This window comes from Streptomyces sp. NPDC003284, from assembly GCF_053589675.1.
Genome location: NZ_JBSFSI010000033.1, coordinates 1 through 57,671, shown reverse-complemented (window position 1 = coordinate 57,671; position 57,671 = coordinate 1). Strand labels below are relative to the sequence as shown.

The 57,671-nt window shown below is 72.5% G+C and carries 44 protein-coding genes (1 of these 44 running past the window's edge); 23 read left to right on the top strand and 21 right to left on the bottom strand.

Features of this window, described 5'->3' with window-relative positions; translation table 11 throughout:
- From ACWDYF_RS36370 to ACWDYF_RS36355, 4 genes are all read right to left on the bottom strand, one after another.
- Positions 1 to 415, bottom strand: the 5' portion of a protein-coding gene (locus ACWDYF_RS36370) for a hypothetical protein (RefSeq protein WP_389471002.1). The gene continues 2 nt to the left of window position 1, outside the view; 415 of the gene's 417 nt are visible here — the first part of the coding sequence; the start codon lies at positions 413 to 415; the stop codon is cut by the window's left edge — 1 of its three bases falls inside, at position 1.
- 207 nt (positions 416 to 622) lie between these two features.
- A complete protein-coding gene (locus tag ACWDYF_RS36365; protein ID WP_389474428.1) occupies positions 623 to 3,997 on the bottom strand; it encodes a right-handed parallel beta-helix repeat-containing protein in 3,375 nt (1,124 codons plus the stop codon).
- 153 nt (positions 3,998 to 4,150) lie between these two features.
- Positions 4,151 to 5,824 carry a hypothetical protein gene (locus ACWDYF_RS36360; protein WP_389474426.1) on the bottom strand — a complete coding sequence of 558 codons (1,674 nt, stop codon included), beginning with the start codon at positions 5,822 to 5,824 and terminating at the stop codon, positions 4,151 to 4,153.
- Positions 5,825 to 5,895: 71 nt separating this feature from the next.
- Complete coding sequence (locus tag ACWDYF_RS36355; RefSeq protein WP_389474424.1) at positions 5,896 to 8,340, bottom strand: hypothetical protein; 2,445 nt, start codon at positions 8,338 to 8,340, stop codon at positions 5,896 to 5,898.
- Between the two features lie 320 nt (positions 8,341 to 8,660).
- On the opposite strand from ACWDYF_RS36355, the gene ACWDYF_RS36350 reads away from it, so the two are divergent.
- Positions 8,661 to 9,959, top strand: a complete 1,299-nt coding sequence (locus tag ACWDYF_RS36350; RefSeq protein WP_381741852.1) for a S8 family serine peptidase — start codon at positions 8,661 to 8,663, stop codon at positions 9,957 to 9,959.
- A gap of 55 nt (positions 9,960 to 10,014) precedes the next feature.
- On the opposite strand, the gene eccCa is transcribed toward ACWDYF_RS36350, so the two are convergent.
- Positions 10,015 to 14,037, bottom strand: coding sequence for a type VII secretion protein EccCa (gene eccCa, locus ACWDYF_RS36345; protein ID WP_389474431.1), 4,023 nt, complete (start codon positions 14,035 to 14,037; stop codon positions 10,015 to 10,017).
- Positions 14,038 to 14,252: 215 nt separating this feature from the next.
- Between eccCa and eccD the strand changes: the two genes are divergently transcribed.
- From eccD to ACWDYF_RS36305, 8 genes are all read left to right on the top strand, one after another.
- Positions 14,253 to 15,653 (top strand): type VII secretion integral membrane protein EccD, encoded by a 1,401-nt coding sequence (gene eccD, locus ACWDYF_RS36340; protein WP_389474421.1) that lies wholly within the window; start codon positions 14,253 to 14,255, stop codon positions 15,651 to 15,653.
- Between the two features lie 27 nt (positions 15,654 to 15,680).
- On the top strand, positions 15,681 to 17,186 hold the full coding sequence (gene eccB / locus ACWDYF_RS36335; RefSeq protein ID WP_389474419.1) for a type VII secretion protein EccB: 1,506 nt from the start codon (positions 15,681 to 15,683) through the stop codon (positions 17,184 to 17,186).
- A 168-nt stretch (positions 17,187 to 17,354) separates the two neighbouring features.
- Positions 17,355 to 17,732: a WXG100 family type VII secretion target gene (locus ACWDYF_RS36330; protein ID WP_389474417.1), complete on the top strand. Its 378-nt coding sequence runs from the start codon at positions 17,355 to 17,357 to the stop codon at positions 17,730 to 17,732.
- A 62-nt stretch (positions 17,733 to 17,794) separates the two neighbouring features.
- Complete coding sequence (locus ACWDYF_RS36325) at positions 17,795 to 18,091, top strand: WXG100 family type VII secretion target (protein WP_389474415.1); 297 nt, start codon at positions 17,795 to 17,797, stop codon at positions 18,089 to 18,091.
- A 42-nt stretch (positions 18,092 to 18,133) separates the two neighbouring features.
- Complete coding sequence (locus ACWDYF_RS36320) at positions 18,134 to 18,580, top strand: type VII secretion system-associated protein (RefSeq protein ID WP_389474413.1); 447 nt, start codon at positions 18,134 to 18,136, stop codon at positions 18,578 to 18,580.
- 29 nt (positions 18,581 to 18,609) lie between these two features.
- Positions 18,610 to 21,570 carry an AAWKG family protein gene (locus ACWDYF_RS36315; RefSeq protein WP_389474411.1) on the top strand — a complete coding sequence of 987 codons (2,961 nt, stop codon included), beginning with the start codon at positions 18,610 to 18,612 and terminating at the stop codon, positions 21,568 to 21,570.
- A 25-nt stretch (positions 21,571 to 21,595) separates the two neighbouring features.
- Positions 21,596 to 22,018 (top strand): YbaB/EbfC family nucleoid-associated protein, encoded by a 423-nt coding sequence (locus ACWDYF_RS36310; protein WP_389474409.1) that lies wholly within the window; start codon positions 21,596 to 21,598, stop codon positions 22,016 to 22,018.
- Positions 22,011 to 22,421 carry a hypothetical protein gene (locus ACWDYF_RS36305; RefSeq protein WP_381741868.1) on the top strand — a complete coding sequence of 137 codons (411 nt, stop codon included), beginning with the start codon at positions 22,011 to 22,013 and terminating at the stop codon, positions 22,419 to 22,421. Before ACWDYF_RS36310 ends, ACWDYF_RS36305 begins: the two co-directional genes overlap by 8 nt.
- Positions 22,422 to 22,509: 88 nt before the next feature.
- On the opposite strand, the gene ACWDYF_RS36300 is transcribed toward ACWDYF_RS36305, so the two are convergent.
- On the bottom strand, positions 22,510 to 23,406 hold the full coding sequence (locus ACWDYF_RS36300; RefSeq protein ID WP_389474407.1) for a ricin-type beta-trefoil lectin domain protein: 897 nt from the start codon (positions 23,404 to 23,406) through the stop codon (positions 22,510 to 22,512).
- Positions 23,407 to 24,041: 635 nt separating this feature from the next.
- On the opposite strand from ACWDYF_RS36300, the gene ACWDYF_RS36295 reads away from it, so the two are divergent.
- Positions 24,042 to 24,575 (top strand): sigma-70 family RNA polymerase sigma factor, encoded by a 534-nt coding sequence (locus ACWDYF_RS36295; RefSeq protein WP_389474405.1) that lies wholly within the window; start codon positions 24,042 to 24,044, stop codon positions 24,573 to 24,575.
- 46 nt (positions 24,576 to 24,621) lie between these two features.
- Here ACWDYF_RS36295 and ACWDYF_RS36290 read toward each other — a convergent pair whose 3' ends face one another.
- Positions 24,622 to 26,754, bottom strand: a complete 2,133-nt coding sequence (locus tag ACWDYF_RS36290; protein ID WP_389474403.1) for an AfsR/SARP family transcriptional regulator — start codon at positions 26,752 to 26,754, stop codon at positions 24,622 to 24,624.
- Between the two features lie 735 nt (positions 26,755 to 27,489).
- Between ACWDYF_RS36290 and ACWDYF_RS36285 the strand changes: the two genes are divergently transcribed.
- Positions 27,490 to 27,990: a DUF6924 domain-containing protein gene (locus tag ACWDYF_RS36285; RefSeq protein WP_389474401.1), complete on the top strand. Its 501-nt coding sequence runs from the start codon at positions 27,490 to 27,492 to the stop codon at positions 27,988 to 27,990.
- Positions 27,991 to 28,052: 62 nt separating this feature from the next.
- The gene (locus ACWDYF_RS36280) at positions 28,053 to 28,742 is read left to right on the top strand and encodes a hemerythrin domain-containing protein (protein ID WP_018569314.1); all 690 of its coding nucleotides are present in this window, start codon (positions 28,053 to 28,055) and stop codon (positions 28,740 to 28,742) included.
- A gap of 74 nt (positions 28,743 to 28,816) precedes the next feature.
- On the opposite strand, the gene ACWDYF_RS36275 is transcribed toward ACWDYF_RS36280, so the two are convergent.
- The 4 genes from ACWDYF_RS36275 to ACWDYF_RS36260 form a co-directional block, all read right to left on the bottom strand.
- Positions 28,817 to 29,374, bottom strand: a complete 558-nt coding sequence (locus tag ACWDYF_RS36275) for a CGNR zinc finger domain-containing protein (RefSeq protein WP_026252764.1) — start codon at positions 29,372 to 29,374, stop codon at positions 28,817 to 28,819.
- Positions 29,375 to 29,451: 77 nt separating this feature from the next.
- Positions 29,452 to 31,104 (bottom strand): ABC-F family ATP-binding cassette domain-containing protein, encoded by a 1,653-nt coding sequence (locus tag ACWDYF_RS36270; RefSeq protein ID WP_389474399.1) that lies wholly within the window; start codon positions 31,102 to 31,104, stop codon positions 29,452 to 29,454.
- An 82-nt stretch (positions 31,105 to 31,186) separates the two neighbouring features.
- Entirely contained in the window at positions 31,187 to 32,821 is a 1,635-nt protein-coding gene (abc-f, locus tag ACWDYF_RS36265; RefSeq protein ID WP_389474397.1) for a ribosomal protection-like ABC-F family protein, read from the bottom strand.
- A gap of 304 nt (positions 32,822 to 33,125) precedes the next feature.
- The gene (locus ACWDYF_RS36260; protein WP_389474395.1) at positions 33,126 to 34,088 is read right to left on the bottom strand and encodes a quinone oxidoreductase family protein; all 963 of its coding nucleotides are present in this window, start codon (positions 34,086 to 34,088) and stop codon (positions 33,126 to 33,128) included.
- Positions 34,089 to 34,412: 324 nt separating this feature from the next.
- Here ACWDYF_RS36260 and ACWDYF_RS36255 point away from each other — a divergent pair, with 324 nt between their 5' ends.
- The 5 genes from ACWDYF_RS36255 to ACWDYF_RS36235 all read left to right on the top strand — a co-directional run bounded on the left by ACWDYF_RS36255 (position 34,413) and on the right by ACWDYF_RS36235 (position 40,681).
- On the top strand, positions 34,413 to 35,135 hold the full coding sequence (locus ACWDYF_RS36255; RefSeq protein ID WP_026252765.1) for a molybdopterin-dependent oxidoreductase: 723 nt from the start codon (positions 34,413 to 34,415) through the stop codon (positions 35,133 to 35,135).
- Positions 35,089 to 35,787: a cytochrome b/b6 domain-containing protein gene (locus ACWDYF_RS36250; RefSeq protein ID WP_018569320.1), complete on the top strand. Its 699-nt coding sequence runs from the start codon at positions 35,089 to 35,091 to the stop codon at positions 35,785 to 35,787. Before ACWDYF_RS36255 ends, ACWDYF_RS36250 begins: the two co-directional genes overlap by 47 nt.
- A gap of 43 nt (positions 35,788 to 35,830) precedes the next feature.
- Positions 35,831 to 38,119, top strand: coding sequence for an ATP-binding SpoIIE family protein phosphatase (locus ACWDYF_RS36245; RefSeq protein WP_389474392.1), 2,289 nt, complete (start codon positions 35,831 to 35,833; stop codon positions 38,117 to 38,119).
- Positions 38,120 to 38,467: 348 nt separating this feature from the next.
- Complete coding sequence (locus ACWDYF_RS36240) at positions 38,468 to 40,048, top strand: DUF6351 family protein (protein ID WP_389474390.1); 1,581 nt, start codon at positions 38,468 to 38,470, stop codon at positions 40,046 to 40,048.
- A gap of 42 nt (positions 40,049 to 40,090) precedes the next feature.
- Positions 40,091 to 40,681, top strand: coding sequence for a DUF308 domain-containing protein (locus ACWDYF_RS36235; RefSeq protein WP_018569323.1), 591 nt, complete (start codon positions 40,091 to 40,093; stop codon positions 40,679 to 40,681).
- Between the two features lie 98 nt (positions 40,682 to 40,779).
- Here ACWDYF_RS36235 and ACWDYF_RS36230 read toward each other — a convergent pair whose 3' ends face one another.
- From ACWDYF_RS36230 to ACWDYF_RS36215, 4 genes are all read right to left on the bottom strand, one after another.
- A complete protein-coding gene (locus ACWDYF_RS36230; protein ID WP_389474388.1) occupies positions 40,780 to 42,015 on the bottom strand; it encodes a cytochrome P450 family protein in 1,236 nt (411 codons plus the stop codon).
- Between the two features lie 105 nt (positions 42,016 to 42,120).
- Positions 42,121 to 43,017: a Bax inhibitor-1/YccA family protein gene (locus tag ACWDYF_RS36225; RefSeq protein ID WP_381741886.1), complete on the bottom strand. Its 897-nt coding sequence runs from the start codon at positions 43,015 to 43,017 to the stop codon at positions 42,121 to 42,123.
- 363 nt (positions 43,018 to 43,380) lie between these two features.
- Positions 43,381 to 44,427 (bottom strand): alpha/beta fold hydrolase, encoded by a 1,047-nt coding sequence (locus tag ACWDYF_RS36220; RefSeq protein WP_389474385.1) that lies wholly within the window; start codon positions 44,425 to 44,427, stop codon positions 43,381 to 43,383.
- A 456-nt stretch (positions 44,428 to 44,883) separates the two neighbouring features.
- Positions 44,884 to 45,069 (bottom strand): hypothetical protein, encoded by a 186-nt coding sequence (locus tag ACWDYF_RS36215; protein WP_018569327.1) that lies wholly within the window; start codon positions 45,067 to 45,069, stop codon positions 44,884 to 44,886.
- A gap of 199 nt (positions 45,070 to 45,268) precedes the next feature.
- Here ACWDYF_RS36215 and ACWDYF_RS36210 point away from each other — a divergent pair, with 199 nt between their 5' ends.
- Together ACWDYF_RS36210 and ACWDYF_RS36205 are read left to right on the top strand one after the other, a co-directional pair.
- Positions 45,269 to 46,318, top strand: coding sequence for a class I SAM-dependent methyltransferase (locus tag ACWDYF_RS36210; RefSeq protein ID WP_389474383.1), 1,050 nt, complete (start codon positions 45,269 to 45,271; stop codon positions 46,316 to 46,318).
- 65 nt (positions 46,319 to 46,383) lie between these two features.
- The gene (locus ACWDYF_RS36205) at positions 46,384 to 46,977 is read left to right on the top strand and encodes a TetR/AcrR family transcriptional regulator (RefSeq protein ID WP_381741891.1); all 594 of its coding nucleotides are present in this window, start codon (positions 46,384 to 46,386) and stop codon (positions 46,975 to 46,977) included.
- 106 nt (positions 46,978 to 47,083) lie between these two features.
- Here ACWDYF_RS36205 and ACWDYF_RS36200 read toward each other — a convergent pair whose 3' ends face one another.
- From ACWDYF_RS36200 to ACWDYF_RS36185, 4 genes are all read right to left on the bottom strand, one after another.
- Positions 47,084 to 47,653, bottom strand: coding sequence for a TetR/AcrR family transcriptional regulator (locus ACWDYF_RS36200; protein WP_389474381.1), 570 nt, complete (start codon positions 47,651 to 47,653; stop codon positions 47,084 to 47,086).
- A 9-nt stretch (positions 47,654 to 47,662) separates the two neighbouring features.
- The gene (locus ACWDYF_RS36195; RefSeq protein WP_389474379.1) at positions 47,663 to 48,739 is read right to left on the bottom strand and encodes an LLM class flavin-dependent oxidoreductase; all 1,077 of its coding nucleotides are present in this window, start codon (positions 48,737 to 48,739) and stop codon (positions 47,663 to 47,665) included.
- A 156-nt stretch (positions 48,740 to 48,895) separates the two neighbouring features.
- Positions 48,896 to 49,366: a cupin domain-containing protein gene (locus ACWDYF_RS36190; RefSeq protein ID WP_389474377.1), complete on the bottom strand. Its 471-nt coding sequence runs from the start codon at positions 49,364 to 49,366 to the stop codon at positions 48,896 to 48,898.
- Positions 49,367 to 49,567: 201 nt separating this feature from the next.
- Entirely contained in the window at positions 49,568 to 49,867 is a 300-nt protein-coding gene (locus ACWDYF_RS36185) for a WhiB family transcriptional regulator (protein ID WP_389474375.1), read from the bottom strand.
- A 500-nt stretch (positions 49,868 to 50,367) separates the two neighbouring features.
- On the opposite strand from ACWDYF_RS36185, the gene ACWDYF_RS36180 reads away from it, so the two are divergent.
- Positions 50,368 to 53,112, top strand: coding sequence for a helix-turn-helix transcriptional regulator (locus tag ACWDYF_RS36180; RefSeq protein WP_381742349.1), 2,745 nt, complete (start codon positions 50,368 to 50,370; stop codon positions 53,110 to 53,112).
- Positions 53,113 to 53,162: 50 nt separating this feature from the next.
- Here ACWDYF_RS36180 and ACWDYF_RS36175 read toward each other — a convergent pair whose 3' ends face one another.
- Positions 53,163 to 53,966, bottom strand: a complete 804-nt coding sequence (locus tag ACWDYF_RS36175; RefSeq protein WP_381741897.1) for an alpha/beta hydrolase — start codon at positions 53,964 to 53,966, stop codon at positions 53,163 to 53,165.
- A 401-nt stretch (positions 53,967 to 54,367) separates the two neighbouring features.
- On the opposite strand from ACWDYF_RS36175, the gene ACWDYF_RS36170 reads away from it, so the two are divergent.
- The 3 genes from ACWDYF_RS36170 to ACWDYF_RS36160 all read left to right on the top strand — a co-directional run bounded on the left by ACWDYF_RS36170 (position 54,368) and on the right by ACWDYF_RS36160 (position 56,929).
- Entirely contained in the window at positions 54,368 to 54,838 is a 471-nt protein-coding gene (locus tag ACWDYF_RS36170) for an SsgA family sporulation/cell division regulator (RefSeq protein ID WP_389474373.1), read from the top strand.
- A gap of 155 nt (positions 54,839 to 54,993) precedes the next feature.
- On the top strand, positions 54,994 to 56,055 hold the full coding sequence (locus ACWDYF_RS36165) for an alpha/beta fold hydrolase (RefSeq protein WP_389474371.1): 1,062 nt from the start codon (positions 54,994 to 54,996) through the stop codon (positions 56,053 to 56,055).
- Positions 56,056 to 56,158: 103 nt separating this feature from the next.
- Positions 56,159 to 56,929, top strand: coding sequence for a creatininase family protein (locus tag ACWDYF_RS36160; RefSeq protein ID WP_381741901.1), 771 nt, complete (start codon positions 56,159 to 56,161; stop codon positions 56,927 to 56,929).
- A 94-nt stretch (positions 56,930 to 57,023) separates the two neighbouring features.
- On the opposite strand, the gene ilvC is transcribed toward ACWDYF_RS36160, so the two are convergent.
- Positions 57,024 to 57,671, bottom strand: a 648-nt coding sequence (gene ilvC / locus ACWDYF_RS36155; protein WP_451584330.1) for a ketol-acid reductoisomerase, incomplete at its 5' end; no start/stop codon positions are given.

Genomic DNA, 57,671 nt, shown 5'->3' with positions numbered 1-57,671 from the left:
AACCGCCGTAGCGGTTGCAGCTGATGGCCGTGTAGTAGCCGTCGGCGAGGCAGACACGTACGAAGGCGGCCCCGCCCACTACGTCGGCGGGCACGACGAAGTCGAAGGACTTGGAGGTCGAGCAGGCCTCGTCCATCGGGTGCGAGGCGTTCATCGTCAGCAGGTCGCCGTGGCTGTCGAGGGTGTAGCCCAGGGTGTTCCGGCAGCCCTCGACCGTCGAGGCGACCGACTTCTGCACGCCCTCCACCAGAACCGACCTGTTGTAGAAGGTCACGGTGCCGTCCGTCCACGTGTTCCCGTTGGGGACGTGGAAGTGGTAGGCGACCGCCGGCCGGGCCTGAGCGGCGGGGGCGCCGGCGAGGGTGCCGGTGACGAGGACGGCCGCGCCGAAGCCGGCGGCCAGATGAGTGCGCATACGGTCTCCAGACATGGCGCGCGCCGGGCTTCCCACGGGAGGACGCTCCCACGATAGGGCGGTGGACCGGCACGCGTCCATGGCGCGACCGGCCCCCATCTTGCGTACCACGGCGAACACTTGTGCAAGCTTGTGCAGAACGGAGGAGGTCCCGCACGGTCCCCGGGGACCGTGCGGGACCTCCTCCGTCTCGACCGCTCCGGGCGCCTAGCGTGCCGCCTCTGCCCCCGTCGGCGGCCGGGGCAGGCTCTCGCCGGTGAACGCGCCCGCCGGCAGGTCCTCGGGCAGCAGCGTGGTGAGCGCCTCCAGGTCCGGCGCGGCAAGAGAGGCCAGCCGGCCCGCCTGGCGGGTCATCATGGTCTCCATCAACTGCCGGGCCAGCCGGGCGTTCCCGAAGGACCGGGTGCGCGGCAGGGCGTCGAGGTGGACGCGCAGCGCCTCGCGCGTCGCGGGCGCGCACACGTATCCCGCCGCGCTCGCCTGCTCGTCGATGATGGAGAGCAGTTCGTCGGTGGAGTAGTCCTCGAAGGCGACATGGCGGGAGAAGCGGGACGCCAGGCCCGGGTTGGAGGCCAGGAAGCCCTCCATCTCCGCCGGATAGCCCGCGACGATCACCACCACCTCGTCACGCCGGTCCTCCATCAGCTTCAGCAGGGTGTCGACGGCCTCCCGGCCGAAGTCCTGCGAGGAGTGGGCGGGCGTCAGTGTGTACGCCTCGTCGATGAACAGCACACCGCCCACGGCCTCCTCGAACTTCTCCGTGGTGAGCCGGGCCGTGTGCCCGATGTAGCGTCCCACCAGGTCGGCGCGGCTCACCTCGACGAGCTGGCCGCTGGTGAGCACACCGAAGGAGCGCAGCAGCTCGGCGTACAGCCGGGCCACCGTGGTCTTGCCCGTGCCGGGCGGCCCGGAGAACACCAGGTGATGGCTGATCGCGGGGGTGGGCAGGCCCACCGCCGCGCGCTGCCGGTAGGCGGTGAGCAGATCGACGATGCCGCCGACCTCCCGCTTGACCGCCGCAAGGCCGGTCATGGCGCGCAGCCGGGCGAGCGCGCCCGACTCCCCGGGCTCCTTCCTGACCTCCGCACGCACCTCCTCGGCCTCGTCGGCGCCCACGTCCTCGGGGACCATGAGCATCAGATCGGCCTCGCTCGCCTCCTGCTGCGCCGCCAGCCGCAGCGACTGCCGGTCGATCATCTCCTCGAAGACCTGGCGGGCGGCCCGGCCGTTGCCGAACGTCGCGTCCCGGCGCATCCGGGAGAAGCGGATGCCGAGCGCCTCCCGCGCGAGCGGATCGAGGACGTACCGGTGGGTGGCACACATGTTCTCGGTGATGGTGACCAGTTCCTCCACCGAGTAGTTCTCGAACTCGATGGTGCGGGTGAAGCGCGAGGCCATACCGGGGTTGGCGGCCAGGAAGTCCGCCATCTCCTTCGGATAGCCCGCGACGATCACCACGGTGTCGTCCCGGTGGTCCTCGATCAGTTTGACGAGGGTGTCGATGGCCTCCTGCCCGAAGTCGACGGAGGAGCCCTTGCTGTCGGACAGCAGGGTGTACGCCTCATCGATGAACAGCACCCCGCCCTGGGCCCGTTCGAAGACCTCCGTCGTCTTGATCGCCGTACCGCCGATCACCTGGGCGACCAGATCGGCCCGGGACACCTCGACGATATGGCCCGAGGACAGCATCCCCAGACTCGCCAGGATCCCGCCGTACAGCCGGGCCACCGTGGTCTTGCCCGTGCCGGGCGGCCCGGCGAAGACCAGATGGCGGCTCATGGGCGGGGCCGGGATGCCGAGCCGGGCCCGCCGCTGGGCGAGCTTGCCCAGGCTGACGAGCATCTCGACCTGTTCCTTGACGTTGTCCAGGCCGATGAGCGCGTTGAGTTCCGCGACCAGCGCGTTCTCCGGCTCCTGGCCCTCCCGGTCCTGGCCGCCGGGCCGGGCCGGGCCGCCGCTCGCGGCGACCTCCTCGGCGGGCGGCTCCGTACCGGAGTCCGGTGTCTTGTTGTCGAGGCTGGTCAGAGCGGACAGGGTGAAACCGGCACCCGGGCACGCGTGTCTCAGCCCGGCACCCCGGTTCGACCGCACGGTGCAGTCGGTCACCTCCACCGGGCCGTCCGACTCGATACGCACCCCGTCGCCGGTGTTCCCGCTGAACTCGCATCCCTTGAGCGCCGCCCGGCCGCCCGCCGCGACCAGCGCGCCGTGCCCGCCGGATCCCAGCACCCGGGTCCTGACCAGCGTCAGCTCGCCCTTGCCCTCGACGGCCGCACCCGACGCCGAGGAGCCGGAGATCTCGCAGTCGCGCAGCGTGCCCAGACCCTCAGCACCCACCGAGACACCCGAGCCGCCCGCGCCGCGCAGCGCCGAGTTCCCCAGGTGCGGGTTCCCGCCCGCCTCCACCCGCAGCGCGTGCCCGCCGCAGTCGCCGACCTCGCAGTCCTCGAACCGGCCGCGCGCCTGCCCGGCGACCTGGATGCCCGCACCGCGCGCCTCGGTGACCCGGGCCCGGCGCAGCAGCGGATTGGCGCCCGAGGCCACCGACACTCCGGTGCCGCCCGCCCGTACCACGTCCAACTGGTCGAACTCGGCGGCGGATTCGCCCTCCAGCAGCAGACCGGTGCCCTTGCTGTCCGTGATCCGGGCACCCGTGAAGGACGGGGTGCTGGAGTCCTCGACACGGACGGCCGCCTCGGAGGCACCGTCGAAGGCGCAGTTCGCGAAGTAGCCGCGGGAGCGCCCGGTGACATACGCACCGCTGCCCGCGGTCGCGGAGGTCTCGCAGTACGACAGCTGCGGGTCCGAGCGGTCGGCGACGACGAAACCGTGCCCGGCCGAGCGGTGCACCGCCACATGCGACAGCTCGGTGCGCACCGAACTCGACACATGCACACCGAGCGAGCAGTCCCGCAGCGTGGTCCGCACCACCTTCAGCGCCGTACCGCCCTCCAGCGCCACGCCGGGCTTCTCGGTGGATGTGATCTCGCAGTCCTCCACGACTCCGCGCGACTGCCCGTTGGCCAGCACGCCGTTGCCCCGGGCGTCGCGCAGCCGGCAGTTGCGCACCATCACCCGGCCCTCCTCGCTGACCACGACCGCCGACGTGCCCAGGTTCTCGATCAGGCAGTCCTCGATCACACTGCCCGTCGAACCGGCCTCCACCACACCCGCGCCGGCGGGGTTGGTGACCCGGCACGACCGCATCGCCAGGGAACCGCTGCCCCGGCTGAGCAGCGCCGTCCAGCCCGCCCCCAGGATCTCGCAGCCGTCCAGGGCGACCTGTCCGCGCACCGCGTCGATCACCGGCAGCTCGCCCTCACCGGCCCGCAGCAGCAGATCGGTGAGCATCACGGCGTCCGCGGCCAGCGTCACCGCCGCCCCCTTGGCCGGGGCGATCTCGACGCTGCCGCGCGGACCGTCGGCGACGATCGTCACCCGGTTCTGTACGACCAGGGTCTCCTGGTAACTGCCAGGCCGGACGCTGATAATCGCCCCCGGCCGGGCGCCGAGCAGTGCCGCGCCGATCGTCGTGTGATCGCAGCCGCCCTGCTGCCCGACGGTGATCAGATGGCGGGCCACGGCTGCTCCTTCCCCTCGTGTGCGGACGGCCGGGCCGGGGCGCCGGGGGGAGGCGCGGCGGGACCCGCGCCACAGGCACGGCGGTGCGCGCTCTGCATGGTGATTACCTCTTCGGGGTGGGGTACCCGGCCGGGCTGGTCGGCCGGGCCGTGCTCAGTGCTGTGTCCCGGCGGCCCACAGAACGCGGCCGTCGGTGGCGAGGATCGTGATGTTGCCGTCGTTCTGGAGGATGAGCCGGGCTCCGTCGTTGCCGCCCGAGCCGGCCGACCACCGGGTCTGCTGCGCGGCCGTCCGCACGACGAGGTCGCCGTCCGTCTGGAAGACGGCGTAGTTGCCCTGCCCCGGGGTCTGCGAGGACCAGCGGACCGCGCCGTTCTCGTCCGTGATGACCAGATTGCCGTCGGAACGCATCGTCAGGTGGGTCCGGTTGGAGGCGACGCTCTGCCCGGGGCGCAGGACATGGGTGCCGTTGACGACCTCGGTGGTCCACTTGGGGTCGGGCTTCGACTCGGGCTTCGAATCCGGCTTCGGCTCAGGCTCCGGCTTCGACTCGGGCTTCGATTCCGGCGCCGGGGAGTCGTTCCGCGTCGCGTCGGACGTGGTGGCGGCGGGGCTGGAGCCGGTGGCGTGGTCGTGGGGTGCGTCGGGGTCGGTGGTGGTGGGTTCGAGGGGGGTGAGGGGGGTTTCGGCGGGCACGGAGGCGACGGCGCGTGCCTGGGCCGTGGCGGGCTCGGCCACGGACGCCGCCGTGGCAGCGGTACCGGACGCGGCTTCACGTGCGCGGGCCGTGGCCGTCGTCGACCCGGACCCGGGCTTCGGCGCGGTGGCCGTGGTCCGCGCGGTGGCGGGGGTGGTGGCGGTCGCCTGGGTCGTGCCGTCGGGCCTCCCGGCGGTCGCGGTCGTGGCGGGTGCCGCGGCGGTCGCGGGCTTCGCGGGCGTGCTCTTGGCTGCCGCCGTGTGGGTGGTCGCGTTCTCGGTGGGTGCGGGCTTGGCCGCCGCGGTGTGCTGCGGCGCGGTCGTGCGGACCGGGGACGACACGTCCGACGCCACCGCGGGCGAGGCGTCCGAGGGCGACGTCCGGGCGCCTGCTGGAACACTCGCGGGCTGGTCGGCAGCGCCCGCCGGGTCCGCGGCGAGCGCCTGCGGCACAGTGGGGGAGTCGGCCGCCGGGTGGTCGGCCGCCGCGGCGGCCCGAGCGTGCCACGCACCCGCGTCCGGGTCCATGAGGCCGCTGGCGGGGCCGCTGCCGTCGCCCTCGGAGGAGGCGATCGGCAACTGGCCGGAAGAGGCGTCCGGATGCCGGTCCGGGGTGCCGCCCGGAAGCTTGGCGACAGGATCCGCTGCGCCCATGCCCTCGTAGGTACGCAGGTGGTCCTTGCCGTGCGAGGCGAGGAACGGCGTGGCGGCGATCACCGCGCCCGCGACCGCGGCGGCCACCAGGAAGGGCCGCTCGGTGACCCGCGCGGCGAACCCGGTGCCCGGAGTCCGGCGCGGACCCTGGGGCGTCCCGGCCGCCGCTGCCTCGCCGGACGCCTCGGCGCCGGCCTCCCGGCCCTCCTGGCCGGTGCCGCCCGGCCGCCAGGCGCCCGGATCCGCCTGCGGCTCCGGTTCCGGGCTGCGGGCCGCGGACAGGGCCGTGGCCAGCGCCCGCGCGGTCCTCTCGTCCTGCTCGGTGCCCAGCGGATCGGCCGGGGCGAAGGGGCTCATGCTCGCGCCGTCCGGCATCGGCAGTGCGGCGGCCCGCCGGATGCGGGCCGTGGCGGCGGAGGGAGCCGTTCCGGCCGACGTGGGCGGCCTGGTGGCGGACCTCGGCGTTCGGGGAGACATGGAACTCCTTGTGGGGTGTGGGCGGATGGCGGTGCGGAGGTGGTGGGCGGCGGAGGAGACCCGGCCGTGGTTCAGGACGGACCGGCGGGGGCGGCAGGGGACAGATCGAGGGCCGTGCGCAGCCGTTCGAGGAGGGCGGTGTCGGCGCCGGACAGCTCCGCCGTGCCGGACGAGCGGTCGTGCGGGGGCAGTTCGCGCAGCAGGCCGACCGTCGCCGGGCCGCGCCGTACGACGTCCAGGACGCGGAAGCCCGAGTGCCGGGAGAACAGGATCTCCCTGCCCTCCCCGTCCACGAGCGCGTCGGTACGGCGGCCGGTCACCGACCAGATGAGCACGTGATCGGCCGGTGGCGCGGGACAGGTGGCCTCCACCGCCGTACCCCGCACCGGCACCTCGCTGTCGAGGCGGGTTCCCACCAGATCGGGTGTCAGACGGGTGGTGAGCCCCGGGCCGGTGCTGACCACGGCCCCGCGATAGGAGGGGAGTCTGCGCAGTCCCCACTCCAGGCAGCGCAGCAACGTCAGCGTCGACTCGTCGTCGTCCGCCACGGCCGTGCCCAGTTCGGACGCGTCCACGGCGGTCAAGTACACATGCACGGCGGCCAGATGGGCGAGCGAGGCGCCTCCGGTGTCCTGTGCGCGCATACCGGGCATCCGCGTCATCGCCTGCGTGGCCGCCTTGGCGTGGCGCTCCCAGAAGGGGCCGAGCGAGGCACGGAGCCGCTCGTGGTCGGTCTGCGGGGCCGACGACTGCGGGGATGACGGCTGCGGGGATGACGGCTGCGGGGATGACGGCTGCGGGACCGCAGGCCGCGCGACCGGCGTGGGACGCGACCGGCTCTCCTCGGACGGGGGCGGTACGGGGGCGCGGACCGCGTTCTCTCTGGTGCTGGTGCTGGTGCTGGTGCTGGTGCTGGTGTCGACGCCGACGCCCGCGGTCGCGTACGCGGGCTCCCCGGAAGACACGTCCGGCACATCGGGTATGTCCGGCACATCGGGTACGTCCGGTGCCGGGGAGGCGACCGGGGCGTGAGCCGACGTGGTCGCCAGCGGAACCCCCGGCACAGGCGCCGCCGGTACGGAGCCCCCAGGCTCCGGCTCCCCCTCGGGACCGGACTCGTCCGGAGTGTGCGTCTGCGTCGCCCGCGCTGTCTGCTCCGGCGCCAGCAGCGAGAAGCCGTGCCGGACGGCGAGCCGCCGCAACCGGTCCATGCCCTTGGCGCCGAGTACGCCGTGGACGTGCACCACGGCCCGTTCCCGCTCCTCGGGCTCCATGTCCCGCAGGAGCGCGTCCAGATGCGGCCAGAGGGAGTCGTCCAGCGCGCGGCGGGGCGCGCCGAGGTCGACGGCCACCACGTCGTGCGCGACCGGCCGTTCCGACGCGGCGCGCGGCGGGCGGGTGCTGCGCGGGCCGATCCACAGCCCGGCCGGGGTCACCGCCGCCTTCCAGCGGCCGTCCAGCGGCAGCGCGTCCGGCTCCGCGCCCACCGTCCTCTCGTCGCCCAGCCCGGCCGGGGCACGCCAGGCGCCCACTCGGACCGGCGGCCGGACACCGTCCCTGACCGGCGGACAGACGACGGACTCCACGTACGGCCGCCAGGAGGGGGTGCCGTCGGCGCCGACCATACGGAGGGACACCGAGGTCTCACCGGGCACGGAACCCTCGGTGATCACCGGTATCCCGTGGGCCACTTGGGTCTCGGCGCCGATCAGATCGGCCACGGCCCGCCCGGTGCCGATCAGGTCCTGGCCGTCCAGGGACAGCAGCCGCGCCGACCGGCGCAGCCGCCCTGGCAGCGCGGCCAGGACGTCCGCCAGCGCCTCCGCGGGCACACCCGGGGCGCCGAGCAGCACATGGGGCCGGTCCGGGTCCGGCGGTACGGCGTAGGGCAGGGCGTGCACCACCGGAGCGGTGGCCTGGGCCGGGCGGACCAGGAGACCGGCCGGGACCGCTTCGACCACGTGTCCGTCGGCCGTCTCCCGGCCGACCCGCTCCAGCGCGGGTTCCCAGTCGGGGACCGGCAGCCGGCTGCCGACCCGCCGGGGCACCTGCCCGGTGGAGAAGTGCCACCAGCCCCCGGGCGCGCCGGGCAGGTCCGGCGAGAACAGGGAACCGTCCGGTACGACGACGGCGGCTCCGGCCGTGGCCAGTACGTCGAGGCCCCAGCGTTCGCACAGCAGCCGGGCCGCCGAGTGCCGCCCGCCGGCCTCGTCCGCGCCCGCCGACATCACCAGCCGCAGCACACGTATGTCGGCCTTCCGGCTCTCCTCCAGTGCCGGTGCCAGCTCGTCGCACAGGGTGTCCACGCCTCCGTCGCCCAGGGACGACCCCACCACGACGACGACCTCGTCCTGCCCCGCGGGCCCCAGCAGGCCGGCGAGGTCCGTGAGCGGCGCGGGCGGCCGGTCGCCCAGATGCACCAGGTGGACGCGTTCGCCGCCGGGCGTCACCGTCAGCGGCCGGGCCGTACGGGCACCGGCACGCCCGGCACGCCGTCCGGCACCGCGCCGGATCATCGCCTGCTCCCTGCACGGCTGATGGTCATGCGGTCCTCACAGCTCTGGTCGCGTCGGTGATGTCACGGTCACACCGGCACCTATGTGTTCTTGACACATGGGTGAGTCCGGTACGGTGCTGACCGGCCGCGCCAGGCCGGAGATACGGAGCGGGAAACCCGAAGGTGTTCCGTACGCTTCGGTGTCGCATGTGGTGTCCGGAGCCGACCCGTCGCCACATGTGAGGTGCCGGACACGAGCTTACCCGCCGCCGCCGTGACCGGCGACGGATGTCTCAGGGCCCGGAACCATCGGTCCACCACGCTCAGGGGATTCAGCGTATGAACGACGAGAGCACCTCCTTCCGTCCCGCCCGCGGGCGAGTCCGCCGACGGGGCCTGCGGTCCGCCGTCGCGATGCCGCTCCTCGGCTCACTGGCCGCCTTCGCCACGGCGGTTCAGGCGGCCGTGCCCGCGGCGGCCGCGGTCCCGAACGCCGGAGTCCTGAACGCCGGTGCCCCGGTTGCCGGTTCGTCGGCCGACCCGCCGAAGCTGCCGCTGATGCCTCCGGCGCTCACCTCCGACACGGCCGCCTGCACCAAGCCGTCGAAGGTCCGGGTGGACGCGGTGCCCTGGGCGCAGCAGAGCCTGAACCTGGCCCGCGCCGGACGCTACAGCCAGGGGGCCGGGGTGCCGGTGGGCGTGGTCGACACCGGGGTGTCACCGCAGGCGCCGCTGCTCGCCGGGCGGGTCCAGGCGTCCGGGAGCGCCGCCCAGGACTGCGTGGGGCACGGCACGTTCCTCGCCGGTCTTGTCGCGGCGGCCCCCGCTCCCGGCGGCGGTTTCAGCGGTGTGGCGCCCGGGGCCCGGATCATCGGGGCGCGGGGCACCGACAAGAATGGGACGGCGAGCGCGGCCCGGGTCGCCGAGGGCATCGAGGCGGTGGTGGCGGCGGGCGCGAAGATCGTCGTCGTCTCGGCCGCGCTGCCCGCCCCCAGTACGGCGCTCACCTCGGCCGTGACGGCGGCACAGGCGCACGACGTACTGGTGATTGCCCCGGCCGCACCCGACACCAAGCCCTCCGGCTCCGGGCAGGGTGAGAGCGCGGCCCCCACCGCCTACTGGCCGGCCGCGGCGGACGGGGTGCTCTCCGTGGTGGACACCGCCATCGACGGCGGCCGGCCCCAGGACGCCGTTCCGGTCCCCGGGCACGCCGATCTCGCCGCGCCCGGCACCGGGATCACCGGCATCGGTCCGACCGGTACGGGCGTCTACGTCGCCAACGGGCCCTCGGTCGCCGCCGCCTTCGTCGCCGGCACCGCCGCACTGGTCCGCGCCCAGCGGCCCGGACTGAGCGCGCGGGAGACCGCCGACCGGCTGAGGGCGAGCGCCGCGCACGCGGAGGTGCCGCTCCTCGACCCCGCGGCGGCGCTCAGCATGGTGCTGCCCTCGGCGGCACCGGCCGCGGGGCAGGACGACACGGCGGTACGGCTGCCGGGCCCCGCCGCCCGCAGCGACGTCGTACGGCGTGCCGCTCTGCTGGCGGGGGCGGCCCTGCTGGTGGCGTTGGGAGCGGCAGCGGCGGCGGCCCTGGCCCGGACCCGCAGGGCGCGGCGCCCCGCCGGAAGCGGACCGGCATGACGCGTACCCCCCGTGGTCACCGCCCCCGGCTCCGTGCGGGCCGGGGGCGGTGCTGTCAGCCCAGCCCCTCCTCTCCCTCCGCCCCGTGCAGCAGCCCCAGCTGGATCTGCGTCGTACTGCGCCGCGTGATGTAGTTGCCCCGGCCGGGCGGCAGCACCTTCGGCCTGACGTTGTTGAACACATAGCCCTCGCTGGGCGGGCAGGACAGCAGCAGACCAGGTGTGTTGACCTCCAGCATGCGCCGCACCAGCGGGTCGTTGAGGCCGCGCATCGCACCCGCGGCGGCCCGGGTGACGACCATGTGCAGACCCACCTCGTACCCCAGTGGCAGGTGCTCCAGCAGGGGTTCGAAGACCGGCCGCATCGGGTTGGCGACGAGGTCGTAGTCGTCGACGAGGACGAACAGCCGGGGCCCCGACCACCAGTCGGGCTGCCGCATCTGGGCCGGTGTGATGTCCGGCCCGGGGGTGCGGGTCTTCAGAGCGCGGCTCACCCCGTCCAGGTACTCCGCCAGTTGGTCGACGGAGACCGCGTGGCCGAGCTGGTACTCCTGGGGCACCGCCTCGACGAGTTCGCGGCGGAAGTCGACCACCAGGATCCGTGCCTCGGCCGGGGTGAACCGCTCGGTGATCCCCTTCGCCACCAGGCGCAGCAGATTGGTCTTGCCCGACTCGCTGTCGCCGAAGGCCACCAGGTGCGGGGTCTCGGCGAAGTTGTGCCAGGCCGGTGCGAGCTGGGTCTCCTCCACACCGAGCGCCACGTGGAAGGGCCGTCCCTCGGGCGCGGACGGCAGCTCGGCGGCGTCGAGTTCGGTGGGCAGCATGCGCACGGGCGGTGCCGACGGGCCCTGCCAGCTCTCGGCCACCGCCGCCACCAGGTCGGCCACGCCGTCGCCGAGGCTGCCCGGGTCGTCGACGCCGTCGATGCGCGGCAGGGCGGACAGGAAGTGCAGCTTGGTGTCGCTCGTCAGACCCCGGCCCGGCACGGCCGGGACGGTCCGGGCCCGGCGCATGTCGATGCTGGAGTCCAGCGGGTCGCCCATGCGCAGCTCCAGCTTGGTGCCCGACTGGTCGCGGACCGCAGTGTTCAGTTCCGCCCAGCGGGTGGTCGCGGTCACCACGTGAATGCCGTAGTTCAGACCGCTGGACGCGAGCTGGGCGATCGTCTGCGTGTGGTCCTGGAACTCCTGCCGCATCGTCTGCCAGCCGTCGATCACCAGGAAGACGTCCCCGTGCCGCTCCTCGGGGAACTCGCCTGCCGCGCGGCGGCGGCGCAGGGTGGCCATGGAGTCGATCGAGTGTTCGAGGAACAGCCGCTCCCGGTGCGCGAGCAGCGTGGTCATCTCGGCCAGGGTGCGGCCCACCCGCTCGGCCTCCAGCCGGCCCACGACCCCGCCCACATGCGGCAGCCCGGCCAGCGAGGCGAGCGAGCCGCCGCCGAAGTCCAGGCAGTAGAACTGCACTTCACGCGGTGTGTGGGTGAGGGCCAGGGCGGTGATCAGACCGCGGACGAGCGTGGACTTGCCGCTCTGCGGACCGCCCGCGACGGCCACGTGGCCTCCGGCGCCGCCGAGATCCACCGTCAGCAGAGCGCGTACCTGCTCGAAGGGCTTGTCGACGATCCCGAGCGGGACCCGCAGCCTGCCGCGGTCCTCCCAGTCGGCCGTGGTCAGACCCAGCTCGGGGTCCGGGATCAGCGGCGGCAGCAGCGCGTCCAGCGTCGGCGGCTCGCCCAGCGGCGGCAGCCACACCTCGTAGGCCGGCGGCCCGGAGTCGCGGAGCTTGTCCAGGGCCACCGCCAGCAGGCTGTCGGCCTCCTCCTCGTCCGCACCGGCCGCCGCGGGCACCGGCTCCGGGTCCGCGGCCTCGTCCCGGCCGCCCACCCAGTCCCCGGTCCAGGGCATCACCTGACCGGCGATCTTCTCCTGGGCCAGCGCACCCACCTTCTGCCGGTAGGGCCCGGAGACGTACGCGGCCCGGAACCGGGTCAGCGGCTCGACACCGCTCTTGAGGAAGCCGCTGCCCGGCTGCGACGGCAGCTCGTAGGCGTCCGGCACACCGAGCACGCCCCGGCTCTCCATCGCCGAGAACGTCCGCAGGCCGATGCGGTAGGACAGATGGCCCTCCAACTGGTGCATCCGGCCCTCGTCAAGACGCTGCGAGGCCAGCAGCATGTGCACGCCCAGGGACCGGCCCAGCCGGCCGATCGCGACGAACAGGTCCATGAACTCCCGGTGCGCGGCAAGCAGTTCGCTGAACTCGTCCACGACGACCAGCAGACTGGGCAGCGGCTCCAGCGGCGTACCGGCCGCGCGCGCCTTCTCGTAGTCGAGCACCGAGGTGAAGTTGCCCGCGCTGCGCAGCAGTTCCTGCCGGCGCTGGATCTCGCCGCGCAGGGCGTCCTGCATACGGTCGACCAGGGCCACCTCGTCGGCCAGGTTGGTGATCACGGCCGAGGTGTGCGGCAGCTCGTCCAGGCCGAGGAAGGTCGCGCCACCCTTGAAGTCGACGAGGACGAAATTGAGCGTCTCCGACGAATGAGACAGGGCCAGTCCCAGCACCAGGGTGCGCAGCAGCTCGCTCTTGCCGGAACCGGTGGCACCGATCAGCATGCCGTGCGGTCCCATGCCGTCCTGGGCGGACTCCTTGATGTCCAGCTCGACGGGGCGCCCGTCGGCGCCCACCGCGATCGGCACCCGCAGCCGCTGGCGTTGCCCGCCGCGCCGCTCCCAGAACTCGGCGGGCGAGAAGCGGTGCAGGTCGGGGATGCCGAGCAGCGTGGTCAGCTGGATGTCGGTGGCCAGCGGCTGCGCGGCCTCCGCGGTCGCCCCGGTGCGCATCGGGGCGAGTACGGCGGCCAGCGCCCGCGCGGCGGCCGGTCCGAGCCGGTCCACGCGGCCCAGCGTGATCGTCGTCTCCTTGCGGTCGCGGTCGGTGCGGACGATCCTCAGCTCGTCGTGCGCCCGGCCGCCCTGCTCCTGCGGCTCGCCCTCCTCGACCCGCAGCCGGAGCACCGTACGGCCGGGCCGCCAGGGCAGCCCCCCGGCCAGGTCCACGACGACGGCGTTGCGGAATCCGGCCCGCGCCGCCCGGTGGCCCTCGGGCAGCTGGCCGCCGTCCAGGACGACGACCACGTACGGTTCGTCGGCCGTGGGCGAGGCACCCGGCTCGAAGTTGGCCCGGCCGGTGAACTCCTCACCGAGCAGATCCTCCAGCTCGGTGAAGGCCGAGGTGATCAGCCGGGCCGGACCGGCGCCGTCCGACTCGGCCGGGTGCAGCGTGTGCGGCAGCCACTTGGCCCACTCCCAGTCCGCGCGGTGCTCGGGTGCGACACAGAACGCGATCATCAGGTTCTGCGGTGTGTGGGCCACCGCCAGCTGGCACACCAGAGCGCGCGCCGCGTCCAGCACCTTCGCCCGCTCACCTTGGAGGAGGACCCGCGCCCAGGCCCGCAGGAACAGCGCGATGGGCTGCTCCGGAACGGTCGAGTAGGCGTTGATGAAGGCCCGCAGTGCGTGCGCGGTCAGCGGGTCCAGGTCCTCCACCGGCTTGGTCGCCTTGTTCGCCAGGCGCAGCGAGAGCCGCTGGTCTCCGACGGCGAGCCGCACCTCCGCGAAGTCCTCGTCGGTGGCCCGGCGTTCCCACAGCCGGGTGGTGGCCGCGAACGACCACAGCTCCTCGGGCTCCGGGTGCCGCCAGGCCAGGGCGCGCTGCTGCTCGGACACGGCGGCCCGTGCCTTGCGCCGCATCCCGCCGAGGTAGCGCAGATAGTCGCGGCGCACACCCTGCATCTTCTGCTTGCGCTCGGCACCGGACTTCACCAGCTGCCCGACCAGCATCGTGATCATGGACAGCAGCATCAGCCCGACCACGAGATAGATGACCGGGCCCGTACCGCTGCCGATACGTGTGTACAGCAGCACCATGCCGACCGACATGCCCGCCATCGGCAGATACGTCAGCAGCCCGGTAGACGAGGAAGGTGCCGACTCGGACAGGGTCGGCGGCTCCTGGAGGGCCAGTTCGCCGTCAGGGAGGTCCGGGCCGCGCCGACGGGCGGGCCTGCGGAAGAACACCACGCTCAACTGGGTATCTCCTTCACGTGTGCACGGGAGCAGAAGGACCGGGCCCCGGAGTTGCGGACACGGACCCGGAGACTCACGGCGAGAACACGTATGTGTCCATGAGAGTATCTGCTGTCAGGCACTGCTGGCGAAGGCACCCGGCATGCCCTCGACCGCCGCCCGCCGGCCGGCCCCGGCCGTGCATGTCCCCCGGAAGGCTGTTTGCCCTCATGAGCGAGAGCTCGATGAACGGGTTGTGCCGTCTCACGGTGCGCGCCCCCGAGAAGACCCTGGATCTGGCCGTACCGGCCGACGTCCCCATCGCGGACCTGCTGCCCGTGATCGCCACACACGCGGGCGAGGACCTGGCCGAACAGGGCCTGGACCACGGCGGCTGGTCCCTCCAGCGCATCGGCGGCAGCCCGCTGGACCTGGAAGGCACGCCCGCCTCGCTCGAACTCAGGGAGGGTGAGACGCTGTTGCTGCGCCCGCGGCGGCAGGAGCTGCCGCCGGTCCGCTACGACAGCCTGCTGGAAGCCGTCTCCGCCGCCGTACGCGCCCTCCCGCACGCCTGGACACCCGACGTCAGCCGGTGGGTGCTGCGCACCCTGATGGGCGCGGCGCTGCTCGGCTGCCTGGTCCTGCTCGCCACCTCGGGCGCCGCGGGGAGCGACCGCGTCGTGCTCGCCTCGGGCGCCGCCCTGCTGGCCCTGTCCGGCGCGGGTTCGGCGGCACGTGTCCTGGAGGACCGGCCGGGAGGTGTGCTGCTCGGCCTGTTCGGCGCGGCCTTCCTCGCGGTGTCCGGTCTGCTGCTGACCGGCGGCGGCCGGCCCGGGGACGGCGCGGCCCGCACCGCCGGCGCACACCTGCTCGCGGCGGGCGCGGCCGGGGCGGTCGGGCTGGTACTGGCCACCGCGATGGTGGCCGGCTACCCCGTGGTGTTCGCCGCCGCCGGGGTCCTCTGCCTGGCCGCGGTCTTCGGCGGCGGCGTCATGCTCGGCCTGGACGTGTCCTTCCCGCAGGCCGCCTCCGCCGTCGCCGTCGGCGTGGTGGTCCTCGGCGCCTTCGTCCCCATGCTGTCCTTCTCCCTGGCCGGACTGCGCCTGCCGCCGCTGCCGACCAACCCCGAACAGCTCCAGGAGGGCATCGAACCCCGTACCGAGGGCGACGTGGCGGCCGGGGCCGCCGCCGTCGACCGGTGGATGACCGGACTGTACGGCGCGGTCGGCCTGGTGTGCCTGGTCTGCCTGGCGGCCATGGCACAGCGGCCCGGCACGGCGGAGACCGTCACCGCACTGCTCCTCTCGGTGCTGCTCGCCCTGCACGCGCGCAACCTGGGGACCTCCTGGCAGCGGATCGCCCTGGTCCTGCCGGCCGGTCTCGGCAGCCTGCTGCTCACCGTCGAGTCCGCCCGCACCCACGGCATTCGCGGCGAACTCCTGGGCACCGCCGCCCTCCTGGTCGCCGCCGCGCTCGCCGGTGTCGTCTGCTGGACGGTCCCCGGCCGCCGGCTGCTGCCCCACTGGGGCCGGGCGGGCGACCTGCTCCAGTCCGCCGCGGCGCTGGGGCTGCTCCCGACGACGCTGTGGGTCCTGGACGTCTACCGGCGCCTGCGCGGCCTGAACGGCTGACCCTCCGATCCTCTGAGGAGTGACACCATGCAGTCCCGACGCGATCAGGTCATGGCGCATCAGTTCCTGGTGTCCCGGCTGACCTCCGGCCTGCTGCGGGCCGACCCGGACCTCGCCGAGCCGCCCGCCCGGCGCACCAACCGGGGCATCACCTACGGCACGGTCGTCGCCGTCGTCGTCGCGGCCGGGTTCCTGCTCTTCGGCTTCATCAAGCCGGGGGGCAACAGCTCCTGGCGGGACGGCAAGTCGCTGATCACCGAGAAGGGGACGGGCACCCGCTACGTGTACGACGGGCGGCTCCACCCGGTGCTCAACTACCCCTCGGCCCGGCTGCTGCTCGGCCCGGACATGGCGACGGTCTCGGTGTCCGCGCAGTCCCTGGCCGAGGCCCGGCACGGCAACCCCGTCGGCATCCCCGGCGCCCCCGACTCGCTGCCCGCCGCCACCGCCCTCGACGCCCACCCCTGGCAGGTGTGCGCCGCGACCACGGTCACGGCGTCCGGTGCCCGCAAGCCGCTGACCGTGCTCGCCGTCGACACCGAGACCCAGGGCGCGGGCGTACCGTCCGGCCAGGGTGTGCTGGTGCACGGGCCGGACGGCGACACATACCTGCTGTGGCAGGACAACAGGTTCCGGATCCCGGGCGGCAGGTCCACGCTGGCCGCGCTCGGCTACGGCGGCACCGACGCGCTCGCCGTCTCGGCGGCCTTCCTGGACGGTGTCCCGGCCGGCGCCGACCTCACCGCGCCCGCGCTGTCCGGCCTGGGCTCGGCCGGTCCGAGCCTGGACGGCCACCCGACCCGGGTGGGCCAGGTGTTCACCGTCCAGACACCCGGCTCGGCGCAGCGGTACTACGTGCTCGGCCACGACGGGCTGATCCCGCTGACCGCCACGCAGGCCGCCCTGGTGCTCGGCGACCGGCGGACCAAGGAGAAGGCGTACCCGGGCAGCGCGCCCGCGGCCGTCGCGCTGTCCGCCCAGGCCCTGGGCGGCACCCTCGCCCCCACCGGTTCGGACTCCGCCCAGGCCGTACGGCAGTCCGGCGCCCGCCTTCCGCAACAGCCGCCCGCACTGCTGACGGTGCCCGACTCCGCCGGCGTCTGCGTCGGCCTCGACGCGCAGGGCACCCGGGCCGTCCAGGTGACCCTGACGCTGGTTCCGGTGCGCTCGCTCACCGACCAGGCCCTTCCCCCGCTCAAGGCGTCCGCTCCCGCCTGCCTCGCCGTGGACGGTATCGCCGTGACACCGGGCGGAGGCAGCCTCGTCCGTGCCCTGAACAGCTCGGGCGGCGGCACCGGTACGGCGACCTACCTCGTCACCGACAACGGGGTGAAGTACCGCCTGCCCGGCGCGGACGCCGCCAAGGCCCTCGGCTACGACCTCGGCGCCGCCGAGGGCCTGCCCGGCGCACTGCTCGACATGCTCCCGAGCGGCCCGGATCTGTCCCCGGCGAGCGCGGCCACCGGCAAGGTGTCGGTCACGGGCACACCTGCGTGCGGGCGGGACGGCGGGGCCGTGGGCAAGTCCCGCTGAAACTTTCTTGGTTGATGTGAACCCCGAACGCACATGTCTCGTGTTCAATGTGTGGTGGGAGGTCTGTCGGCGCCACGACGTCTCCCGTCACACCCCTGCTCGTTCTCCGGTGTCACTGCCGACGAGACCGGACGGACGAGCCCCATCCGTTCAAGGTGAGGAGAAGGTATGAGCGACAGCCCGGTCGAGGCGATGAAGAGGTCGTCGACCCTGACGTACGACGGCATCCACAGGGCCCTGACCGATGCCCAGCGCACGCTCGCCGGTGTGGAACAGAACGTCCAGGCGATCGAGAACAGGCTCGCGGGCGGCTACGGCGGGGACGACGGCACCGCGTTCCTCGACCTGGTCAGGCGCTGGCATCGGCAGTTCGAACAGATCAACCGTGCGACCGGGAAGATCCTGCACGTTGTCGAGGACAGCAGCCAGACGGACGCCAGGACGCTGCACGGGAACATGGAGGGGGTCAGCGTCCTCGCGGGGACCAATGTGTTCGACGGGGGATCTCATCACGCGTCGAGTTCGTACAACACGATGATGGGCTGACCCTGCCGCTCGCGCGCAGGACCGACGGACCACGCACAACACAGGAGATGTGAGGGAGAACCATGGGAATCGACGCGAACTTCACTGTCATGGGTTCAGTCGTTCAGGAGATGGAGGAGCAGGCACTGATCATGAACAGGACCATCGACAACCTCCAGCGAGCGCTGGCTGCGTACACGCAGAGCTGGGTGGGCGAGGACCGGAAGGCGTACAACGACGTCAACAACACGTGGGAAGCCTGCCAGCTGAGGGCTCAGCAACTCCTCAGCAGTTACCACACGACGCTGCACAACAACATGACGTCCCTTTCCCGCGCTTCTGCCTCGAACCGGGACAACTTCCAGAGCATCACCATCTGACCGGGCCGGGCGGAAGCGTGAAACCCGCATCAGGAGGAAAATATGGCCGGTGATGACTTCCATCTGGAGCGGTTGGACTTCCCCGCTCTCCAGGCGTTCATCGATGACGGGATCGCGAAGTTCGAGGAGAACCTGAAGAGCATCAGGGCCTCCGACACCCAGGCCCCGAGTCTTTTCGACCTCTCCACCAGGTCTCCCGTCATGCACCTCGGCTTCCTCGAAGCCGATGAGACGACCGGCATGCAAGGGCTGTCCGGCCGGACCAAGGCTGCCGCGAGCGCCGTCGACAAGGTCCTGAACAAGCACGTCACGGCGTTCTCGGAACTCCATGGCAAGCTGCAGACCGTCATCGAGACCATGAAGAAGGCGCAGCAGCACAACCTCGCGGACGTCGACGCGCAGAAGTTCGTGTCCGCTCTGGGCGGCTACGAGGCAGCGCTCGGCGGCGGCAACAGCAACGCGAGTGCGCCGCCGACCACCAAGACCTAGCAAATGACATCCGAACGGAGCAGGGCATCATGCCGACGGACAATTGGGAACACACCATCACCCAGATGACCGGATGGCGGATGCCCGAACGGAAGGACATCCAGGAACATGTCGGCGACAGTAATGCTGCCTGGGTGAACGTCGATGTCAAGAAGGTCGCCGACATGCACCCGGATGACCCACTCGTTCTCCACTCGGAGGAGAAAGAGAACGGGTTCCATCTGGAATTCTTCAAGGTGGAAAAAACGCCGTTCCTCAAGGATGAATGGGTGCTCGTCTCCAAGTGGCAGGTGGATGTCCAGTACCTTGACAACCAGCCCGCCGAGGACTTTCTGACGAACTCGTTGCATGCCTTGACGAACCTGGTGTCCCGCCATACGTCCGTCGAGGCGTCGTCCGCTTCCGGTGCGCCGAACGCGGACGAGGGGGTCGACCTGCTGAACTTCGTGAAACTTGCGGAGTCCTTCGACCGTACGGGCGCTTTCTTCAAGGCGCACACCGATGTCCTGGCGAACTGGAAGAATGACCTCGGCGACGAACAGGCGGCGTGGAAAGGGACTGCGGCAGGGGCCTTCTACCACCTGCTGGACGACCTCCACGCGAAGTACGAGAACTACACGCGGCAGATCATGCTTCCGGAGGGCAGCCACCGGTACAAGTCGGTGTCGAAGCCGGACTTTGAGCCCAAGACGCTGCATGCGAATTCCCTGATCGCCTCCGAGAGGTTCGTTTTCGAGGCATTCTGGGATCTCTACCAGACCTTCTACAAGTTCCTCTGGGGTCAGTCCGGGGAAATACCGATGACCTGGCCGGACGGTCGCATCTCCGGGTACCGTGTCCCGGCCACCCCCAAAGGCGTCCTCAATCTGCATTTCCGCTCCATGGTCCAGTGGATCAACGGGGTCAACGCCCACACGGTGGGCACTTATAACGGCCGGTTCGTGGTGGACGCCGCCAATTATTCCGAGAGTTCGGTCTACGGTGCTTTTATCGACACGAGTACGTGGACCTATATCGCGTCCGTGGCCCGAGACGCGTGGACCAAGAACGTGGAGATGAACCTGGACGAGCCGGCCCGCAGGGTCGTCTCTACTCTCCAGGGGATAATGAACCACCAGCTGGACCCCAACTGGAACACCGCCTTCTCCTTCGAGGACACCTCGAACACCTCACTGAGCAGCGAGGTGAACGAGGAGATCGCGGAGAAGAAGGGCGACGACTTCAACAAGAGTTTCGACAAGTTCACCCAAGGAATCAACAAGGGCTTCGACGATCTCTCGGGTGGGGTGAAAGACGGGTTCGGTAATTTCAACAGCGGGTTGAGCAAACTCAGCGGTGGTGTCAACGACGGATTCAACAACTTCAACACCGGACTGAGCGAACTCAGCGGTGGCGTCAACGACGGATTCGACAGCTTCAACACCGGGCTGAGCGACTTCAACAAGGACCTGACCGGCGGGGGCGACAACCCGCTGGCCATGGGAGGCGGCGACCTGACCGGCGGGCTGGACGGGCCCGGTGGGGCGGGTGTGTTCACCCCCGGCACCTCCGACCTCCTCGGCGGGAACTCGCCCACCGGAAACCTCACGGGGAACGCTCTCCTGAACGGTCTCGGGTTCAACACCGGTCTGCCGATCAGCAACATCGACGGAAGCAGCACCCTGCGCACCGGAACAGGCGTGACGACGACGTTTCCCGACGGCACGTCCACGACACGCAATGCCGACGGCAGCCTGACCACGAAGTTCCCGGACGGCACCGTCCGCACGGTCACACCTGACGGCGAGGTGAAGACCGTGGACGCGAACGGGCACACGGTCACCAGCCACCTCGGCGTCGGGGAGTCGCTCTCGAACCCGGACGGGTCGAGCATCACCCGCAACGCGGACGGCAGCCTGACGCAGACCGCGGAGGACGGCACCAAGACCACCACCTTCACCAACGGCACCTCGGAGATCGTCAGGCCCGACGGGCAGACACAGATCACCTCTCCGGACGGCACCGTCTCCCACCTCAACCCCGACGGCAGCCTGACCACGGACGGCGCCAACGGCTCGCATGTGACGGTGCACCCCAACGGCGACGTGACGACGACCGATGCCCAGGGCCACACCACCACGAGCCATCTCAAACCAGGTCAGAGCATCACCAACACCGACGGCAGCACCACCAGTATCGACAGCAAGGGCGACATCATCACCCGCCACCCGGACGGCAGCACCACCACGGTGCATCCGGACGGCACCATCACCACCACGAACGCCACCGGCCTCGACGCACGCGGGAACACGCTGACGGGCAACTCGCATCTCACACAACCCAACTACGAGTTCCCGACGATCGGGACCGCGGACCGGGTGACACACCTGCCCAACGGTACGGTCGTGACCGACCAGCCCGACGGCACCTCCCACACCCGATTCACCGACGGCAGCGCCATGGTGACGAGCTCCGACGGGCAGTTCCAGGCGCTGCCCAGTCCGGCAGGCGCGGCGGCCGCGGCGGGCTTCGGTGCCGCCGGAGGCGAGGGCGTCGGCGCGGGTGCCGACCCGGCGGCCGCGGCCGGGGCGGGGCTCCTGGCCGCCGGCGGTGTCTCGGACAGCCAGAACGCGCTCGGTCTCCTCTCCCCGATGATGATGATGGCCGGCATGAACCGGATGGGCGGCCAGCAGCAGGGCGGCGGCGGTTCGGGCGCCGAGCGCAACCGGGAGACGTACGACGACCAGAGCATGGACGGCGCGGTCTTCCAGCACGGGATGCCGGGCCCCTCGACCCCCGGTGCCCCGGACGAGGCCGAGGAGTGGGAAGAGGAGGAGAGCGACTCCGAGGAACTGCTCGCCCCGCGACGGCCGGCCACCGAGGCCCCGTACGGCATGCCCGGTGGCGGCGGCTCCAGGATGTCGACACAGAGCGGTACTTCGTGGTCCTCGGACGGCAAGGACGTCTGGGGCACCGAGGACGGCGGACTGCCGGCCTCCATCGGTCACTGAGAAGCACGGAATCACAGGAGCAACCATGGACAGGCCCACCGGGAGTGAGCTTCAGGACGCTCTCGCCGAGTTCGCCAAGAAGCACGAGTCCCTGCTCAAGGCCCGGGAGGAGATGAGGACCATCTCCGTGACGGCCCGGTCGAAGGACGGCTCCGTCGAGGCGACGGTCGGGGTCAACGGTGAGGTGTCGGCACTCCGCTTTCCGGACAACAAGTTCAAGGAGATGACTGGCAAGGCTCTCGCCACCAGCGTTCTGGAGGCTCTGACGAGGGCGCGTGCCGAGGCATCGGCACGCGCCACCGCCGTCCTGCGGACCGTGGGCGGCGCCGCATCGGGCGGACCGGGGGGCAGCCTCCTGGACCGGCTCGACCTGGACCGGCTGCTGGATCCGAAGTCGTTCGCGGACGTGCTGGCGCAGCAGAGGCAGGAGGCGAGGAACCGTGGCTGACAGTGGGCTGCGGATCGAGCCCAACCGGCTGCTGGCGGGCGGCGATGCCACCGACGAGATCGGCGGCGCCGCTCTGCGGGCCGCAGACGCCTTCGCCACGGACACGGCGTACGACCCGCAGGACCCGCCCTGGGGCAACGACCACTACGGCCGCGACTTCGCGGTGAACTACATCCCGGTGCACACCCAGCTCCGTGACGCGGTCAACGCGCTGGCGAACGCCATCCACAGCGCCGCGGCCCTCACCCGGGGCGCGGGCGAGGACTTCAAGAAGGCCCAGGAGGAAGCGATGAGGCACATCGAGGACGCGCAGAACCAGCCGCTTCCCCCCACCGGGTCCGTCGTGCCGACCCCCGGCGGCGGGCCTCTGCCGCACTCCGGCCCGCACCCCGGCCGAGGCTAGCCCGCCCCTCGTGGTCCGTGAAGGCCGCCGTGTCCGTACACCGTCGAGCGGTGTACGGACACGGCGTCGTCCGTGTGGGCCAGGGCCCTCAGTTCTTGGACCACTTCTGGTTGGACGTTCCGGCGCAGGACCACAATTGCAGCCGGGTGCCGTTCGACGTCTGCTTGTCCCGTACGTCCACGCACTTGTCCGCGAGGACGCTGACGAGGTCGTGCCGGACGTTGAGGCGGAACTGCTGCGCGGGTCCGCCGTTGCAGTAGGCCAGTTGGACGGTGGTGCCGTCGGCGGTCGAGGCACCTGCGGCGTCCATGCAGAGCCCGAAGGCGCGTACGGTGCCGTCCGCGGCGAACGTCCACTTCTGGGACCCTGCGCCCGAGCAGTCCTGGATGTCCAGTGGGGACCCGTCCTTGCCCTTGCCTCCGACGACGTGGATGCAACGGTTCGAGGCGTGACCGATGATGCCGACGCCGGCCGATGACGAGGACGACGTTCCCGACCCCGTCCCGGAGGCGGCTCCGGCACCGGAGGAACCCGAGCCCTTCTGTGTCGGGTGGGCCGCGGGGGAGGACTTGGTCCCGCCGCCCTTCGCCGGTCCCCCTGCCGGGGGCCGGGAACCCCCGGCCTTTCCGCCCCCGGTCCCCCCACCGCCTGACACGGTCGCTCCCTTGCCGGACCCGCCGCCTTTCGAGGCGTCGGCGGGAGCCTTCGCGCCCTGCGGACGCGCGGCGTCCGGGTGATCGTCGGCCGGGCCGCCGCTGGAGGCCGCGCTGCCGGACGGACTCGCGTCCGGCAGCGGCAGCGCGCCGGGGACGCCCGCGCGGGGTCCGTCCCCGCCGTCGGGGGCGAAGACCGAGGCGGCGGGGTCCTCGGGGGCCGCGGCGTCGGGCGAGCCCCCGCCGTGGAGACTCACCACCACTCCGGCCACCAGGACCACACCGGCGACCGCCGCCGCCGTGAGGATGCCGCGGTGTGTACCGCGCAGCACGGCCCGGGGCGAACGGCGCGCGGACGCGCCGGAGTCGGCCGCCCCAAGAGCGGGCGCGGCTTCCGGAGCCACCGGAGCCACCGAGGACGCCGGTGCGGTGGCCTCCGGCTCCCGGCCGCCGGTGTCCGCCCGGCTCTCCTGCTTCGAGGCACTCGGGGCACCTCCTTCGCCAGTGCCGGTGGCACCCTCGGTCGGAGGGTCCGCGGCCGCGGACCGCTCAGCCGCAGTGCGCCTGGATGTGTTCCGTTTCGAGGCGCCGCGTTTCTTCGGGGCCGGTGGCACGGTGGTGTGGGTGGCCGCGGCCACCGGCACGCTCGCGGGCACCGCCCGGACGGGCCGCTCTGGTTCGCTGGCTGTCATGAGCTTCCTTCACACGTGTGTGACATGCGACTCATTCCGTATGGTGAGTGTCGGTCACGGGTAGGAGGGAACGGAGCCGCACGCAGCCGGTGGACGCCCTGTGTACCGGCGCCTTCACCTCCGTGCGCTCCCTTCCCGACCTGTCTGCCGTGTTCATACGTATGGCACGGCATGACGGCGTCACAAAAGCGACAGTCTTCTGGCACCTCGGCCTGTTCAAATGCGTATGCGGGGACCAGTTCCGGTCCTCGGTCGCTGCATGACACAGAGCCAGGATGGTTCAGAAAATTATGGCTACGCCCCCCACGGCTGTAAACCGAGCAGACCTGCTCCGGGCCATTATGACGGAACACCGCGACGGGCTCGTCTCCTACGCGGAGAAGATGCTGGGTGATCACGGACTTGCCGAGGACGTCGTCCAGGAGGCCATCATCCGAGCCTGGCGGAACATCGACCGTCTGCTGGGAATGGAGGGCTCGATACGGGGCTGGCTCTTCACCGTGACCCGGCACCTGGTCATCGACTGGGTGCGCAAGCCGCACTCCCGCAGAGAGGTCGTCGGAGCCACGTACAACGACCCGACCACCGGGGCCGACGGGACCGACTCGGTGCACGACACGTTGGTCGCCAAGCCGCTGCTGCGCAGGCTTTCGCCCGAGCACCGGGCCGTGCTGGTGCACATCTATCTGTGCGACCGCACCATCCAGGAGACCGCGGGCCTCCTCGGTGTACCGGCCGGAACGGTCAAGTCCCGCCAGCACAACGCCCTGCGCAAGCTGCGCAGCGTGGCGCAGCTCGAAGCCGCCTGAGACCCGGGAAACCGCCGCCCGGCCCGGGACCCCGGCACATGTCGGGTCAAGGGCCGGGCGGGTGCACGGACACCTCCAGTGCCTCGGTGAGCTGTTTGCGCAGCGACTCGTCCCGTGGACCGCGGTCGGCGTCCCGGACGAGCGCGAGCAGCATCGTGCGTTCGGTGGCCAGCCAGGCCGCCGCCTCGGTGTGTCCGGCGAACCGCTGCGGGCGCACACCCGGGAGCGGCGGTGGCAGGGATGCCGTGCCGTGCCGCGGCGCGAGCAGGGCTACGGCCGCTTCCACGGTGTGCAGATAGTGCTGCCACATCCGTATGTGTGCCTCGGACCGCTCGGCGGACGTGTCGTGCGCGCGGGCGAGTTCGGCGGCGTGCGTGACCGGCAGCGGGTGCGCGGCGTAGTGGCCAGGAGTGGTCTCCGTGAGCAGGCTGTGGTCGGCCAGTTCGGTGAGGTGCCGGTGGGCTGTGCGCGGGTCGGCCGCGGTGAGGCTCGCCGTGGTGTGGACGGTGATGTCCGGGGCCGGGTGCAGGCTGAGGCGGCGGAAGAGGACGGCGGCGCCGGGGGAGAGCGCCTGGTACGTGCGGCCGAGCGCGTGCCGCAGGTCGGTGTGCGGATCGGGCCCGGTGTAGGGGGCGAGTGTGCCGGCCTGGGCCGCCAGGTGTGCGGTGAGGGCGGTCAGCGGGAAGTGCGGGTTGGTCTGGGCGCGGGCGGCGGTGAGGGTGAGCGCCAGGGGGTGGCCCGCGCACAGGTCGGCGATCCGCTGGGCGGCGCCGGGTTCGGCGCGGGTGCGGTGGGTGCCCAGGCGCCGGTCGAGCAGACGCAGGCTCTCGGCCCGGCTCAAGGGGGGCAGCGGGACGACGCGGGCGTTGTGGGTGACGGCCAGACCTTCCAGGCGGCGCCGACTGGTGACGACGGCGAGACCGGCCGCGGTGGTGGGGAGCAGCGGGCGTACCTGTTCGCAGTCGCGGGCGTCGTCGAGTACGAGCAGGAGCCGGCGCTCGGCCAGGGCGGCGCGGTAGAGGGCGGTCAGCGCGCCGTCGCTGGTGTGCCCCTCGTGCGGGACGCCGAGGGCGTCGAGGGCGCTCCGCATGGCCTGCTGGGTGTCCAGCGGTTCGCGGGTGGGGTGGTGGCCCTGGAGGTCGACGTGGATGCGGCCGCCGGGGAAGCGGTCGGCCGACCGGTGGGCGAAATGGACTGCCAACGTTGTCTTGCCGATACCGGGCATGCCGCACAGGACCGCCGTCGTGCCGGATGGACGGTCCGCGCTGGCCGGTCCGAGCAGTTGTTCCAGCTGGGCGAGCTCGGCCTGCCTCCCGGTGAACACCGCGCTGTCCGCCGGGAGGTGGGCGACCGCGGCGCACTGTTCCCGCGGCGCCGGGGCGGGCCCGGCGGTCGCGTCGTCACCGTCACCGCCGCCGTGCTGGAGCAGATGCTGCTGGGCGGCGCGCAGTCCGGGGCCGGGCTCCACACCGAGTTCCTCGGCCAGTACGGTGCGCACCGTCTCGAAGTGGCGCAGTGCCTCGGCCTGCCGGCCGGTCGCCGCGAGGGCCGCGATGATCCGTGAGTGCAGGGCCTCGTCGAAGGGGTGGCAGTCCACCGCCGTCCGCAGCACGGCCAGCACCTCCTCCGCTCCCTCCGGCGCCGAGGTCAGCACCACGTCGGCGGCCTCCTTCGCCGCGGCCACGAACTCGTGCCCCACCGACACGAACGCCGGATGCCCCGACACCGGCGTCCCCGCTGCCACCACCGGCCCCCGCCACAGCCGCAGCGCCTCCACCAGGCACCGCGCGGCCCGCACCGGCTCCCCTGCCCGCACCGCGAGCCGCGCCTGGGCCCGCAGCTCCCTGAAACGCAGCAGGTCCGACGTCGAGGCGTCCACGAGCAGCCGGTACCCGTCCGCCGCGCGGACGAGATGCGCCGCCTGCGCCCGGCTCGAAAGGCCGGGTTCCAGGACCCGGCGCAGTGCGCCGATGTGCCGGTGCACCACATTGACGGCACTGGGCGGCGGATCGTCCTCCCACAGGACGTCCACCGCCTCGCTCAGCGTCAGCGGACCCGGCGCACGCAGCAGCAGCAGGGACAGCAGCGCCAGCCGCTTGGGCGGGCCCACCGTCAGCTCCGCCTCCCCGCGCACCGCACGGACCGTCCCGAGAATCGAGTACCGCACCGCCGCGTCCATCCCGTCGCCGTCCTCGCCCTTCCTCGTCCGTCCGACCGTGCCGGTCGTCCATCAACGTCACCGTTTTAACCGGTGACGAAACCGTCCCACTCGTGGACTCCGGCTGTCAAGCCGCTGGAGTGTGACGAATATGTGCGCTGATGGCTGCCGTTTCACTTTCGCCCGGCCGGTCGTCCGACGCATCAGTCACCTGACCATCAGTTGCGGGGCACCCTTACGTCACCTGTGGGGAACGGTGGGGGTGTGCGGCGCGGAACTCTACGTCATCCGGCCGCGACGGAGTGACGTGTTCCGTGCCCCGTCGCGCAGGTTGCCCGTATGTGTGCCACTTGCTGATCTCCCGACGTGTCTACCGAAGTCGACAGGGCCTAGTCACGGCGAATCGCCGACCGGCATGGCTCCGGTTCCCGGACACAGGGATCCGTCGAGCGCGGACCGGTTCCTCTCGTGTGGGCGTACGTGCGCCCGTACGCCGCGCCGGTCGGACACATGTGCCGCTGCGGCCACCGGGTGCTGTCTCCCGTGCGTCCTGACAACTTCCTTGCAAAGAGGGCTTTTTGCCCACCCGGCCGCGGTCGGCCCGGACAGGCCGTTGTGGTAGCCTCCGTGCCCGTCCGGACATGTTCCGGTGCACGGGGTGTTCCCCGCATGTGCCGTACCGCGCGGGCCTGCCGGGTGTCGTCCCGCGGGTGCCGCCCGAACCGCCTTCCCCCATGGCATCCGCCGAGGAGAAACATGACGAGGCCGTTGCCCGACACCAGCGCACACGGGGATCTCGCCGCCGTCGTGATCAGGACCGACTACGCGGACGCCGACGCCTGGCAGGCCGTCCGGGCAGCGCTCGAAGCCCCCGACGAGTTCGGCGAGCCGGAGTCCTGGATCGTCGACGACCCCGCCTGGGCCGGGGCCGACATGGATGAGGTGCTGGCCGCGGTCGCGGCGGACGAGCACCTGAACGACACGGTCACCGTCGTGTTCGTCGCCGACGCGACCACCATGCGCTCCCCTCTGCGGCCCCTGCTCGCGGTGACCACGTTCACCAGGGAGGACTGCGAGGACGACGAGGAGTACACGGCCCTGACGGAGTACGGCCGCGCGTTCCGTACCGAACCGGCGGGCGTGCACGCGATCAGCGCCAACCTCGAACTCGCCAACATGGACTTCCAGGACTTCTCGGCCGGTGCCGCGGCGGCGCCGCAGCAGGTGTTCCGGGCCGACTGGCGCACGGCTGACTGACGGCGTCGGTCGGCACATCTCCCGGGCGAGCAGACCCGGACCAGCAGAAAGGCAGGACCACCATGTCCGCCACCCAGGCACCGCTCAACGAGGGTGCCCGCCTCTTCGAGGAACTGCTCGCCGTCCACGGCATCATGACCCGGGGCACCGAGGCCGTCGCCGACTCCTTCGCCGGGCTGGACGCGGGCGCGCCGGTCGACGTGAAGACACTGGTGTCCACCGTCCGGTGGCTCGTCGCCTTCGTGCATCACCACCACGAGAGCGAGGACGAACTCCTCTGGCCGGTGCTGCGGGAGAGCTTCCCGGACGCCGTCGCCTCCCTCGACCGGCTGAGCGCGGAGCACGCGGCGCTGGACCAGGACCTCGACGCGCTGACGGCGGCCGTCGATCAGCTGGCCGGGACGGCGCAGAGCGGTGCCGGCCAGGATCTGGGCCTGGCGGTCAAGCGGGGCGCCCAGGCGGCGCAGAGTGTCCGGGACATCCTGGCCGGCCATCTCGCGGCCGAGGAGCCGGTGCTGGAGAAGCTGTTCCCGCAGGTGCCCGACGCGGATGTCGTCCGGCTGCGCAAGGCGGTCACGGACGGTGCCCCGCGCAGCGGCCCGCACCTGGTCTTCGGCTTCCTCGAACACCCGGAGCCCGTGACCGGACGGGACCACATGTACGCGAACTTCCCGCCGCCGCTGCGCTGGTTCAGGGGCCTGCTGCTGAGCAGGTTCCGCAAGACTCTGAAGGCCCTCGCGGTCGGCGTCTGAGCGGCGCCGGCTGCCGCGTCCGCGCCCGTGCGGCAGCCGGGGCGCGCGGCAGCCGGGCCGTGCCGTGCCGGGGCTCAGGCCGCGGCGGGCGCGGTCTTCTTGCGGGCGCGGTACGCGGCGGCCTTGATCTTGTTGCCGCAGGACTCCATGCCGCACCACTGGCGGCGCATGCCCCGGGAGCGGTCGATGTAGACACGGGTGCACTCGGGGTTGCCGCACTCCTTCAGCAGGGGCACGTCCGGGCCGCTCAGCAGCTCGACCGCCTCCCGGGCCAGGGTGGACAGCACCTCCTGCGGGCCCGCCTCGGTCCGGCGGCCCTCCGGGGTCAGCTGGGGCACGGCGGACGGGGTGCGCGCCGTGCTGTTCACCAGGTCCAGCGCGTCGGCCTCGTACTCCTCGCCCAGGCGGCGCGCGGTGACCAGGTGGTAGATCGCCTCCCGCAGCGCCGTGGCCTGCTCGACGTCGGCCTGCTCGCTCGGGGTGACGGCGTCGACGACACCGGACTCCAGGAACCAGGCGTCCAGGCGGTCCGGTGTCACGAACATTTCAAATCGCAGCGTACGGCGGGCACGCAGCGTAGCGGCGAAATCCAGGACCGGATTGCCGCACACGAAGACATGGTCAAGATTCATGTCACCATTTTGACAGGTGACCGCCGCCTCTGCAAGAGTCGTCACCTGTCCAGCCGGTATTCAGTTGTGCGCGGGGTTCACCGTCCCGTGCCGACCCGCCCCTCCCGCGCGGAACCGAGCCGGATCTCCCGGCCCTGCCAGCGCGCGCGCAGCCAGCGGTCATGGCTGGCCAGGACGATCGCGCCCGGCCCGGTGCCGAGCGCCGCCTCCAGCTCGTCGCACAGCCGGGGCGAGAGGTGGTTGGTGGGCTCGTCGAGCAGCAGCAACTGCGGCGGCCGGGCCACCAGCAGGGCCAGCGCGAGCCGCCGCCGCTGCCCGACCGAGACCTGGCCCACCGGCTTGTCCAGGTCCGCCTCGTGCAGCAGCCCCAGCGCGCCCAGCGGCACCGCCTCGGCCCGCTCGGCACCCAGGGCCCGCTCATACGTGTCCCGGACCGACAGCTCCGGCCGCTCGAAGACGGTGTCCTGCGCGAGCAGCCCCACCGTCAGCCCGCGCCGCCGCCTGACCTCGCCCTGCGGCACGAGCCGCCCGGCGAGCACCGCCAGCAGCGTCGACTTCCCGGCGCCGTTGCCGCCGGTGACCAGCAGCCGGTCGGCCGCCGCCACCTCGGCGCGCACCGGCGCGAGCCGCCCCGGCACCCCTGCGCCGTCCAGCGCGACCAGTGGCCCGTCGGCGTCCGCCGCCACCGGCGCGGCCAGTACGGTGCGCGCGAACCGCAGCGGTCTGGGCGGCTCACCGACCTGGGCACGCTCCAGCTCCTCCAGCCTGCGGGCGGCGTTGCGCACCCGCCGGGAGATCTGGCTCTGCACCCGGCCGGCCCGGTGGCCGTAGCCCATCTTCTCGGAGTCGCGCGGGCCCCGGTCCGGTGCCACCCGGTGCGCGGTGACCTGGGCGGACACCCGCAGCGCCGCCAGTTCCTCCTGTTCCTCGGCCCAGCGCCGCTCCCAGCGCTCCCGCTCGGCGTGTTTCTCGGCCAGATACGCGCTGTAGTCGCCGCCGTAGCGGACCGGCCCCCCGACCGCCGGATCGAGGTCGATCAGGTCCGTGCACACCGCGTCGAGGAAGGCCCGGTCGTGGCTGGCCACCACGACGGCTCCGGGCAGCGCGCGCACCTGCTCCTCGACGAAGGCGGCGGCCTCGTCGTCGAGGTGGTTGGTCGGTTCGTCCAGCAGCAGCGCGGAGGGCCGCCGGACCAGCAGCGCGGCCAGCGCCAGCCGCCCGCGCTGGCCGCCGGACAGCGATCCGAGCGCGCGCTGCGGCCCGAAGGCGCCGAGGCCGAGGCCGTCCAGGACGAGCGCGGCCCGCCGGTCGGCGTCCCAGACCTCCCGCTCCTGGGCCTGTTCGAGCCGGGCACCGTACGCGTCGAGCAGCGCCGCGTACCCGGGCGCGTCCTCGGCGGTCCGCGCGAGCTGTTCGGTGAGGTGTTCCAGTGCGGCGAGGTCCGCGCGGGCCTCGCGCAGGGCGTCGTCGAGTACGCCGGCGATCGTCGCCCCCGCGTCGTAGGGCATCTCCTGCTGGAGGAAGCCCAGGTCGGGCGGGCGGACGACCTGGCCGGCGTCGGGTTCGTCGGTGCCGGCCAGCAGGCGCAGCAGGGTCGACTTGCCGACGCCGTTCTCCCCGATCAGCCCGATGCGGTGGCCGGGGGAGGCGGTCAGGGAGACACCGTCGAGCACCCGGCGGTCGCCGAGGGTGCGCACGAGGTCATGGGCGAGCAGGGCGGGCTGAGGCACGGAGAACCTCCGGGAGGTGAGCGGTGTGCGGCCCGCGGGGCGGTGTATGCCTCGGACGCGGGCCGGTGGACACACCGGTGGCTCACACCTCGGGGGCCGCCGTCTCCTTCAGCTCGCCGTCGGCCAGCCGCAGCCAGCGGTTCACCCCGATCTCCCGCAGGAACCGCTCGTCATGGCTGACCACCACGAACGCGCCCTGGTAGGAGTTGAGGGCGCTCTCCAGCTGGCCCGCGCTGACCAGGTCGAGGTTGTTCGTCGGCTCGTCCAGGAGCAGCAGGTGCGGGGCCGGTTCGGCGCACAGCACACAGGCCAGGGTGGCGCGCAGCCGCTCACCGCCGGAGAGCACCCCGACCGGCAGATGGGCACGGGCGCCGCGGAAGAGGAAGCGGGCGAGCAGGTTCATCCGCTCGGCCTCCGGGCGCTGCGGCGCGTGGTCGGCGAAGTTCTCGGCGACCGTACGGTCCAGGTCGAGCACGTCCAGCCGCTGCGAGAGATAGGCGATCCGGCCGTCGGCCCGCCTGAGCTCGCCGCTGTCCGCCGTCAGATCGCCGTTCAGCAGCCGCAGCAGGGTGCTCTTGCCGGCGCCGTTGGGACCGGTCAGCGCGATGCGTTCGGGGCCCCGGATGCCCAGGTCGACGCCCGCACCGGCGAACACCTCCTGGGCGCCGAGGCGCACCTTCAGCTGTTCGCCGAGGAACAGGTTGCGCCCGGCGGGCACATGGGTCTCCGGCAGGTCCAGGGTGATGCGCTGCTCCTCGCGCAGCGCGCGCCCGGCCTCGTCCAGCTTGGCCTTGGCCTCGCCGACCCGCCCCGCGTGCACCTGTCCGGCCCGCCCCGCCGACTCCTGCGCGCCGCGCTTCATGTTCCCGGCGAAGATACGGGGCAGCCCGGCGTTCTTCAGGTTGCGGGCGGCGTTGCTCTGCCGTCGCTCGGCGCGCTCGCGGGCCTGCTGCATCTCCCGCTTCTCCCGCTTCAGCTCCTGCTCGGCATTGCGGACGTTCTTCTCGGCGACCTCCTGCTCGGCCCGGACCGCCTCCTCGTACTCGGTGAAGTTGCCGCCGTAGAAGCGGAGTTCGCCGCCGTCGAGTTCGGCGATGCGCTCCATGCGGTCGAGCAGGGCGCGGTCGTGGCTGACCAGGAGCAGACAGCCGGTGAAGTCGCCCAGCACGTCGTAGAGCTTGTGCCGGGCGTCGCTGTCGAGGTTGTTGGTGGGCTCGTCGAGCAGCAGTACATCGGGCCGCTTGAGCAACTGGGCGGCGAGACCGAGGGAGATGACCTGGCCGCCGCTGAGCGTGCTCAGGCTGCGGTCCAGGGTGAGATCGGCCAGGCCGAGGCGGTCGAGCTGGGCGCGGGTGCGCTCCTCGATGTCCCAGTCGTCGCCGATGGTGGTGAAGTGTTTCTCGTCGACGTCGCCGGACTCCACGGCGTCGATGGCCTGGATGACCGCGGCCACGTCCAGCACCTCGGCGACGGTGAGGTCACCGGCCAGCGGGAGGGTCTGCGGGAGGTAGCCGAGGGTGCCGGAGACGGACACGGAGCCGCTGCCGGGCCGCAGTTCACCGGCGATCAGTTTGAGCAGGGTGCTCTTGCCGGTGCCGTTGGGCGCGACCAGACCGGTGCGGCCGGGGGTGACGGCGAAGGACAGGTCCTGGAAGACGGGGGTGTCGTCGGGCCAGGTGAAGGACAGGTTCGAGCAGACGACGGAGGCGTCGGACATGGAGGCGACCTCATGAGGAGAGAGGCCGGGGCACGGAAGACAGCTGTGCCCCGGCAGTGACAGACGAGGGGCGTGAGGGGACGACACGGAGACCACTTGGGCGATGCCTCGTACGCACCGGCCGGTGGCCTGTCGGGTCCGGGTGTTCACCCGGAGATGTCGTCGTCCACCACCATGTCTGAGCTCCTCAGGAAAGGATCAAGGTCGCTTCCAGTTTAACAGCATGGGTGGCGAGAGCGGGTTCCACGTTCTCGCCACCCATGCGCGGGCCCGCCCGCACACATGTGCCGCCGCCCACGGCCGGTCAGGGCAGGAGCAGCAGCTTGCCGGTGGTCCGGCGCGACTCGATGTCCGCGTGCGCCCGCGCGGCCTCCTTCAGCGGGTACCGGCCGCCGATGCGGACCTTGAGCTTCCCGGCGAGCACCATGTCGAAGATCTCGCCGGTCCGCCGCAGCAGGGCCTCGCGGGTGGGCACGTGGTGGGACATCACCGGGTACGACAGCAGGATGCTGTTGGGCAGGTCGGTGGGCCGGAACGTCGGCACACCCATGATGGGGCCGTAGTAGGCGTGCACACCGTGCGGGCGCAGGGCGAGCTGGGAGGAGCGGAAGGTCTCCGTGCCGCCGCCGTCGAAGACGACGTCGGCGCCCTCGCCGCCGGTCAGTTCCTTGATCCGGTCCTCGAAGCCGCCGCCGGACCAGACCACCACGTGGTCGGCGCCGGCCTCCTCGGCGACGGCGACCTTCTCCTCGCGGGAGACCAGACCGATGACGGTGCCGCCCCGGGCCTTGATCATCTGGGTGAGGAGCAGGCCCACGCCGCCCGCCGCCGCGTGCACCACGGCCGTGTCGCCCGGCTTGACGGCGTAGGTCTCGGTGCTGAAGTGGTTGGCGGTGATGCCCTGGAGCATGAGGGCGGCGGCCGTCTCGTCGCTGATGCCCTCGGGCACCTTGACCAGCGAGTCCGCCGGAACGGCCAGCAGTTCGGCGTAGCTGCCGGGGTGGTAGTACCAGGCCACCCGGTCACCGACGGCCAGGTCCTCGACGCCCTCGCCCAGCGCGGTCACGTAGCCCATGCCCTCGGCGCCCAGGACCAGCGGCGCGGCCCAGCCGGGCGCGCCCTGGCCGCGGGCGCCCGTGTCCATGTAGTTGACTCCCGCGGCACCGAGGCGGACCAGTGCCTCGCCGGGGCCGGGGACCGGATCAGGCAGCTCGGTCCACTCCATGACCTCGGGGCCGCCGTGCTCCTTGATGTGGATCGCATGCATGGGGGGATACCTCTCCGCATAGAAATAGAGAAACGTGTGGTCGAGCGGTCGTGGTACGAACCGTAGAAGCATTCGAATGGACTCGCAAGTCCAAAAAATGGAGCCGCATTCTCCGGCGATTCGGACATTCTCCTGCGCGCGTGCCGCACTGTCGATATCACCGTCACCGCTCTGATGGGTGACGATGGTAAGGTGATGACGTACGCTCTCCGGACGGGCACGAAAACATGTGTCTTGTGCGTTCCGTAGGTGTGCATGCGTCGGTGTGCCCGCCGCCGACCCGGAGCGGCGGGGACTCACCGTGACTGCGAAGGAGCACTGACCATGGCAGTGGAACAGCCCAGGAAGAAGGCGGCCGAAGGGGCACCGGTGGGGCGCCGGGCGCTGCTCGGCATGCTCGGTGCGGGGGCCGCCGGACTCGCCGCCGCGCCCTACCTCCAGAGCGGCTGGGAGGGGTTCCTCGCCAAGGCCTCCCAGGTCGACTCGACCGGACTGACCGGACTGCTGCCCAACCCGGGCGGCTTCCGCTACTACAGCATCGTCGGCTCGGTCCCGCACAAGGACGAGACGAACTACGGGCTGAGGATCGGCGGCCTGGTCGAACGGCCGAGGACGTACACGCTCGCCGACCTGCGCGCGATGCCCCAGACCCGGGTCGTCGCCGACGTGCTGTGCACCGACGGCTGGCGGGTGGACGACACACCCTTCGAAGGGGTGAAGCTCTCCCATCTCCTCGACGACGCCGGGGTGCGCGACAACGGCCAGGCGATCCGCTTCACCTGTTTCGACGGCGCCTACAGCGAGAGCCTCACCCTGGAGCAGGCCCGCCGCTCCGACGTGCTCGTCGCGCTGAACATGCAGGACAAGCCGATCACCCATGAACACGGCGGGCCGGTCCGGCTCTTCGTGGCCCCCATGTATTTCTACAAGTCGGCCAAGTGGCTGTCCGGCATCTCGGTCACCGACTCGGTCGTCCCCGGCTTCTGGGAGGAGCGTGGCTATGCGGTCGACGGCTGGCTCGACGGCGCCGACCGGCACGCGGCCTGAACGGCCCGGCCGGATCAGGCGGTTCACGGCCGCCGAGCGCTGGGTGCACCGGGCCACCGGGTACCTGATGCTGCTCTGCCTGGTGACCGCCGCCTGCCTCTACTTCGGGCCGCTGGCCCAGCTCGTCGGCCGCCGCCACCTGGTGGCCACCGTGCACGAGTGGTCCGGCATCCTGCTCCCGGCCCCCGTCCTGCTCGGCCTGCTCTCGCCCGCCTTCCGGGCGGACCTGCGCCGGCTGAACCGCTTCGCGGTCTACGACCGGCGCTGGCTGCGCGCGGCCCGCCGCAGGCTGCGCGGCCCCGAGGCGCGGCCCGCCGGGAAGTTCAACGCGGGCCAGAAGCTGTACGCGGGCTGGATCGCCGGAGCGGTGCTGGTGATGATGTTCACCGGCCTGCTGATGTGGTTCATGGGGCTGCTGCCCTTCATCTCCCGCACCAGCGCGATCTTCGTGCACGACGTCCTCGCCTGGGCCATCGCCGCGGTCCTCCTCGGACACCTGCGCAAGGCGTACGAGGACCCGGAGGCGCGGCTGGGCATGCGCACCGGCTGGGTCGACCGCGCCTGGGCGACACGCCATCACGCCAAGTGGCTGGAGGAGGAGCCCGTGGGTACCGTGTCCGGGAAGACACGCGAGAACGCCGACGACGGCTGACACGGGATTCCGGTCCCCCTCCCCTGGAGCAGGAAGCACCTCCGTGAGCGGCAGCAGATCGGACCGGGGCGCCCACGAGAGCGGCCCCGCAGGGACGCTGGGCGAGGAACTGGCGGCGGCCCTGCACGACGCCGTCCGCGAGGCCGCCGAACGGCTGGAGGCGGTCACCGCCGCCGTCTATCTGCTCAGCCCCGAGGGCACCGAACTGCGGATCGCCATGATCGGCGGCGGCCCGCCCTCCGTGTTCACCCTGCCCGGCCGTATGCCCCTGGACGCCTCCTACGCCTCCGCCCGTGCCCTGGCGGGCGGCGAGGTGGCGGTCCTGGCCGACCCGGACGCGCCGCGCGCACACATTCCCGGCTGCACCGTCTGCCCCTACCCCTACCTCGCCGCGGCGGCCCCGCTCACCGCGGCCGGGGCGCGCTTCGGCAGCCTGACCGTGCTGCGCCCCGAGGGCACCGACGGCTACGGACCCGGGCGCCGCACCGAACTGGCCCGGATCGCCGGCCGGCTCTCCACCGCGCTTTCCGCGCTGCACCGGCGGGGTATCCCGGTGGTCTCCCCGAACCTTCCGGTGCTCGTGCCGGTGCGGGGCGCCGAGTCGTCCGCCGACGCGGACCCCGCCGGGCCCTGGGGCATGCCGGGCGTCGCCGGTTCGGCGGGCCGCAGCCTGATGTTCCCCCTGCACCGCCTGGCCGACCTGCTGAACCAGGCGACCACGATGGACCATGTCACCGCGGCCGCCCGGTTCTGCGTCATGGGGCCCTTCCAGGCCCGCGCCATGGTGCTGTCGTGTGTGGCCGAAGGACGCATGTGGGTCCTCGGACACAGCGGGGACACCGAGGGCCTGGTCCGGGAACTGCACGGCAGCGGCCTGCACACCGGCACACCCGCCGTGCGCGCGGTACGCGGGAACACCCTGCTGATCGCCGACGGCCCCGGCCCCCAGGCGTCCCGCCCCGGCGCGGAACCGGCTCCCCGGCCCGTCACCGCGCACCTCCCGCTCGTCGGCAGCAGACATGTCGTGGACGTCCCCGTCAGCGGCAACCGGCACGTCGTCGGCCTGTGCACCCTCGCGTACGGCGGCCCCCGGTCCTTCTCGCCCGCCGAACGCGCGGTCCTCACGATGATGGCGGGCCTGCTCGGCTCGGCGGTGGAGCGGGTGGAGCTGAACGCCAAGCGGCAGGCGCTCGCCGAGGGCATCCAGAAGCGGCTGCTGCCGCCCGCCCTCGTCGAGGTGCCGGGACTGACCACCACGGCCCGCTACCAGCCTGCCGCCGCCACCGCCGAGGTCGGCGGCGACTGGTACGACGTGATCAGGATGCCGGACGACCGGGTCGCGCTGGTCATCGGCGATGTCGAGGGCCACACCATGGAGAGCGCCGCCGCGATGGGCCAGCTGCGCACCGCCGTGGCCGCCTACGCCAGCGAGGGGCACGGACCGGCGGCGCTGCTCCAGCGCACGGCGGGGCTGCTCGCCCGGCTCGGCACCGAGTCCCTCGCCACCTGCTGTGTCGTCGCCCTCGACCCGGAGGACGGGACGGCCGAGGTGGCGCTCGCCGGCCATCCGGCGCCGCTGCTGCGGCTGCCCGACGGCACCGTACGGACGCTGGACGCCCCCGCCAACGTACCGCTCGGACTGCCGGACCCGGGGGTCTACCGGGCCCGGGAGCACACCGTCGAGCCGGGCTCGGTGCTCGTGCTCTACTCCGACGGGCTGTTCGAGACCCGCGAGGACGAGGCCGGCACCCTGGCCGAGGCCGCGGGCCCCGCCGGGGACCTGGCCGACGCCCGGCTGGAGGATCTGGCGGACCGGCTGCTCGGCCGGGCACCCGGGCCGCGCGGCCGGCGCGACGACGCGGCGCTGCTGCTGGCCCGCTACGAGGGTCCGGACACCGGGCGGGTGCCCAGGACCGGGCACCTCTCCATCCAGCGGCGCGATCTGCGCGGGGTGCGGCAGGCCCGGGAGTTCGTGCACGACCGGCTGTGCGGCTGGGGTCTGGCGGACCTGTCGGACGACGTGGAACTCGTCACCTCGGAGATCGTCACCAACGCCCTCGTGCACGCGGGCAGCGACGTCGACGTGCGGCTGCGGGTCTACGCGGACCGGCTCCGCCTGGAGGTGCGCGACTCGGCGAGCGACCCGCCCGTACCCGCCCTCTACTCCCTGTCCGACGAGGGCTGCGCGCGGGCCGAGCACGGCCGCGGACTCTTCCTCGTCGACGCCCTGGCCGACACCTGGAACACCTCGCCGAACGGGCGCGGCAAGACCGTGTGGCTGGAGATGGACATCCCCGCGGACGCCGGGGAACCCGGCCGGTCCGTCGAATGACCCAACGCCCGGCAGAGACACACATGTGTGACGCATAGGTGTGGACCTTTCACGGGTGCGGCGACTTACCGTCATGTGACTGATGTGCCATTGGCGCGGCTGCGGCAGAGTCATGGGTGTCGGCCTCCCCCGGGAGGCGAGAAACCTCCAGACCTTTCCCTCCCCGCTCGGTCACGACCGCGCGTCACCACCTTGACTGGTGACGTATTCCGTGTCAGTCTCTTCCCAGCGAACGGGCGAGGGTCCCCAGGTGGTGGGAGACAAAGGCCCGGCCTTCCTGTCCCGCCGCCGTGCCCCGCACATGTGGTGCCGCTGACAGGCACACACCCACTTCACGATAGGAACGTCATGAGACGACTTCTGACCGTCCTCGCGGCCGGTGTGCCGCTGGCGGCCGCGGTGTACCTGCCGGCCGGCGCCTCGGCGGCCACCGGAAGCCAGGCTTCCGCGCCGCTCAACTGCTCGACCGTCTCCGTGAAGGCCCCGTCCGGCACCAAGGTGGAGTCGGTGACCACGGTCCGCCAGGAGGGCGGCACCATCATGGGCACCGGGTTCCTGGGAGGCTCGGTCGAGGGTGTCCCGGCCTTCTGCGACGTGACGGTCACCCTCACCCACCCGGGCGACAACGATCACGCCAAGATCCAGACCTGGCTGCCGGTGAAAGGCTGGAACGGCCGTCTCCAGTCGCTCGGCGGCAGTGCCTTCGCCGCCGGAGACAACGGCGTCGGTCTGGGCACCGCCGTCAAGAGCGGTTACGCCGCCGCCACCACCGACGCGGGTGTCGGTGACGTCCTCGACACCAGCTGGGCGCTGAACAGCAAGGGCAAGGTGAACACCGGCCTGCTGAAGAACTTCGCCGACCGCTCCCAGCACGAGACCGCGCTCGTCGCCAAGCAGGTCATCGACTCGGTCTACGGCAAGGCCCCCTCCTACTCGTACTTCACCGGCTGCTCCACCGGCGGACGCCAGGGCTACATGGAGGCCCAGCGCCACCCCGGCGACTACGACGGCATCCTCGCCAACGCGCCCGCCGTCAACTGGGACGAGTTCGAGGTCGCCACCCTCTGGCCGCAGGTGGTCATCAACCAGGAGAAGAACCGCCCCACCGACTGCGAGTTCAAGGCCTTCAACCAGGCCGCGCTCCAGGCCTGCGACAAGCTCGACGGGGTCAAGGACGGACTGATCTCCGACGCCGCGCACTGCAACTTCGACCCGCGCCGCCTGATCGGCACCAAGGTCGTCTGCGAGGGCAAGGAGGAGACCATCTCCGCGGCCGACGCCGCCGTGGTCCGCAAGATCTGGGACGGTCCCCGGACCACCTCGGGCAAGAAGCTCTGGTACGGCCTGCCGGTCGGCGCCGACTTCTCGGGCCTCGCCGGTGCCGACCCGTTCGGCGTCCCGGCCGCCTGGACCGCGTCCTGGGTGGCCAAGCAGCCCGGCCTGGACGTCACGAAGCTGACGTACAGCCAGTTCACGCAGCTGTTCAAGCAGTCCCAGGCCGAGTACGACGAGATCATCGGCACGGACGACCCGAACCTGTCGGCCTTCCGCAACTCCGGTGGCAAGCTCCTCAGCTACCACGGCCAGGCCGACCCGTTCATCCCGACCCAGGGCACCGTGGACTACCGCGAGCGGGTCGAGCACCGGCTCGGCGGCACGCACCGCGTCGACGGCTTCTACCGTCTCTTCCTCGCCCCGGGCACCGACCACTGCGGACTGCGGGACGGCAAGGTCAACGACCTGGAGGCCCTGACGAAGTGGGTCGAGCAGGGCAAGGCGCCCAGCACGCTCACCGCCACTCTCACCAATGCCGACGGCAAGACCGTCACCCGTGATCTGTGCCGCTACCCGCTGGTGTCCCACTACAAGGGCCACGGCGACCCGGCGGACGCGCGCAACTTCCGCTGCGTCCCCGCCGCCCGGCACTGACCGACCCCTCCCCGACAAGCCACCCAGAAAGGCCGGCTCCCCATGACCACGAACACCCGGACGACCGGAACCACCACGGCCGACGGCGAACGCTCCTCCCTGCTGAGGCTGTACCTGATCCGTGGCGTCCTGGCCGTGGTCTGGGCCGTGGCCTTCGCCGGAGCCCATGACACCATCGGCGCGGCCGCCGTCACCCTGCTGGTCGTCTACCCGCTGATCGACGCGGTCTCCTCGCTGATCGACCACCGGGCCCTGCCCGAGGGCTCGGAACGCAACGTGACGGCGTTCAACGGGGTGCTGAGCACCCTCGCCGCCATCGCGGTGGGCGTGGCCGCGGCCGGCGGGGAGGCGGCGGTGCTCGCCACCTTCGGTGCCTGGGCCGTCGTCTCCGGCGCGGCGCAGGTGACCGTCGGCGTGCGGCGGCGCGGCCCCGAGCTGGGCAAGCAGTGGCCCATGCTGATCGCGGGCGGCCTGTCCGTCCTGGTCGGTGCCTTCTACGTCATCCAGGCCGCGGGCGACAACCCCTCGCTCGACGTCCTGTCCGTCTACGCCACGGGCGGCGGTGTGTTCTTCATCGCCCAGGCCGGCCTGCTGGCCTGGAAGGCCCGCCAGCTGCGGACCCAGACGGTCTGATCCCGTATCGCACAAGCTCCCTGACGGAGCGTCATGCGCCTCGGCCCGCACCGTTCACGGTGCGGGCCGAGGCGTTTCCGCTTGGTGCCGGGCCGGGCTCAGACCGTGCGGTAGCGCACCGGCAGGCTGAGCACGCCGCGCATCATCCCGGACGGGATCCACGCCAACGAGTCCGCGGGGACCGCGAGTTCGAGGTGGGGCAGCCGGGCCAGCAGCGTGCGCAGGGCGACGGCCGCCTCCAGACGGGCCAGCGGGGCGCCCAGGCAGTGGTGGATGCCGTGGCCGAACGCCAGGTGGCGCGCGCCGGTCCTGGCCACGTCGAGGTCCGCGGGGTCGCCGCCGTCGGGCAGGGGGATGTCGTGCCCGGCGGAGCCCAGGGCCACGGCGACGATCCCGCCGCGGGGGATGCGCACTCCGCCCAGTTCGAGATCCTCGGCCGCGTACCGGTTCGAGGACCGCTCGACGGAGGTGTCGTGGCGCAGGAACTCCTCCACGGCGCCCGGTACGAGGTCGGGGCGTTCGCGCAGCAGGGCGAGCTGGCCGGGGCGGCACAGCAGGGCGAGCAGGGCGTTGCCCAGGAGGTTGACGGTGGTCTCGTGACCGGCGATGACCAGCAGGATCGCGGTGCCTGCGAGTTCGTCCTCGGAGAGCCGCCCGTCGTCCTCGTCGCGTACGGCGACCAGCGCGGACAGCAGATCGTCCCCGGGGGCGCGCCGCTTGTCCTCGATGAGGCCGCGCAGCAGGGTGTGCAGGCCCGCCAGCGCGGCGCGGTGCCCGGGGTCGGTCACCTGGAGCGCGAGAGAGGACCAGCGGCGGAAGTCCTCGCGGTGTTCCTCCGGCACGCCGAGGAGTTCCGCGATCACCGTGACCGGGAGGGGTGCGGTGAACGCCTCGACGAGGTCGGTCTCGCCCGAGGACGCGAAAGCGTCGAGCAGGTCGTGGGCGATCTGCTCGACGCGAGGGGCGAGTTCGGCGGTACGGCGCGGGGTGAAGGCGCTGGAGACGAGGCGGCGCAGCCGGGTGTGCCGGGGTGGATCCGACTCCAGCATCTGTGCGCCCAGACCCACTTGGGGCCGGTGGAAGAAGAAACCGGCCGCCTCCAGGGTCTCGGCGGCCGGTGTGGCGTCCTTGAGAAGTGCCGGGTGGGTCAGCGCCTGCCGGGCCAGGTCGTGCCCGACGACCAGCCAGCCGTCCAGTCCCGGGGCGAACCGTACGGGATGGATGGGGCCCAGGGCCCGCAGCCGTTCGTAGTTCCGTGGTGCGTCCGCCTTGAACTCGGGGCTGAGCACCACCCGGCCGTCGGCTTCGGGGATTCCCTGGGCTTGCGTCGTCATACGTTTCTCCCTGTGCCGAGTTCCTGAGGATCCATCGGCAACACGGACGGCGGACCGGGGAAGGTTCACCGGGGGGCGGGCCGGAGGCGGGCCCGCGGTGGTGCGTCAGTCGTCGCCCTGGAGGAGGGACAGCACACGCAGCGCCTCCAGGTAGATCCACACCAGGGTCAGGGTGAGCCCGAAGGCCGCCAGCCACGACTCCTCGCGCGGGGCGCCGTAGGCGACCGCGTCCTCGATCTGCTTGAAGTCCAGGGCCAGGAAGGCGGCGCCCAGCAGGATGCCGGCGATGCCGAAGACCACACCGAGCGCGCCGCTGTCGAAGCCGAGGCCGTGTCCCGCGCCGAAGGCGGAGAACAGCAGGTCGGCCGCCATCAGCAGGAGGAAGCCGGTGGCCGCGGCCAGGACGAAGCCGTGGAAGCGGCGGGTGACGCGGATCCAGCGCATCCGGTAGGCGATCAGCACACCGGCCGAGACCGCGAAGGTGCCCAGCACCGCCTGGACGACGACACCCGGGGAGAGGTAGGTCGATGTGGCGCTGGAGATGACACCGAGGAAGACACCCTCGAAGGCCGCGTAGCCGAGGATCAGCGCCGGGGTGGGCCTGCGCTTGAAGGTCTGCACGAGCGACAGCACGAAGGCGACGAGCGCGGCGCCCACCGCGATGCCGTAGGAGCGGCCGATGTTCGCCTCGTCGACGGGCAGCAGCACCCAGGAGAGCACGGCCGCCAGCGCCACCGTGCCCAGTGTCCCGGCGGTGCGGACCACGACGTCGTCCAGCGTCATCGCGGTGGACGCGGCGGCGGTGTCCTTGACGGGGGAGGCGCCGGTGTCTCCGTAGGCGGCGGCGTACGGGTTGACCGTCGGATCCGCGGCGGGAGGTGTGCCGGCCACGGCGCCGGCCGCGGCGGCCACCGGCTGCGGTTGCGCCTGCCGCGCGGCGGGGTCCTGGCCGCCCGCGCGCCCGAAGCCCCTGCGGGAGAAGATCGGGTTGCTGGTCCTCATGTCGGTGTCCTCCTCGTGTGCCGGATGCGCCGCCGCATACGTGCCTGTACGACGTTTTCCCTTGCGTCACCACTCTGACAGGTGACGCAAGGGAAAGCAAGAGATATCACCGGTCTGACTGGTGACTTTCTGGAGGTGTTCCGGACGCTGTGCCGGAAGGGGTGCCCGACCCGGTGCCCCGGGAACGGCGCGCCGTCCGGCGGAAGTTGTCGTAGGTCCGCCGGAGCAGCTCCGCGGCGCGGCACGGCCGGCCATCGGCCGCGCACCGGGTGCAGGTCCGTACATGTGTCTCGTAGGAGGAGCGTGCCTGGTCGAGCAGGCCCGGTCCCGGCGGTGCGCCCTTCTCCTTCGGCGCCGGAGCGCTCATGAGAGGGCGGAGACTTCGAGGACCGCGGAGACGAACGCCCCGGGCCGCTCCTGGGGGAGGTTGTGGCCGGCGCCCTGGACCACATGGTGCACACGGGGGCCGGTGAAGTGGGCGGCGGAGGAGGTGCCGTCGGTCCACGGGATGACGCCGTCGGCCGCGCCGTCGAGGGTGACGGTGGGCACGGTGACCGGCGGCTGTCCCGCCAGCCTGCGCTCGATGTCCGCGTACCGGGGGTCGCCCGGGGCGGCGCCGAGCCGGTGGCGGTAGCTGTGGATCACCGTCTCGACGTAGTCGGGATTGCTCCACAGGGCGGCCGCCTGGTCGAGTTCGGCCTCGGTGAACCGCCACTCGGGGGAGTTGCGGTGCCAGACGACGCGGGCGAGTTCCTTGCGGTTCTGCTCCAGGCCCGCGCGACCGCGCTCGGTGAGGAAGTAGAAGAAGTACCAGTAGCCCGACTCGACGGACGGGGCCAGCGGGTTCTGGGCGGCGGCGATGTCCTGGACGAGGTAGTTGTTCACGGAGACCAGGCCCGCGCAGCGCTCCGGCCACAGCACCGCGGCGACGTCGGCGGCGCGCCCGCCCCAGTCGTAACCGGCGAAGACGGCCCGCCGGATCCCCAGCGCGTCCAGGAAGTCCTTCAGATCCGCGCCGAGCGCGCCCTGCTGCCCGGAGCGGAACGTGTCCCGGTGCAGGAAGCGGGTCTCGCCGTGGCCGCGCAGATACGGCACGTAGCAGCGGTAGCCCTGGCGGACCAGCGCGGGGACGACCTCGGCGTAGGAGCCGACGGGGCTGAACGGCCAGCCGTGCAGCAGGACCACCGGGGTGCCGTGGACCGGACCGGCCACGTGGTACGCGATGCTCAGCACGTCGGTGCGTACGTGCCGTACGGGTCCGAGTCCCGCGGATCGGCCCGTCGCGGCGGGAGCGGAGGGCGCGGCGGCCTGTTCGGCGGGGAGGGCGGCGGCGCGCCCGGCCGCCGGGACGATGCCCGCACCGGACGCGGCCGTGGCCAGAATCCGGGTGAGTCTGCGCCTGCTGATCATCGAGAGTCCTCCTGGCGTCCGTCTTCCGGGAAACAGAGCGCTGCCCCGCTCCAGAAGGCATGGCAAGCAAGGAGCGGGGCAGCGGTGGCCGGGTGCGCGCAGAGCCGTGTGCCGCACCCGGGTGCGGTCGGCGTGCCCGGCAGTTGGCCGCCGACCGCGGCGGCTCGGTGTGGAGTCCCAGGCACCGGCCGCGCCTGCCGCGCTCCGACACTGTGTGTACGGCGGAGCGCGCAGGATCCTCGGAGATGGCCGCCATCGCTTCGGGGGAAGTGAGCGAAGGCGACCACCCCGTACCCCGCCGCCAGGCCAGCCAATTGATCACCGTGGCGGCGGGGGGTCTCTATCTGGCTCAACGGGCCGGAGGGCGGCCGGGGTTCACGTCGCGCGGAAGAAATGTGCGCGGCGGTAGACCCCGGCGCGCCGCCGGGAGCTCCGTCGGCCGTCCGGTCTGCCGGACTACAGGCCGAGGTCGGCGGCCAGGCAGTTGAAACGCACCTCGGGGTCGTAGGCGTCGTCCGCCGAACTCCTCGGGCCGGCCTGCGTCTCCTCGACCATGTCGGCGTAGGAGATGCGCTCGGGCAGCTTGCCGAACCGCGCCTGGCGGGCCGCTGCTGCGCCGTCCACCGTGATCTTGATGTTCATCGTCGACCTCCGCTGGGTCCGCGGCGGATGGTTCCGTCGTGTCCGGATGTCCGAAGTCTGGCATCGGTCGGCGTCACCTGTCAAGCAGGTGACGCATGTCTCGGGGTGTGCGGCGGGTTTCTCCGGCCGGGCGCCGTACTGTGAAGGAGAAACACATGATGTGCCACCCATGTGTCGCCCAGTCGTACGGAGGTTTCCCGTGTCCGCAGTTCCCGAGCAGGTGTCCGCGTCCCCCGAGTCCGCTCCGGAGCCGTCCGCGCACCTCGGCGGTGACCCGGTCGCCGCCCTGGAGGCCGCCGCCTGGGCGCTGGCCGCCTTCACCGGCACCCTGCGGGACGCGCTGGACACCCCGCTCATGGACGTGCTCGCCGCCGATCCGCAGCGCACCGCCGTACTGGAGAGCGCGGGACTGGTCCGCCGGGACGGCACCGGGTTCACCGTGCATCCCTCGCTGACACCGGCCGACGCGTCCACGGCGCGCAGTGCGGTGGAGGCGCGGCTGAGCGGGCTGCGGCAGGCGGTGTCGGCCGCAGCCGAATCAAGCGGGTCGGCGGGGTCGGCCGGGTCGGCGGGGTCGGCAGGGGCGAGTGGACCGGCCGGAACGGCGCTCGGCGGCTGGTCGGCGCAGCCCGACGAGGTGCTGCTGAACCAGGGCCGGGCCTCGGCCGCCACCGGGCGGGCGCTGGCGGACAAGGTGGTGCCGCGCCTCGCGGGACTGGGCGGGCGGCTGGCCGCGCCGGGCGCCCGGGTGCTCGACGTCGGCACCGGCGTCGCCGCGCTCGCCGCCGTGCTGGCCGAGCGCTTCCCGCAGGCCCGGGTGGACGGCATCGACGTCCTGGGCCGGGCGCTGCGCCTGGCGCGCGCGGAACTGGCCACGGCGCCCGCGGCGGTGGCGGACCGGATCACGCTGCGACAGCAGGACGTCGCCGGGCTGGCGGAGCGGGACGCGTACGAACTGGTCTGGCTGCCCGCGCCGTTCGTGTCCGAACCGGCCCTGGGCCCGGCCCTGCCCCGGCTGGCCGCCGCCCTGGTCCCGGGCGGCTGGCTGGTGGCGGGCACGAACCCGGCCTCGGACGACCCGCTGCGCCGGTCCGTCGGCCGCTGGGCCGCGGTGCGCAACGGCGGCAACTCCTACGACACCGCCGCGATGGCGGCTGCGCTCGAAGCCGCCGGACTGGGGGAGACGCACACCTTCCCCACCGTCCCCGGCGGCCCGGTCCTGGTGGCGGCCAGGCGCCCGGCGGTGTGAGGGGCACGGTCCGGCCCCACACATGAGTGGACCCATAAGTCCATTCATGTGCGATGATGGAGCGTATGAACAAGGGAATGACGGCCAAGGGCGCGGCGACGCGGCTGCGGATCGTGGTCGCCGCCGCGCTGCTCATCAGGGAGAAGGGCGCCGCGGAGACGACCCTCGACGATGTGCGCGCGGCGACGTCCACCAGCAAGAGCCAGCTGTTCCACTACTTCCCGGACGGCCGGGCCGACATGCTCGTGGCCGTGGCGCAGCACGAGGCGGACCAGGTGCTCCAGGCACAGCAGCCGTATCTGGACGACCTGTCGAGCTGGGAGTCCTGGCAGCAGTGGAGCCGAGCGGTGATCGACCACTACACGGAGCTGGGGCGGCGCTGCCCGCTGGGCAGCCTCACGTCCGAGCTGGGCAAGTCCTCGCCCGAGGCGCGCACGGTGGTGACCGGTCTGTTCGACGCGTGGGAGTCCGCGCTGGTCCGCGGTGCCGAGGCGATGCGGCCCGGCGACGGCACGGCGGCCGAGCGGGCGCGGGTCGTCCTCACCGCCGTGCAGGGCGGCGTCCTCATGCTCCAGACCACCGGCCGCACCGCGTACCTCGAATCCGCCCTCGCCGCCGCGCTGGAACCGCTGCGGACGCCCGCCTCGGTCCGCGGCTGAACCGCCGGGGGCCGTACGGACCCCCCTTGCCGACCATGATCGGGCGCCCCGCGCGCGGCCGGGCGACCGGGCGGCGGCCACCACCGCACGGGTCCGGCGCCGGTCGTCACCCGGCGTCCAGCAGTTCCAGCACCGCCTGCCGCAACGCCGCCACCGCGTCCCGCGGTCCGTCGAGATGGCCGCTCACCATGGCGCCGTCCCGCAGCAGGACCAGGGCCCGTGCCAGCCGGTCGGGCTCGCGGTGCCCGGCCTCGCGGGCGGCCTCGCGCAGCACACCGCGGAACCACTCACGGTGCTCTGCGACACAGCTGCGTACGGGATGGTCCGGGTCCGGGTACTCGGCCGCCGCGTTGATGAAGCCGCAGCCGCGGAAGCCGGGCCGGGTGACGGTCTTGCCGACCACGTCCATGATGCCCAGCACGGCGTCACGGCCGCGGTGCGCGGAGCGGACGGCCGCCACGGCGCGCTTCACCCGGGCGTCACGCTCCCGGAGGTAGGCGAGGACCAGCCCTTCCTTCCCGGCGAAGTGCCGGTAGAAGGTCGCCCTGGTGACCTCCGCCTCCGCGACCAGCTGCTCGACGCCCACGGTGTGGATGCCCCGCTCGTAGAACAGGCGCTCCGCGGTGGTCAGCAACCGCTCCCGGGGGTGGAGCCTTTCGGCGGCGCCCGATGTCATGCGCACAGACTAGCGAGCGGGCCCGGACAGCCCGAACTCGGCCGCGACCAGCGCGTACGAGCGTTCGCGCTCGGCGAGGTCCGGGATCAGCGAGGTGAGCATCAGCTCGTCGGCCCCGGTACGCGCGTGCAGCGCGGCCAGTCCCGCGCGGACCGTGCCGGGTGTGCCGTGCACGACCGTGCCGAGCCAGCCGTCGACGAAGTCCCGCTCCTCGGGCGTGCGCGCGAGACCGGCCGCCGTGTCCGCGCCGGGCACGGCGCTCTGGACGCCCTGCCGGGCCCGCATCATCATCACGGCACCGGACGTGGCCAGGCGCGCGGCCTCCGCCGCGCCGGGGGCGCAGGTGACGTTCACGGAGACCATCACGCGGGGTTCGGGCAGCGCCGCCGAGGGGCGGAACCCGGAGCGGTACAGGTCGACGGCGCGCAGCGCCTGGGCCGGAGCGATGTGGTACGCCGCCGCGAACGGCAGCCCGAGCCGGGCGGCGACCTGGGCGCCGGTGGTGCCGGACCCCAGGATCCACACGGGCAGGCCCGGCGCCGCGGGCACCACGTGCACCCGGTCGCGGCTGTAGGGGTGGCCGGCGGGGAAACCGGAGCCCAGGAAGCCCAGCACCTCTTCCACCAGGGACGGGAAGGTGTCGGTGCCCGGGTCCTCCGGGGCCCGGCGCAGCGCGCGGGCGACGGTGGGCAGACCGCCCGGGTTCCGGCCGAGCCCGAGGTCGAAGCGCCCCGGGTGCAGCGCCTCCAGGACACCGAACTGCTCGGCCACCACCAGGGGCGCGTGGTTGGTCAGCATGACCCCGCCCGAGCCGAGCCGGATGGTGCCGGTGGCCCCGGCGAGATGGGCGAGCAGCACCGCGGGCGCCGGGCTGCCCGAGGCGGGGAAGCTGTGGTGCTCCGCCACCCAGAAGCGCCGGAAGCCGTGCCGCTCCGCCGACCTGGCCAGGGCGACCGTGTCCCGCAGCGCCTGCGCGGGAGCCCGGCCCTCGCGCACCACGGTGAGGTCCAGCACCGAGAGCGGGGCCGGGGCGGTCCCCTGTCCGTCGGCGGGCCGGTCGGACGGGTGGGACACATCGCGTTGCATGTCTGAACTCTCTCGGTGCCGACGGGCGAGCTAACCGGACCATAGGGTCCGGTCAGCGATCCTAGGCATGTGTTTCACGGAGGGTCAAACATGAACGGGTGTGCAGGTGTACAGGTGTACAGCTGCGCAGGTGTGCGTGAGGCGTGGCGGGCCGGATCAGTAGGTGGTCACGAGCGGCTTCGTCTCGTCGACGACGTAGGTCGACAGCATCATCGTCGTCACGGTGCCCACGTTGAGGGCGTTGTGGATGGCGCCCGAGGGGATGAAGAAGGGGGCGCCGGTGCGCAGCCGGAGGGCGGGGGCGTCGTCGAACTCCATCAGCACGTCGCCCCGGATGATGTAGCCGACCTCCACACCGGGGTGGCTGTGCCGCCCCGACTGCTTGTGCCGGGGGATCTGCACCAGGGTCTGCACGGCCGCCCAGCCCTCGGCGGGCGACGGGTGCTGCTGGAGCAGGGTGCGGGTGACACCCGCGGTCGGGTCGGTGGGATCGACGGGGCCGCCCGGGTGGCCGTGGGCAGGGAGCGGGGCGGCGGCGGCCTGCTGGGCGGAGGTGAGCGCGGCGGCACCGAGCGCGCCGGCGGCGGCGGTGCCACCGGCGCGGAGGAGAGTGCGGCGATCGAACATTTCTCGTCCCTCGGATCGGCGAATGGGGGGTGAGAACGCGCGGCCCGGCGCATGACGCGAAGTGCGGCGCGGGGCGGGCACGACGTGCGGCACGAGAGCGGCCGTCGGGAGAAAGAACGTGCGTTCTCTACAGGAGAATCAACCGTTTCCCGCCCGGACGGCGCAAGAGCGCGATCCGGCCACGCGGCGGCCGGCGGCCGCTCAGGCGGCCTCCGGCCCCCGGTGCTCCAGCCGTGCCGCGATGTCACGCGCGGCGGCCTCGCGTTCCGCGGCCTCGTGTCCCGCGTACGCCTTCTCCAGGACCTGCCGCCACGAGGACACTCCCGGGTGGCGGCGCAGCAGCGCTCTGCGCTCGCGTTCGGTCATGCCGCCCCACACGCCGTACTCCATCCGCTGGTCCAGCGCGTAGGACAGGCACTCCATCCGTACGGGGCAGCGGTAGCACACGCTCTTCGCCCCGTTCTGCGCGGCGCCCTCGGCGAACATCTGCTCGGCGTTCATGCGACAGGCGCCCCTCATGGCCCACTCCACTGCTGCCTCACCCCCTGCCCCCCGGATCCCTCACATGTGCGCATCTCCGCACATGACCCGACGGCGTAGATACGTGTGACTCTAACCCAGATATGGTGTCACCGGACATGTGAATGGTTGGCCGGAAGTCGCCGGTCGCCGGAGGGTTCAGGGCGTTCGTGAGCAGGCTCCCGGCGAGGACCGGCGGCCCTGTCGCTCGATTGACCGGACTCTATGGTCCGCTTAATCTGGCCGACGAGGCGACTTATCGGCCATTCGGAATGACACACTTTCTTCGGCGCTGACGCCGCTGGGCGTGTGCGGGGTTGGACGGAGGGGGAGGCGGACATGCGACACGGCCACCGCTCGGCAGCACGACAGGGCGATCGGTTCTCCGCCGCGGGCCGCGCAGGGCGCCGCGAGCGGCGTACGGGGCCCGGGTTCCGGCCCGGTGGGGAAGGGAGTGGGGCGCCGTGAAGTCGCTCGTCACCATGATCGGCCGGGACGGGGAACGGGCCCGGCTGTCCGGTCTCGTCACCGCCACCGGGGGACAGGCACTCGTCCTCAGGGGCGAGTCGGGCGTGGGCAAGAGCGCCCTGCTCGACCATGTCGCCACGCTGGCGGCCGACGCCGGACACGAGGTGATCAGGGCCGCCGGGGTGGAGGCCGAGTCGGACCTCCCGTTCGCCGGGCTGCACCAGATCCTCTACCCGCTGCTCCCGCACATCGAGGCCCTGGACAAGGGCCACCGCGCCGCGTTCGACGCGGTGTTCGGGCAGACCGAGGGCAGGCCGCCCTCGGTCATGTCCCTCGGCATCGCCGTGCTCGACCTGCTCTCCCTGGCCACCTCGGAGAAGCCGCTGCTGCTGATCCTGGACGACGGCCAGTGGCTCGACGCCTCCAGCGCCGACGTGTGCGGATTCGCGGGCCGCCGGCTCACCGGCAGCTCGGTGAAGCTGCTGATTGCGCTGCGCTCCGACATCCCGTCCCGCTTCGACACGGCCGCGCTCCCCGAGGTGGCGGTCCCCGCGCTCACCGAGGCGGCCTCCGAGGAACTCCTGGACCTGTGCCATCCCGGCCTCGACCAGCAGACGCGCCGACTGGTCCTGGACCAGGCCCGGGGCAATCCGCTGGCCCTGCTCGAACTGCCCCCCTTCCTCGGCGGCAACCGGTCCGGCCGCGGCCGGGAGGGCGCCTTCGCCTTCCAGGGCGTCCCGCTGCCCCGGCGACTCCAGCACGTCTACGGCACCCGCGTCGAGGCCCTGGGCGACGCCGTGCGCGAGGAGCTGCTGCGCGGCGCGCTCGACGGAGTCGGCACCGCGGCGGCGTCCACGCACACCCCCGCGCTGCGCTACCGCATGCGCGACGCCGACGAGGCGGTGGCGGCCGGGCTGCTGGAGACGGACCCGGTCGGCGGCGACTTCGTCTTCCGCCACCCGCTCGTGCGCTCCACCGTGGTGCAGCTGGCCACCCCCAACCAGCGGCGGGCCGCCCACGCGGACCTCGCCCGCATCCACCGCGACGACGTGGAGCGCCGCGCCACCCATCTCGCGGCGGCCGCGATCGACCCCGACGAGGAGGTGGCCACCGCCCTGGAGGTGGCCGCGGACTCGGCGACCCGGCGCGGCTCCGCGGTGACCGCGGTGGCCTGGCTGACCCGCGCCGCCGAGCTGAGCGAGAGCCACGAGGGCCGCTCCCGCCGGCTCAGCAACGCCGCCTTCACGGCCGGGTACGCGGGCCTGCTGGACCAGGCGCAGCAGCTCGTCGGCGCCGAGCTGCCCACCGGCCGCAACGAGAGCCCGTCGGCGGTGGCCACCTCCGCCTACATGTCGTGGTACGAGGACGGGGACGTACGGTCCTCGCGGCGCCAGGTCGCCGCGGCCATCGGGAAGCTGCGCGACCAGGGCGCCGCGAGCACCCCGGACGTCCTGCTGCGCCTGGTGAACCTGCTCCTCGGCATCGAGCAGTACGCGGGCGAGCCGGAGTCGTGGCGGCAGACCCGCGAACTGCTCGACTCGCTGGGCGATCTGGTGACGGAGCGCTCACTGATCTACCGCGACGCCTGGGGCGACGTCGTCCTGCACGGCGCGGGTCTGGCCGACCGCGTGGAGCGGGCCTTCGCCGACCTCTCCGAGCTGGAGCCCTGGGACGTGATGCGCCTGGCCGTCTGCGCGTACCACGTGGACATCCTCGGCCAGTACCGCCCGCACCTCCAGCGCATCGTCGAACGCGAGCTGGAGACCGGCGCCCTGGGCGTCGGGATGACCATGCTGCACCTGATCATGCTCGACCAGATGGCGGTCGGTGAGTGGGACGAGGCGGACCGCACCGGACAGCGCGGCCTCGATCTGATGGCGTCCCACGGCTACACGCTGCTGGCCCAGCAGACCCGGGCGTACCTGGCGCTGGTCGCCGCCCAGCGGGGCCGGGTCGAGCGGGCGCGCGAACTCCAGGCCATGGTCGACGCCTGGGCACGCCCGCGCGGTGTGGGCTTCCTGACCCAGCTCGCCGACGCCGCCGGTACGGCCGCGGCCCTGAGCGAGGGTGACTACGAGGCCGCGTATCTGCACGCCATCGGTGTCACCGCGCCCGGCACCTTCACCCCGTACGGGCACCAGGCCGCGCGCACCCTGCTCGACCTGGTGGAGGCGGCGGTGCACACCGGCCGCTCCGAGCAGGCCAGGCGGCACGCGCTGGCCGCGCGGGACGCGGGACTGCCCGCCGTCTCGCCCCGGCTGGCCATGATCACCTACGGGGCGCTGGCGATGACGGCCACGGAGGAGGCCGAGATCGCCGACATGTACGAGCGGGCCGAGACACATCCGGCCGCCGCCCACTTCCCGTTCGAGGCGGCCCGGATCCGGCTGGCCCACGGGATCCGGCTGCGGCACACCCAGGGACCCAAGGCCGCGCGCCCGCTGCTGACCACGGCCGCCGAGACGTTCGAACGGCTCGGCGCCGAGACCTGGACGGAACGGGCCCGCGCCGAGCTGCGCGCTTCGGGTGTCTCCGCGCGCGAGACCTCCGCACACCTGTCGGCACTCACCTGGCAGGAGCGCCGGATCGCCGATCTCGCCGCGAGCGGGCTGACCAACAAGGAGATCGGCGAGCGGATGCACCTGTCCCCGCGCACCGTCAGCTCCCACCTCTACCGCGTCTTCCCCAAGCTGGGCATCACCTCGCGTGCCGCGCTGCGGGACGCGCTCGGCAAGAGCCAGGAGGCGGCGCGGGACTGAGCCCGGCGCGTCGGCGCCGCGACCGGGCCGGGCCGGTGGGCGATGTCCGCTCACCGGCCCGGCCCGCCCCCGTGGATCCCCTGCTCGGCGAGCCAGTCCAGGACGTGGTCGGCGACCGCCCGCCAGCCGTTGTCCACGGTCAGGGTGTGGCCGCGGTCGGCGAACTGCTTCAGGTCGCTGACCGCCACCGAGTCGCCGTACAGCTTGTAGGCGGCCCGGGTCAGGGAGTCGGGCACCACGCGGTCCTCCTGCCCCGAGATCAGCAGCAGCGGCCCGCGGGCGGTGTTGCGGACGTCGGCGACGGCACGGGGGTGCGGGGCCGGACCGTCGTGGCCGAGATCGGTGAGCAGCCTGCGGGGCGCCGGGACGACATAGCGGTCGTAGAGCCGGGCCGACTCCTCGGCGCCGACGGTGTTGGCGAAGACGTCCCGGAACTCCTCGGGCGACAGGGGCACCGCCGGGTCCCCGTCCGCCGTCGGCGTCCAGCGGGGGACCCGGCCGGGCCGCGGCGGCGGCACGTCCGCGACCGGGACCGGCGCGACGGCCACCGCGGCCCGGCCGAGGCCGTGGCCGAGGAGGTGCTGCACGACGAGCCCGCCCACCGAGTGCCCGATGAGCACGGGCGGTTCGTCGAAGGACGCCGCCAGGCGCCCGAAGTGGTCCGTGAGCGCGTCGAGTCCGAGGCCCCGCAGCACCTCGGGGCGGCGGCGCGCCTCGCCCACCGTGTCGGGCTCGCCGGGCCAGCCCGGTGCCCAGACCGTGAAGCCCCGGCCGGTGAAACGGTCGGCCCACGCCTCCCAGGACAGCGCGTGGAACCACGCTCCGTGGATGAAGACGACGGGGGTACTGTTCACGGCTGGGGCCTCTCGTTCGGTCAGGCCGGGCGCACGGACCTGGCACCGCCCCCGTGGGCGGAAGACCCTGGGTGTGCCGCACAGGGAGCGGACATCCGGCACCGGCATACGGGCGACCGTTCAAGCATCGTTCAGGCCCCTCGCGGCCGGAACAGTCGAATGACTTAATGTTCCCGGCCGCCCGTACGGGGGCCCTCTCCCGGCCGCCGCGCGAGCGGCGGCGGAGCTGCCCGTCGCGGGGGTCCGGCCGCCGGAGCGGGTGCGGGCGCGCGGACCGCGGCCGCCGCCCGGCCGCGGAAGGGCGGCCGTCTCTCACCGTCAAGTGACTGATGTGCCGCGGCGGTGCGCGGAGCGAGAGTGAATGCCGCCAGCCCCCCGCTTCACGGAAGGACACCCCCGTCATGAGCGGCGATCACCACGACCTGCGGAGCCAGTGCACCGCGTCACCGAGCCTGCCTCTGCTCCGTCTGGACATCCACCGGATGCTGGACATGCTGGAGTGGCAGGAGATCCGGGCCGAGTTCCGCTACGACCCGGACTCGCCCCTGGTCGTCACCGTCACCTTCCTCATCGAGGACGGCCCCCAGGCCACCTGGCGCATCGGCCGGGACCTGCTCCACCAGGGGCTCCACTCGATGAGCGGCGTCGGCGACATCCAGGTGTGGCCCTCACACCTGGAGGCGCGGGCGACGGCCTGGTTGCAGCTCATGTCGAAGGACGTCGGGGCCCTCTTCGAACTTCCCGTCCCGCCGCTGGCGGAGTGGCTCGACCACACCTACGAGCTGGTCCCGGCCGGTACGGAGACGGGCCGGCTGGACCTGGACGGCTTCCTCGCGGGGCTGCTCGACGGTCCCGAGGTGCCGTCCGACTGACGACGGGAGATAATGAGTCACCTGTTTGACTGGTGACGGGAGCTGTGCGACAGTCATCGCGCCGTCCCTCGCGGTGATCCCACGAACAAGCCCCGGGGCCCGGTCCGCGCGCGTCGAGCGCGGCGGGCACCGAGCACGCACGACGGAGGAATCACATGATCAACAGGCGGAACTTCAGCAAGGCCGTCGGCCTGAGCACGGCCGCGGCCTCGCTGGTCGGCCTCCAGGGCGTCCAGGCCGCTTCTGCCGCCCCGGGCAAGGGCGGCGCGCCGACGCCGGCCGTCCCGGACATCACCCCCGGCACCCACACCTCCTTCGCCCGGCTGAAGCAGGTCAGGGCCGGGGTGCTGGACGTCGGCTACGCGGAGGCCGGGCCCCAGCACGGCCCCGTCGTCATCTGCCTGCACGGCTGGCCGTACGACATCCACAGCTACGTCGACGTCGCCCCGCTGCTCGCGGCGCAGGGCTACCGCGTGATCGTGCCCTATCTGCGCGGCCACGGCACGACACGTTTCCTGTCCTCGCACACCTTCCGCAACGCCCAGCAGTCGGCCATCGCGCTCGACATCATCGCTCTGATGGACGCCCTGAAGATCGAGAAGGCCGTGCTCGCCGGCTTCGACTGGGGCTCGCGCACCGCCGACATCATCGCGGCCCTGTGGCCGCACCGGGTGAAGGCCCTGGTCTCGGTGAGCGGGTACCTGATCACGGATGTCGCGGCGCAGAAGAAGCCGCTGGCGCCCCAGGCCGAGTACGCGTGGTGGTACCAGTACTACTTCGCCACCGAGCGGGGCCGCATGGCGATGGTGGACAAGGACAACCGGCGCGAACTGTGCCGCCTGGTCTGGGACACCGTCTCCCCGACCTGGGGCTTCGACGACGCCACCTTCGCGCGTACGGCCCAGGCCTTCGAGAACCCGGACTACGCCGCCATCGTGATCCACAACTACCGCTGGCGGCTCGGCCTCGCCGACGGCGAACGCCGCTACGACCGGCTGGAGAAGCAGCTCGCCGCGCAGCCCTACATCTCGGTGCCCACGGTCACCCTCGACGCCGAACGCGACCCGTTCACCGCGGCGCCGGGCGACGGCTCGATGTACCGCAAGTTCTTCACCGGCAAGTACGCGCACCACACGCTCAAGGGCATCGGCCACGACCTGCCCCAGGAGGCCCCGACCGCCTTCGCGCAGGCCGTCGTCGAGGCCGACCACCTCTGACCCGGGTACGGCGGGCCGCCGGGCCGGCCGGAGACATCCCCCCAGGTCCCGGCCCGACCACCCCCCTGCGTCCGACCGCCCCCTGTGAAGGAGCCCTGCCGACATGAGCGAGATCCACTGGAACCGCATGACCGCCGCACAGTTGCGCGAACTGGCGGCCGAGAACGCGGTGGTGCTGCTGCCGGTGGGGTCGACCGAGCAGCACGGCCCCCATCTGCCCACCGGCGTGGACGACCTGCTGGCGGCCGAGGTGTGCCGCCGGACCGCACACCTGGCGGCCGCGCACACCCGGGTCGTGGTGGCCCCGTCCCTCTGGGCGGGCCTGGCGGAGCACCATGTCGCCTTCGGCGGCACCTTCACCCTCAGCCTGCCCACCTACCACGCGCTGCTGCGGGACCTGTGCCGGTCCGTGCTCCGCGCCGGGTTCTCCCGCATCCTGATCGTCAACGGCCACGGCGGCAACATGAGTGCCCTCAACACCCTCACCAACGAGCTCACCGTGGAACTGGGGACACCGATCGCGTTCGCCAACTACTTCGGTGCCGGACGGGAGGTGATCCGCGACACCCTGGAGACCCAGGACGCTCTGATGCACGCCTGCGAGGGGGAGACGTCCATGATGATGGCCGCCCACCCCGAACTGGTGCGCACCGAGCACCTGGACGCCGCCCGGGGACCGGCGATCACACTGCCCGCGGAGTCCACCGAACCGGTCTACCGGTTCGTGTCCTTCGACGGGATCACCGAGTCCGGGGCGGCGGGCGACGCCCGGACGGCGAGCGCGGAGAAGGGCGAGCGCATGCTGGCCGGGTGCGCGGCGGCCCTGGCCGACGCCATCGCGGGCGACCCGTGGGCCGCGGGGCCGGAGCGGTGACCACCGCACGGACCGCACGGACCTGACCCGGGACCCGGGCCCGACGCCCGCCGCGCCATGACCGGTGCGGCGGGCGTCGGGTGGTGCGCCCGCGTCAGGCGCCCTGGTCCACCCAGCTCATGAGCTTGCGCAGCTCCTTGCCGGTGGTCTCCAGCAGGTGCTCGGAGTCCTGCTTCTTGTACTCGTCGTACCGCTTGAGGCCGCCGTGGTACTCGTCCATCCAGTTCCTGGCGAAGGTGCCGTCCTGGATCTCGGCGAGGACCTTCTTCATCTCGGCCTTGGTGGCGTCGGTGATGATGCGCGGGCCGGTGACGTAGTCGCCCCACTCGGCGGTCTCGGAGATCGACCAGCGCATCTTCTCCAGGCCGCCCTCGTACATGAGGTCGACGATCAGCTTCAGCTCGTGCAGGCACTCGAAGTAGGCGATCTCCGGCTGGTAGCCCGCCTCGACCAGCGTCTCGAAACCGGCCTTCACCAGCGCGGTCGTCCCGCCCGCGAGCACGGCCTGCTCACCGAAGAGGTCGGTCTCGGTCTCCTCGGTGAACGTCGTCCTGATGACACCCGCCCGGGTCCCGCCGATCCCTCGCGCGTACGACAGCGCCAGGTCCAGCGCGCCGCCCGAGGCGTCCTGTTCCACCGCGACCAGACACGGGACGCCGCGGCCCTCCTCGTACTGGCGGCGCACCAGGTGGCCGGGGCCCTTGGGGGCGACCATGCAGACGTCGACACCGGCCGGGGGCTT

Coding starts and splice junctions, on each gene's coding strand:
- ACWDYF_RS36360 (WP_389474426.1), bottom strand. CDS start 5,824: ATGTCTCCCCGAACGCCGAGGTCCGCCACCAGGCCGCCCACGTCGGCC.
- ACWDYF_RS36355 (WP_389474424.1), bottom strand. CDS start 8,340: ATGATCCGGCGCGGTGCCGGACGGCGTGCCGGGCGTGCCGGTGCCCGT.
- ACWDYF_RS36350 (WP_381741852.1), top strand. CDS start 8,661: ATGAACGACGAGAGCACCTCCTTCCGTCCCGCCCGCGGGCGAGTCCGC.
- eccD (WP_389474421.1), top strand. CDS start 14,253: ATGAGCGAGAGCTCGATGAACGGGTTGTGCCGTCTCACGGTGCGCGCC.
- eccB (WP_389474419.1), top strand. CDS start 15,681: ATGCAGTCCCGACGCGATCAGGTCATGGCGCATCAGTTCCTGGTGTCC.
- ACWDYF_RS36330 (WP_389474417.1), top strand. CDS start 17,355: ATGAGCGACAGCCCGGTCGAGGCGATGAAGAGGTCGTCGACCCTGACG.
- ACWDYF_RS36325 (WP_389474415.1), top strand. CDS start 17,795: ATGGGAATCGACGCGAACTTCACTGTCATGGGTTCAGTCGTTCAGGAG.
- ACWDYF_RS36320 (WP_389474413.1), top strand. CDS start 18,134: ATGGCCGGTGATGACTTCCATCTGGAGCGGTTGGACTTCCCCGCTCTC.
- ACWDYF_RS36315 (WP_389474411.1), top strand. CDS start 18,610: ATGCCGACGGACAATTGGGAACACACCATCACCCAGATGACCGGATGG.
- ACWDYF_RS36310 (WP_389474409.1), top strand. CDS start 21,596: ATGGACAGGCCCACCGGGAGTGAGCTTCAGGACGCTCTCGCCGAGTTC.
- ACWDYF_RS36295 (WP_389474405.1), top strand. CDS start 24,042: ATGGTTCAGAAAATTATGGCTACGCCCCCCACGGCTGTAAACCGAGCA.
- ACWDYF_RS36290 (WP_389474403.1), bottom strand. CDS start 26,754: ATGGACGCGGCGGTGCGGTACTCGATTCTCGGGACGGTCCGTGCGGTG.
- ACWDYF_RS36285 (WP_389474401.1), top strand. CDS start 27,490: ATGACGAGGCCGTTGCCCGACACCAGCGCACACGGGGATCTCGCCGCC.
- ACWDYF_RS36280 (WP_018569314.1), top strand. CDS start 28,053: ATGTCCGCCACCCAGGCACCGCTCAACGAGGGTGCCCGCCTCTTCGAG.
- ACWDYF_RS36275 (WP_026252764.1), bottom strand. CDS start 29,374: ATGAATCTTGACCATGTCTTCGTGTGCGGCAATCCGGTCCTGGATTTC.
- abc-f (WP_389474397.1), bottom strand. CDS start 32,821: ATGTCCGACGCCTCCGTCGTCTGCTCGAACCTGTCCTTCACCTGGCCC.
- ACWDYF_RS36260 (WP_389474395.1), bottom strand. CDS start 34,088: ATGCATGCGATCCACATCAAGGAGCACGGCGGCCCCGAGGTCATGGAG.
- ACWDYF_RS36255 (WP_026252765.1), top strand. CDS start 34,413: ATGGCAGTGGAACAGCCCAGGAAGAAGGCGGCCGAAGGGGCACCGGTG.
- ACWDYF_RS36250 (WP_018569320.1), top strand. CDS start 35,089: ATGCGGTCGACGGCTGGCTCGACGGCGCCGACCGGCACGCGGCCTGAA.
- ACWDYF_RS36240 (WP_389474390.1), top strand. CDS start 38,468: ATGAGACGACTTCTGACCGTCCTCGCGGCCGGTGTGCCGCTGGCGGCC.
- ACWDYF_RS36235 (WP_018569323.1), top strand. CDS start 40,091: ATGACCACGAACACCCGGACGACCGGAACCACCACGGCCGACGGCGAA.
- ACWDYF_RS36230 (WP_389474388.1), bottom strand. CDS start 42,015: ATGACGACGCAAGCCCAGGGAATCCCCGAAGCCGACGGCCGGGTGGTG.
- ACWDYF_RS36225 (WP_381741886.1), bottom strand. CDS start 43,017: ATGAGGACCAGCAACCCGATCTTCTCCCGCAGGGGCTTCGGGCGCGCG.
- ACWDYF_RS36220 (WP_389474385.1), bottom strand. CDS start 44,427: ATGATCAGCAGGCGCAGACTCACCCGGATTCTGGCCACGGCCGCGTCC.
- ACWDYF_RS36215 (WP_018569327.1), bottom strand. CDS start 45,069: ATGAACATCAAGATCACGGTGGACGGCGCAGCAGCGGCCCGCCAGGCG.
- ACWDYF_RS36205 (WP_381741891.1), top strand. CDS start 46,384: ATGAACAAGGGAATGACGGCCAAGGGCGCGGCGACGCGGCTGCGGATC.
- ACWDYF_RS36200 (WP_389474381.1), bottom strand. CDS start 47,653: ATGACATCGGGCGCCGCCGAAAGGCTCCACCCCCGGGAGCGGTTGCTG.
- ACWDYF_RS36195 (WP_389474379.1), bottom strand. CDS start 48,739: ATGCAACGCGATGTGTCCCACCCGTCCGACCGGCCCGCCGACGGACAG.
- ACWDYF_RS36190 (WP_389474377.1), bottom strand. CDS start 49,366: ATGTTCGATCGCCGCACTCTCCTCCGCGCCGGTGGCACCGCCGCCGCC.
- ACWDYF_RS36185 (WP_389474375.1), bottom strand. CDS start 49,867: ATGAACGCCGAGCAGATGTTCGCCGAGGGCGCCGCGCAGAACGGGGCG.
- ACWDYF_RS36180 (WP_381742349.1), top strand. CDS start 50,368: ATGATCGGCCGGGACGGGGAACGGGCCCGGCTGTCCGGTCTCGTCACC.
- ACWDYF_RS36170 (WP_389474373.1), top strand. CDS start 54,368: ATGAGCGGCGATCACCACGACCTGCGGAGCCAGTGCACCGCGTCACCG.
- ACWDYF_RS36165 (WP_389474371.1), top strand. CDS start 54,994: ATGATCAACAGGCGGAACTTCAGCAAGGCCGTCGGCCTGAGCACGGCC.
- ACWDYF_RS36160 (WP_381741901.1), top strand. CDS start 56,159: ATGAGCGAGATCCACTGGAACCGCATGACCGCCGCACAGTTGCGCGAA.